This window comes from Rhodoferax sp. TS-BS-61-7 (genome assembly GCF_002943465.1).
Taxonomy (GTDB): Bacteria; Pseudomonadota; Gammaproteobacteria; order Burkholderiales; family Burkholderiaceae_C; genus Allorhodoferax.
Genome location: NZ_PTQY01000006.1, coordinates 1 through 53634 on the forward strand (window position 1 = coordinate 1; position 53634 = coordinate 53634).

Consider the following 53634-nt stretch of genomic DNA (forward strand, 5'->3'; position numbering starts at 1 on the left):
GCGCATTGAACGCCTGCTTAACTCCAGACCGCGTGCATGCTTGGGCTTCAAGACCCCTGCTGAGGTACTCTCGGAACTGCGCAACCAATGTCGCGATTCGAACTAGAAATCAAGAAATTGGCCTCTAGCACCCGTAGATACTGCGCAAACAGCTCCTGAATTCATAGCAATCTGCGCCGGGCACTAAGCCCACAAGCTCTCCAACCCATCCACCGGCACAAAACGCCGATCACGTATTGCCAGCCGCGTAGGGCCGGGCAGGGCGCGTGCGGGCACCGAGTGCCGGGGGTCGCCGGGGTAACACAGGATGACCTCGCCGTTATCGCTGAAGTTCTCCGGGCAGATGCAGGGCGGCGTTTGTTGTTGCGCGGCGTCCATGGCCTCAGCCGCGCTGGCATAACGCGCCAGGTGCGCCAGGCTCATGATCTGCGGCGGTGCCATTTCAATCTCACCACGGTGGTAGCGCAGCAGCGCTTCCTTGGGCGCGAGCCAGATGCTGGCCGTGGTCTCGAAGTTGTCGTGGCTGGCTACCTGGTCGGCCGGAGCCAGGGCCAAAAAGAAGCGGGTGTCAAAACGCTTTTTGCTCAGCGCGGCCATGCGCGGTGTGATCCAGCGGCTCCAGGGTCGCAGGGCACTGGCCTGCAGCGTGGTGCCCGATGCGGCCACCCAGGCCTGCCAGTCTTCGGGGCGCAGACTGGTGGGGCGCGTGTTGCCCGCAGCCAGCAGCACACCAGCTTCTTCAAACAGCTCGCGCAGCGCGGCCACATACAGGCCGGCGGCCAGGTTGCCACTGAGTTCGGACTCATTCAGTTGCTGGGCCAGCGTGTCGGCGGGCAGGTCCAGCGCCTGCACGGCGGTGGGCGAGCTGTCGTGGGCGTCCAGCTTCCCGCCGGGGAACACATAGGCTTCGCCAAAGGTGTCCGATAGGCCGCTGCGTTTCATCAAAAACACTTCCAGGCCTGCTGGGCCGTCGCGCAGCAGCACCACGGTGGAGGCATCGCGCGGCGTGCCAGTGGCGGGTTCAAGCATGTCGTGCATGGGACTGTCTTTTCTGTTTTGTTTTTTGGTGAGCAATTGCTTGAATTAAAGTACGTGCAGCAGGCGGGGACCATACGCACAAGCCCTTAGCCGTGTTCCATAACCCGAGGAGACAAGCAATGCATCTGGATTTCAAAGGCCGTGTGGCCATCGTAACGGGCGCGGGCGGCGGTTTGGGCCGCCAGCATGCGCTGGCCCTGGCCGCACGCGGCGCCAAGGTGGTGGTGAACGACCTGGGTGGCGCCCGTGATGGTTCGGGCGGCTCGTTGTCGGCCGCCGAAGCGGTGGTAGCCGAAATTCGCACCGCGGGTGGCGAGGCCATGGCCAATGGTGCGTCCGTGACGGACTTTGAGGCGGTGCAGGCCATGGTGAAGCAGGCCGTGGACGCCTGGGGCCGCGTGGACATTTTGGTGAACAACGCGGGCATTCTGCGCGACAAGAGTTTTGCCAAGATGGAGCTGGCCGACTTCCGCCTGGTGGTGGACGTGCACCTGATGGGCGCGGTGCACTGCTGCAAAGCGGTGTGGCCCTATATGAATGAACAGAAGTACGGCCGCATTTTGATGACCACCTCCAGCTCCGGCCTGTATGGCAACTTTGGTCAGAGCAACTATGGCGCGGCCAAGCTGGCGCTGGTGGGGCTGATGCAAACCCTGTCGATCGAAGGCGCCAAAAACAACATTCGCGTCAACAGCCTGGCCCCCACGGCGGCCACGCGCATGACCGAAGACCTGATGCCACCTGCCGTGCTGGAAGCGCTGAAGCCCGAAGCCGTGGTGCCCGCCATGCTGGTGCTGGTGGCTGAAGATGCGCCCACACGCACCACGTTGTGTGCGGGTGCGGGCAGTGTGGAAGCCGCCCACATCACGCTCACGCAAGGCGCCTGGATTGGGCTGGATGCGCAAGCGCCCGAGACGCTGGCTGCTAACTTACGCCAAGTGCTGGCGCGTGCGGGTGACATGGTGCCGGAGAGCGGTGCTGCGCAAGGCAGCCAAGAAGTGACACGAGCCTTGGCCCAGCTGGGCGGGCGCTAAGCCCGGCGCTTAAAAAGCCGTGGCTGCAGCGGGTGGTGCGTTGCCCGCGTTTTCCCACGACTTGCGTTCGGCCTCGTCCACCACGGCTACCGGGTCGGCGCTGGCGGCATGCACGGTGACCACGCCCATGCCGTAGCGCGGCATGAAGGTGTGGAAGGTTTCGTCCAGGCCCACCACGCTGAGCGGTTTGGACAGCACCATGCGCAGGCGCAGCACGGTGCGCTCCACCAGCTCCTCGTGCTTGATGCCCGAGATCACCACCACAAAACAGCGCGGGTGGTACAGGCCCACCACACATCGAAAACCCACTGCACGGCGAATGCGCGCGGTGATGGAGGTCAGGATCTGCTGGTCCACGCGGTGGCCGGCGGATTCGCCCAGCTCGTACAGGTTGTGCAGGTGCAGGCACACCACGGTGCACTGCCCGTGCATGCGGGCGCCGCGCCAAAACGCATCGTCCACCTTGGACAAGAGCACCGACCCCGTGGGCAGGCCGGTGGCCGGATCCGCCCCCTGAGCCAGGCCGGCCAGACGCAGCAGTTGGCGGTTTTGCCGGTTGCGGCGTACCGCCAGTGCGGTTGCCACCAAAAAGTGGGCCACGGTGCAAAAGGCAGTAAGCGCCATGCCCTGCCAGCCAAACCAACTGGGGTGCAGGGTGTAGGTGTAGAGGCCCAGAATCATGCCTGCCAGAAAAAAGCAAGCCACCACCATCCAGCGGGCCAGTTGGTCGCCCAAGGCATGGGCGCGAACAGACACTCCCAGCGCCAAGAGCAGCGCCCCTCCGCTAAAAACCGCCGCCACTTCAATGACGTCCTCGGGGCGCTCGCCCTCGTAGTTCAGGGCCCAAAACGCCAGCAGCACGGCTGTGCCCACCAAAACCGTGGCACCCCAGGCCAGGCTGTAGTAGACGATGCGGTCTTCTGCCGCCGCCCCAAGCCACAGGCCCAGGTAAATCAGTGACAAGGCGCCACACAGCGGACCCAAACTGGCCTTCAGGGTCAGCAATACCGAAGGGGGGAGTTCCGGAAACCACAGCGCCGGCAGGCTGGTCATCAGAATGGCACAGCTGCCCAGCATCAGCACAAACACCAGCCCGCGCCACGAGGCGACGCTGCGGTTCATGAGCACGTCGGCCAAGGCCACGGTGGCCATTGTTAACAGGCCGCCGAGCATGCAGGACCAGACCATCAGTTCGGAGGTTTCCACCGGGCCATTATTCACCAGCCACTGCAGCCCCCCATTGAAATCTGCGGTCCCGCCCCCAGTTAACAGAAACCCGTGAAGTCAGCCCGGCGCCTGCAGCAAATGCCAGCCTGTGGTAACTTTGCGCCCCGAAGAAATTTTGAAGGGCCCTTTGGCATGGACAGTAGACAAGCGGCCCTGAGCGCCCTGACAGCAGAACGCCTGCGCGGCATCCGCCGGGGTGTGGAAAAAGAAAGCCTGCGCGCGCTGCCCAGCGGCATGCTGGCCATGACCTCGCACCCCCAGGCGCTGGGTTCGGCCCTCACACACCCCCACATCACCACCGATTTCAGCGAATCCCAGGTGGAGCTGATCACCGGCGTGCACGCCGACCCCGATGTCTGCCTGCAGGAGCTGGCCGACGTGCAGCAGTTCACGCTGGGCGCCATGGGGGATGAGCGCTTGTGGGTCTCCAGCATGCCCTGTTGTTTGCCCGAGGACGACGCAATCCCTCTGGGCCAGTACGGTAGCTCCAACGTGGCGCAGTCCAAGACCGTGTACCGCCGTGGCCTGGGCCACCGCTACGGCCGGCGCATGCAAACCATCTCAGGCATCCACTACAACTGGTCCCTGCCCGACGTGAGCAGCGAGCAGTACTTCGGCCTGATCCGTAACTTCCGCCGCCACGCCTTCTTGTTGCTCTATTTGTTCGGCGCGTCGCCAGCGGTGTGTTCGTCCTTTGTGGCCGGACGCCAGCACCAGCTGCAGGCCCTGAGCGAAGGCGCCATGTACCTGCCCTACGCCACCTCGCTGCGTATGGGCCGCCTGGGCTACCAGAGTGATGCGCAGGCCTCGCTGGCCGTGAGTTACAACAGCCTGGAGGGTTATGCCCACTCGCTGCACGGCGCGCTGACCCAGCCCTACGCTCCCTACGAGGCCGTGGGCGTGCGCGGGCCCGATGGTATCTACAAGCAGTTGGCTACCACGCTGCTGCAGATCGAAAATGAGTTCTACGGCACCATCCGCCCCAAGCGTGTGACCTTTGCGGGCGAGCGCCCACTGCATGCGCTGCGGGAGCGTGGCGTGGAGTACGTGGAAGTGCGCCTGATGGACCTGGACCCGTTTGAAGTGGTCGGTATCAACAGCCAGACCATGCGATTCCTCGACGTGTTTTTGCTGCACTGCCTGTCCACCGCCAGCCCCGACGATTCGCCGCAAGAAATTGCCGCTGTGGGCCGCAACCAGCACGCCGTGGCTGAGCGCGGCCGCGAACCCGGCTTGTTGTTGCAGCGTGGCGATGCGCAGGTGAGCCTGACCGCTTGGGGGCAAGAGCTTCTCGATGGCATGGTGGCGATTGCGCAGGCGCTGGATGCCGCCCACGGCACCGACGCCTACAGCCGCGCCGTATTGGCCGCCCAGCACAGCTTGCAGCACCCCGATACCTTGCCCTCGGCCCGCGTGTTGCGCGCCATCACTGAGCAGCACGAAGGCTCCTTCGTCGCCTTTGCCCGTGCGCAGTCGGAGCAGATACGTGCGGCCATGTTGCAGAACCCGTTGGCGCCTGAGGTTGCGGCGCGGTTTGCGGAAGAGTCGCAAGCATCCTGGGATGCGCAGCGGGCGATTGAGGCGGCGGACACGATGCCGTTTGAGGTGTACTTGAAGGAGTACCTGGCACCGCATCGGCTGCAGGCACGGGCTGTGAAGGTGGGCTGATTTTTTCTCTCCTGTCGCACCGCTTTTTTTAACACCCACTCCCCCAGCCCCTCGCCCCGTCGGCGAGGGGAGCCTTAACAGCCGTATTTGATGGCTTTGCGCCGGCTACGGTGCTACATAAGGACCATCACCTGCGGATAGGTACGCCACGGCCAGTGCCGGCGGTTGTGGTGAACGGGAGAAAGTGCAGGCGCGGAGCCACTGGCGTGCACAGCCGCCAGCGTTGGCAAACAAACCCCTCCGAGGTCCCACAACCGCAGGCGCGGGCCGTGGAGCGAACTAACAGTGGCAACCTCCCCCCACTAGCCCGTGCCCGGCGCACAGCCACAAAATATGGCTGTTAAAAGCTCCCCTCGCCGACGGGGCGAGGGGCTGGGGGAGTGGGTGTTTAAAAAGCAAAAACCCAAAAAACAAAAAAGCCGGCGTCAACCACCGGCTTTTCGGGAAGAGAGCAGAAAGCTTAAGCAGCCTTGCGAACCCGCGCAACCTTCTTAGCAACAGCGCGCTTGGCAGTAGCCGCCTTGGCCTTCACCTTGGAGCCCGCAATCTTGCTCACCAGTGCGCCGCTTTGGGCTTCCAGCTTGGCCGCTACGTTGTTCACGGCGACGGCAGCAGGCACCGCAGCCACGGCAATCGTGTTCAGCGTGGTCAGGCCAGTGCTTTTCTCAAAGCGGCTGGCATTGGCCGCCACTTGCTCCAGGCCCTTGCCGGCCAGTTCCACGGCCTTGTTGACGGCGCTGTCGGCGCTGTCGGTGGTCAGGGTGACGCCCTGGGTGTAGAGGGAGGTGACCTTCTTCTGGGCGGCCACGGCATTGGTGCGCACTTCGGCGCTGATGCGGTTACCGGCCTTCTTGACGGCGGCGGCCCAGGACTGGTCGACATAACCCACGGCACGGGCATTGCCCACGCGGTAGGCGTTGATCACGTTCTTGGCAGTGTTGCCATAAGACGCGATCAGTTCGGTGGTCACGGTGGACAGTTTCTTGTTGGCCATGGAAAACTCCTGCAAAGTGGATGAATCGGAAATCGACACAACGCATTCTCCAAAGCCCCCCTAGTGAAGGCACCTTAAATCCCGCGTCTTTCCTAGAGGCGCCTGCCTAAGCAGGCGTGGGGCGCCACATGCCGGACAATGCAGGGTTTAGCGCACAGGCAGAAAGACGACACGGCATGGCAATTCAGTGGTTCCCGGGGCATATGCACCTGACGCGCAAGGCGATCCAGGACCGCATCAAGGCGATTGATGTGGTGATTGAGCTGCTGGACGCCCGCCTGCCCGGATCGAGCGCCAACCCCATGCTGGCCGAGATGACGGCCGGCAAACCCGCGCTCAAGGTGCTGAACAAACAAGACCTGGCCGACCCCGAGCGCACCGCACTCTGGCTGGCGCACTACAACGCCCTGCCCGGCGTGCGCGCGCTCCCGCTGGATGCGAGCATGACCACGCCCGCGCGTGCGCTGGTGGCGGCCTGCCACGAGCTGGCCCCCAACCGCGGTGGCATGGCCAAACCCATGCGGGTGCTGATCTGTGGCATTCCCAACGTGGGCAAGTCCACGCTGATCAACACCTTGAAGGGCAAACGTGCTGCCAAGACCGGTGACGAGGCCGGCGTGACCAAGCTGGAGCAGCGCATCACCATTGCCGACGACTTCTACCTCTACGACACGCCCGGCGTTCTGTGGCCGCGCATCATCGTGGCCAAGAGCGGCTACAACCTGGCCGCCAGCGGCGCCATTGGCAAAAATGCGTTTGACGAAGAAGAGGTGGCGCTGGAACTGCTGGACTACCTGCGCCAGCACTACGCCGTAGCACTGGAGACGCGTTACAAACTCACCGGTGTGGCGGAGCAGACCGACGAGCAACTGCTGGACGCGATTGGCCGCAAGCGCGGTGCGCTGCAAAGCGGCGGCAAGATCAACCTGCAAAAGGCGGCGGAGATCGTGATCCACGACTTCCGCGCCTGCGCGCTGGGCCGCATGACGCTGGAAACCCCTGCCGAGTTTGCCGACTGGCTGGCCGCTGGCCAGAAGCTGGACGCCGAGCGCCAGCTCAAGAAAGACGCCATCGAGCTGGACCGCAAGATCCGCTTCAAGAAAGTGCCCCGCCCACCGCGCGTGGATGATGCCGGGGCCGAAGAATAGAGCCAAATCGGCCTCTAGCACCCGTGGATATTGCGCGAGCAGCTCCTGAATTCATAGCGTACTGAGCCGCCCCATGTGTATCAACTTCCAGCCCGCAGCCAACCCGGCCTTTCTGGCCGAGCGCCTGGGCCCGCTGGAGCCACCGCTGGGCCAGCTGGAAGACATCTTTCCGGGTTACAGCGCACCCGTGGCCTTGCGCCGTGGCGGCGCTGGCGACAGCCTGGCCGCGCTGCGCCTGGCGCAGTTTGGCCTGGTGCCACACTGGTGTACTGATGCCACGCAGGCGCGCGACATCAGCCGCAAGACCTACAACGCACGCAGTGAAACTGCTGCCAGCAAACCCAGCTTTCGCACGGCCTGGGCCGCCCGCCAGTGGGTGCTGGTGCCCATGCAGTGCTTTTTTGAGCCCAGCTGGGAAGACGCCGTAGCGAATGGTGGTCGCCCCACGCGCTGGCGCATCGCTCGGGCCGATGGCCAGCCCTTTGCCGTGGCCGGCCTGTGGGACCGTTGGACCGACCCCGCCACGGGCAACGTGCAGGGCAGCTTCACCGTGCTCACGGTGAACGCCGATGGCCACGCAGTGATGGGCCGCATGCACCGGCCCGATGAGGAAAAGCGCATGCCGGTGATCGTGCCACCCGCGCTGTATGCCGACTGGCTGCAGGCCAGCCCGCAGCAGGCGGTGGACTTCATGCGCGCCGCGCCGGCAGACGACCTGGTGGCGGTCGCTGCCCCATTGGACCGTGCTGCCCCGGTGGCGCCCAACCTCTCGTTGTTCTAGCGCGCTTTAGCGCCCCAGGTGGCTGCGCGCCCAGCGCACGATGTCGGCCGTGCCCATGGCACCGGGCTGGCGCGCAATTTCGCGGCCACCCGCAAACAGCGCCAGGGTAGGGATGCTGCGGATCTGAAAACGCGCGGCCAGATTCGGCACCGCTTCGGTGTCCACCTTGGCCAGGCGCAGCTGCGGCTCCAGCTGTGCGGCGGCCTGGGCAAAGGCCGGTGCCATTTGCCGGCAGGGCCCACACCAGGGTGCCCAAAAGTCCACCAACACCGGGATGTGGCTGCGGGTGATGTGTTTGTCAAAGGCGGCCTCATTCAGCGCCACGGGCTGGGCCACAAACAGGGGTTTTTTGCAGTTGCCGCAGTCGGGTGCGCTGGCCAACTGGGCGGGCTGCACGCGGTTGGTGGTGTGGCAGTGGGGGCAAACGATGTGCAGGGCGTCGGTCATGGCCTTTAGCTGGGGCGGTTATTGGGGCTTTCAAGCCACTGGCGCACGGCGGTTTGCAGCGCATCGGCCTGGTCCAGCATGACCCAGTGCCCGCTGCGAAACCCCAGCGCCACGTTGACCGGGTTGCGGCCCAGCGTCTCCAGCCAGCGGGGCGAATGGAACATAAAGGGCTTGTGTGTGCCATAGGCATAAAACACCGGGCATTGGGGGCGCACTGGCAGGGTGTGGCGCAGGCCGCCGGCGGCGCCCAGCCAGGCCATGGCGTAGGGCCGGTTCATGCGCCAGTGGATGGCCGCCGACGCCAGCGGGCAGCGCAGGATACGCGCCATGCGGCGGGTCATGCGGTCTGCCAGGCCTTCGCTGCCGAGCATGCCCAAGCCCCAGGCGGCAGCCAGCCAGAACTGGTAGCCCAGGATTTGCAGCTTCTGTTTGCCGCCTAGCGCGCGCAAATAGGCACCGCTGTTGTGGTCGCCAATGTCGATGCCCACGATGCGGGCCACCCGGTCGGGGTGGCGCATGGCCAGCTCGTAGCCGAACACGCAGCCCCAGTCGTGCAGCAGCAGCGTCACAGGCTGCTGCGGGCTCACCGTGTTCACAATGGCCAGCAACTGGGCGGTCATCTGCGCCAGCGTGCGGGCGGGCGAACTGGCGGGATCTTCAAAGCCCGGCAGCGTGAAACGCACACAGCGGTACTGCGGGGCCAGCGCGCCCACCATGCCGTCCCACAGGCGATGGGTGTCGGGCCAGCCGTGCAGCATCACCACCGTGTGGCTGCCCCGGCCCTCCAGATAGACCTCGGTGTCGTTGACGTAAAAACTGTGTTGGGTCATGAGTCTGCTATTAAAAATATAGCTGCTTGCGCATGTTCTTATTGGGCTGCGGCCCGAAAGTAGGCAATACGGTCGGCGTCCGACGGGTGCGAGGCAAAGGCAATGCCGAGCCAGGAGGGGCTGTCTTCGTCGTCCGCGTTCTCGTCCTTGGCGTCTTCGCCGTCTTTGCCTTTGGTGGCCTTTTTCTGGCGCTCTTGCTCCAGGGCCTCAAACAAGGTGACCATGTGCAGGGGCGACAGGCCCGCGTCCTTGAGCACCTGCACCGCATGGGCATCGGCCTCGCGTTCGGCTTCGCGCGAGTAGTGGGCCTGGCCCAGCAGTGCCGGCACGGCGGCCAGCAGGGTACTGAAATCGCCCAGCACCACGGCACCCAGCGCCCCCAGTACGGTGGCCTGCACCAGCATGCGCAGGCCATGGCGTTGCTGCACATGGCCCAGTTCGTGCGCCAGCACGGCGGTCAGCACTTGCGTATCGGCGTTCACCAGCGCCACCATCTCGTCGGTCATGATGATGGTTCCACCCGGCAGGGCCAGGGCGTTGGGGCCGATCTTGCTTTGGCGAAACACCAGCTTCCAGGGGCGCTGGCTGGCCACGTCCTGGTGCACCACCGCATTGGCAAACGCCTGCGTGATGCGGGTTTGCTCGGCCAGCGGCAGTTTGCTGGGTTGCATCAAGGACTGGTCGATAGCTGCCAGTGTGCTCTCGCCCAGCGATTGTTCGATGCTGGGCGGCGTGGCTGCCACCACGGCACGCGCCAGCAGCGGCAGGCCCCAGAGCTGCAGTGCCACGGCCAATGTGGCCAGCACGGCCACACTGCCGGCCACCCAGCGCCAGCTTTGCTGCATCTTCACCACCAATGATTCGTGCTGGCCCTGGCTGTGTGCCCAGGCATCCCAGGCGGCACCATCTTCACACTGCACATGGCCACCGCCGGCCAGGTGGGCCAGGCGCAGGCCGTGGCGCGTGCGCTCGGGCCACTGCACCTGGTGGGTGGGCACCTGCAGGTCCACCCCCTCGCCCTGGATGTGCAGGCGGCGCTGCCGGCCTTCGCCATGCAGCCGCAGCGTTACGGGCTGGGCGCGGGCACTGCGGCCGTCAAAGTAGGTGGCGTGCAGCGGGCTGCCGGTGCCGTGCACGGCTCAGAGCCCCACGTCCATGCCAAAGAAGTCGCCTGCGGCATCCCCCGCGGCATCGCCTTCCTGTGCTTGCACCTGTGAGACCAGCAGGTCCGGGTTGGCGCGCGATTTGATGCTCACGGCCTCCAGCCGCACACGCGTCAGCGCCACCGCGGCAAACGGCCAGTACAGGCCCAGGGTGATGATGATCAGGAACCAGTTTTTGAGGGTCACCCACAGCAGCGCACGAACGCGCAGGGTGCTCACAAAGCGCAGTTCGGTGTTGCCGGTTTTGGTCCACACCAGGTTTTGCAGGCGTGCAACGGCGTAGGGCTGCAGGCACACCAACACGGCCAGGGTGCCCAGCAGGATCGGTACGATGGCCGCGGCGATCATCCATACGCCGCGTTGCTGTCGCAGGCTGTCAAAACCATCCAGACCAAACACCAGCCCCACCACCACGGCAGCCGGCAAGGCGATGGCCAGCAGGCCCAAGCCCAACACCTTGAGTGCGAGCACGTAAAACGAACCCACGGTAGCGCGGAAGGTGGTTTGCAGGTGGCCCAGGCTGTAGTGCTTGTGCTGGTATTGCTTCAGGTTCCACAGCAGCCACGGGGCGATGGCCAGCGTGGCAACCATGACCCCCAGGGCCAAAATGCCGTACCACATGGGCGGTGCGTTCCTGTCGTCCACAAACGCCAAGCCGCCCACGAGCACGAGGCCGGGCAGGAACAGCGGCAGCATGGCACGGTAGGCTCCGGCCAGGTTGCCCAGAAAACGGAAGCGCAGACCACGCCAGCTGGTGTTGGCCATGCGGAACTGCATGGACGACTTGAACAGCGCCGGCCACAGCCCGGCCACCAGCACCAGGGCCACCAGGCCTGCGGTGTTGGAGAACTCGCCAGCCAGCGAGTACAGCGTGAACAAGATGCCCACCAGCGCATACCCCTTGAACATTTTTTTGGGGTCGCCATGGAAACCCAGGGGCTGGCCGCCGACCAGGGTGTTGCCCATGAAATAACGCAGGCGCCGGGCCTTGGCCCAGGGGAAGTAGATGCCCAGCGTGACCAGCATGAGCAGCAGGTTCACGATCCAGATGCGGAAATACTCGCTGCCGGAGCCGGTGAAGGCGATGCCGATCTGGTTGGTGGATGGGGGCAGCTGCACCTGGGTGTCGGGTGCGTCCAGTGGGTCAGTTACGCCAGGCGTGCCAATGTCTGCATGTTGCATGCGGGGGATCCTCCTTGAAAGTGGGTGGGGCCTGTGGCCCTCTGTTTGTGGCCACGATCATATAGCGGCACCACCCGCGTTCAGGGTCTGGCGCGCAGTTCGGGCTCCAGGGTGTCCCACAGCGCACGGTCGGTCAGCGGGGTTTCTGCGCTCAGCTGGGGGTTGTTGATTCTGAAAACACGCCGCCCGCGCAGGTTCAGGTCGCTAAGGGTGGCTTTTTTGAAGGCCTGGTAACGCTTCTCGAACTGCCCGTTTTTCATCAACAGGCGCAGCCCCTCTTCGGCGCGCTGGGCCAGCCGCTCACCCTCGGCCGTGCGCGGAAAGAAGAAGTAACGTGGCAGCGGGTAATACAGCAGCAACTGGGGTTCAATGGCCAGCGCGGGGTAGGCTTGGCGGCCGCTGGCCAGCTCGTGGCTGATCTCGTTGACCCCGCGCGAGAACAGGTCGAAGCGGCCCGAATCCAGCATGGGCAGCAGCAGCTCGTAGGTGGGGGCGGTGACCACGGTGAACCCATTGGTCCGCAGGATTTCGGTGTCCACCCAGGTGGCGCCTTGGCCGATGGAGAGGGCCTGCAGCTGATCTAGTGTGCGCACCGTGTTGGTCTGCGCTTGTGTGCCGGCCTTGATGAGAAAAAGACGGTAGCCCGTTAGCCCCTTGTCCAGGGGAATGCGGATCGGGCGCAGCGTATTTTCACGGGTGATGCTGGTGGTGCGGGCCATCACGCTGATGTCGGTGGCGGCGGTTAGCAGTAGCTCGGCCCGCCCTGCATTCATAACCTTGGGGCTGGGCTGCAGTTCATAACTGCCCCACTGGGGCCTGGTCGCATCCAGCGCGGCCTGCAGCAGTTCCCAGTAGTAGTTCAGGCGGACATCGGACCCGCTCTCTGGGGGCGGGTAGATATAACGCATGGCCTGGGCCTGCCCTAACAAGGGCCAGAGCGCTAGCAAGAGCGTGGCAAACAGTTGTCGCAACGACGGAATCATGGGGGCCTTGTGTGCCTTTTGCGCCCCAGTGTAGTCCGCTTGTGTGACAGTGGTTCAGCGTGCAAAAGCCTTGCGGGAGCCGTCTTCAAACAGTTGATCGTCCGCGGTTGGTTTGCCGCTTTCGTCCCAGGTGCGCAGACGGTTGGGCTTGCCCTGGGCGTCAAAGTGCTCTTCCTGCGCGAGCTTGCCGTTCTCGTAATAGAGTTTGTGCACCCCCACGCTGCGTTGGCCGTAGCGGCCCTCCAGCGCAAAGCGGCCTTCGCTGGCCAACAGGCCTTTGTCGTTGAAGCGCTGCTGGTCCAGCAGTTCGGTCTCGCCGTCCAGCGTGTAGGTTTCCTTGTTTTGCGGCTGGCCGTTCAGGTAGAAGCGGGCGTCTGTGCTCAGGCGGTTGCGTTTGCGCCCGCCCACCTCGGTCAGGGTGTAGCGGCGCTCGCGCACCAGGCTGCCGCTGGCGTGGTATTCCGATTCGCGCACCAGCATGGCGGGCTTCTCGGCTTCGTTCCAAACCTTCTCGCGGCGCTTGTTGCCATCTTCAGCAAAAAAGCGCTCGGTGCGCTGGCTGCCTTGGCGTTCCATCTCTTCCTGGGGTTTGCCGTTGTCCATCAGCACGGCCTGCTTTTGCACCACACCGGCCAGCAGGGTTTGGGTGCCGCGCAGCTTGCCGCTGCTGCTGTAGGTGGACACTGTGCTGGCGCTGCCGCCAAAACCGCACAGCGCTGCATCGTCCACCTGCGGGGCCAGCAGTGGCTTGGGGCCGCAGCGCAGGCTGGCCAGTTGTTTGCCCGGTGTGAACTGGGCGCTGGCGCCCTCACGTTCGTTATCACCCACCCATTCCACCGCCTTGGGGCTGCCATCCTCGTACCAGCTGCGGCGCAGGCCGCGTGTATTGCCCTTCACATTGGTGAACTCCAGCACCAACTGGCCGTTAGGCGCCCACTCGCGCTCCAGGCCTTCGTGTGGGCCGTTGGCGGTGATGGTGAACTCCTTGGCCAGTTTGCCGTTGCGGAAATAGCGTGACAGGCCCACCGAGTCGCCGTTGCGCAGTTCGTACTCGCGCTCCAGCAGGCCGCTGTCGCGGTCTTTGCAGCGCACCATGCCGCTCTTGCCTGCGGTTTCGGCGCCGTTGTTGGTGTTGATGGACTTGCCGTTGAGTTCGCAGTCCTGCACGGCCAGGGCGCCGGCAGCACTGCCCAGCAGGGCGGCGCCCAGGGCCAGGCGCCAAGAGAGGGGTGTGGTCATAAATTATTGGCAAAAAGTGTTACTAGCCCGCACTGTGTATGCGCGAGAAGCTATACAAACCATAGCAAATTTGCGACCCGGAATTTGCATCTTGGCCGCGCCTGATCTATATCAATGACTGTAGCGCAGCCCACGCGCAGCATGGAGGCTGGTTCACTTCCGAAGGCGAGGTTTATATGTTCAAACACATTCTTCTGGCCACCGATGGTTCCACCGCGTCGGCCCACGCGGGCAGCTTGGCGGTGGGCCTGGCGCGTGCCCATGGCACCCGCCTCACCGCGGTGTATGTGTCCGACCCCTACCCCTACCTGGGCGTGGGCGAAGCCAACCCCATGGGGTACCAGGCCTATGCAGCCGCGGCGCAGGAACTGGCCGCCCAGGCCCATGCGCAGGCGGACGCCCTGTGCCGCGTAGGCGGCCCGGTGGTGGCCATGCAGGCCAAGCTGCTGGAGGGGGTGACCGCGGCCAGCGGCATTGTGCAGGCGGCGGCCGAGGTGGGGGCGGACCTGATTGTGCTGGGATCCCACGGCAGAACCGGTATCGTTCGGCTGATGCTGGGCAGCGTGGCCACCAAGGTGGTGGCCGAAAGCCCCGTGCCGGTGCTGGTGACGCGATAAGGGCCTGAGCGGATGGCTTGAAAAAGGCCACGCGGCCTCCAGCTACGGCGTTCCTGCAACGCTTTGAATCGGAGCCCTGTGGCCTTTGTTGTGTTTTGCCTGGCTGCGGCCGGGTTGTTGGCCTGGCTGCTGGGCTACCCCTGGTGGCAGCGCGTGCAGCGCCGCCGGCTGCAGGCGCAGCCCTTTCCCAAACACTGGCGCACCCTGTTGCGCCGCCGCGTGCCGCTGGTGGCGCGCCTGCCGGCCGACTTGCAACTGCAGCTCAAGCAACACATGCAGGTGTTTGTGGCCGAGAAAACCTTTATTGGCTGCGCCGGCCTGCAGGTGACCGAAGAGATGCGTGTGGTGGTGGCCGCCCAGGCCTGCCTGCTGCTGCTCAACCGGCCCGACGCGGCGGCGTACTTCCCCAAAGTGCGGCAAATCCTCATGTACCCCGGCGCCTTTGTGGTGAATCGCCGTCACACCGATGCCGCTGGCGTGCAGCAGGAGCAGCGCGAGGCGCTGGCCGGCGAATCCTGGGGTGAGGGGCAGGTAATTTTGTCGTGGCAGGACACGCTGGACGGTGCCGCCACGCCCGACGACGGCCGCAACGTGGTGATCCACGAATTTGCCCACCAGCTGGACCAGGAAAACGGCCGCGCCGTGGGTGCGCCCTTGCCGGTGCTGGGCGATGTGGGCTACAACGCCGCCCGCTGGCAGCGGGTGTTTGCAGAGGCCTACGAACATTTGCGCCAGCAGGTTTTTATGGGGGAGCAGGGCCTGCTCAACCACTATGGGGCGCAAGACCCGGCCGAGTTTTTTGCGGTGGTGGTGGAGGTGTTTTTTGAGCAGGGCCCCGCGCTGGCGGCCGAGTACCCGGCGGTGTATGCCGAGCTGCGGGGCTTTTTCAGGGTCGACCCGGCGGGTTGGTGAACCCCGCGGGCAGGGGCGCGGCACAATGCTTGCTCCATGCCCGATATGAATACCCTCACCACCCCGGTGCACACCCACACGCTGTTTGAAGACGCGCAGGCCATCTTTACCGGCACGCTGTTTGTCAGCTTGGCGCTGATCCTGTTTGCGCAGGCGGGGCTGCTTACCGGGGGCACGGCCGGTGTGGCCTTTGTGCTGCACTACGCCACGGGCGTGAGCCTGGGCAAGCTGTTTTTCCTCATCAACCTGCCGTTTTACTGGTTTGCCTGGCGCCGCATGGGGCGCGAGTTCACGCTCAAGACCTTTGTCGCCATCACGTTTCTGTCGGCCATGGCGGAGTGGTCGCCGCGGCTGTTTGCCATTGATCGGTTGCACCCGGCCTATGCCGCGGTGTTGGGCGGCTTGCTGCTGGGCTCGGGTTGTCTGTTTCTGGCGCGGCACCGCGCCAGCCTGGGCGGGGCCACCATCGTGTCGCTGTACCTGCAGCAGTCGCGCGGCTGGCGCGCCGGGGTGGTGCAGATGGGCATGGACTGCACCATCGTGCTGCTGGCCCTGACCGTGGTGGACCCGGTGCGGGTGGCCTATTCGGTGCTGGCCGCGGTGGTGATGAACCTGTTTATTGCCATCAACCACCGGCCCGGGCGTTATGCGGTGCTATAGCGATGCTGTAGCGCCGGGACGCATTTGCTTCACTTGGCAGGCAACTGGGCCTGTAGCAGGCGCAGCACATTGCCGCCCATGATGGCGGCCACATCCCCTTCCGAGAAACCCGCCTCCAGCAGGCCCTGGGTGAGGTGCACCAGGCCCGTGGTGTCAAAGGCGGTTTGGGTGGCACCGTCAAAGTCCGAGCCCAAGGCCACGTGTTTCACACCCACCAGGTTCGCCGTGTAACGCATGGCCTTGATGATGGACGCCGTGTCCAGCCCACACACCGCGCCTTCAAAGTAGCCAATGCCCATCACACCGCCGGTGGCGGCAATGGCCTGGATGTGGCGGTCGCTCAGGTTGCGCGGGCCGGGGCAGGTGCCCTGCACGCCGGTGTGCGACACCAGCACCGGGCGTTTGGTCATGGCCAGCACGTCGTCCACCACCTGGGGGGAGGCATGGGCCAAGTCCACCAGCACGCTTTTCTCTTGCAGCTTGGCCACCACCTGTTTGCCAAAGGGTGTGAGTCCGCCTTTCTTTAGTCCGTGGGCCGAGCCGCCGAGTTCGTTGTCGAAGAAGTGCGTCAGGCCCATGATGCGAAAACCCGCATCAAACAACCTGTCCACGTTCTCCAGCCTGCCCTCCAGGGGATGCAGGCCTTCGGTGGCCAGCAGCGCGATGAGCTTGCCACCGGCGGGCGGTTGGCCCTGGGTCAGCGCGGCCAGCTCGGCCTGGCTGCGCACGATCTGCATGGCGCCGGCGCTGCCTTCGGCCGCGTGGTGCAACTTCTGGCTCTGGTGCAAGGCGCGCGCCAGCAGGCTGTTCCAGGTGGCCACGGGCCAGCGCTGGGCCATCACCAGGGCGGTGAGGGTGTCGCTGTCGGCGCCGTTGCGCTCGAAGTTCAGGCCTTTGGGGCTTTTGGTCACGGTGCTGAAGACCTGCAGGCTCACCTTGCCCTCCTGCAGGCGGGGCAGATCGGTGTGGCCGTAGTCGTAGCGCTGGAGCAGGTCACGCGACCACAGCAATGCGTCGTCGTGCAGGTCGGCAATAAACAGGATGGGGTGCAGGGCGGTGGCACGGGCGCTGGCCGTGTGCGGGCCGGCCAGGGCCACGCGGTTCATGCGCTGGTCCACGATGCGGGGCAGGGTAAAAAACACCCCCAAGCCCAGCGCAGCCACCACGGCGATTGTTATGCCTATCTTGCGTCGCATGTTGTCTCCCCAAAATCCAAACAAAAAGGGGCCTAAGCCCCCGTGGATTATGCGCAAACAGCTAGCAAAAACATAGCAAATTAGCGCCTCTCGGGGTTTACACGCCCAGGAATTCGGCCAGCGCGGCGGTCTCCATGGCACCGGCGTTGGTCACCACGGCGCCGGTTTTGAGGTTCTTGGCCACGATGTAGGGCACCGACTCCACCTTCAGGCTGTTGAACAGCTCGGTGTTGGCTCTGATGATGGCCTCGTGTTCGGGCGACATGCTGGCGGGCAGCGGGGCACCGCCGGTGCCGGCGAGCAACGAGGCTTCGTGGGCGGTCATGAATTCGGCCGGGTTGCTGGCCGCCAGAATGGCCGCGCCCTGGGGGGCGCTTTTGCCGTTGATGAAGGACACCGGCACCCAGACGAACTTGACCTTGCCCAGCAGCGGCTGGGAGGTTTGCCACAGGTGGCCGCAGTGTGGGCACTGGGGGTCAAACAGCACAAACACCGGGTTGGCACTCATCAGCGCGCCCACGGTGAAGCCTTTGCCAGTGATGGCTACTTTTTCATAGGCCTGGGCCGGTGGCAAGGCACTGGCAGCGGGGGCGGCGGCCGGTGCGGTTTCTTCGGTCTTGGAGCAGGCCGCCAGTCCGGCCACGGCAGCCACCAGGGGCAGGGCCAGCAGGTGCAAACGTTGGCGTTGGGCAAAGGGCGCGGGGGTGGCTTTCAGCATGGGGTGTTCAGAAAAGTTAGGGGGCGGAACCGCACAGACACGGTCCAGAAGGTTCAGCGTAGGTGGAGTGTGCCAGCGGCCAAAAGGTTCCCGGCTGGTCATTTTGCAGGCACCCTTGGCAAAGCCCCTGTTGGCGCGGGTTTTGCCGCTTGTGAACATAGTTATCCACAAAGTCACGCACAGTTTCCGGGTGCAACTTGGAGGGGTAAGAAAACGATTTCCGGGTTTTCACTTATTGTTCATTTTTGCTAGCACAGATTTTTCTCTCATTGACAAATGTGCGTCCTGGTGTTCTGCCGTGCCACGGTGGTGCTTAAAAAACAGGCGTCGTGTGGCAAGCCCCAACTGGCGCGGTTTTGGCGGCTTGTTCTGGTGGTTATCCACAGCGTTGTCTCCATGAAATTGGGGTAAGTTTTTTTTGTTTTTTTCTGGCTTTGGTCTTGCCAGGGCCGTGGTAGCAATGCGTCCCACTATCATTTATGCAGTAGCCAGCCCCGGTTGATTGCGCGCGGCGCCTGCATCTGCCATAGTGTGCTCGGATCAGGGAAACCAAGCGCCAGGCACACCACTACATGCTGTTGTTCAAGCTGTCGGAACGTCCATACTCCTTGCGCAGCAACTTGAGGCTACTGGTATTCGTCTGCGTGCTGCCGGCCACACTGGTCAGCGCCTTGTTGACCTATTCCACCTACCAGCTGCGCCGCGAGCAGGTAGAGCAACAAACCGTGCTGCTGGGCCAGTCGGTGCTGGCCGATCTGGAGCGGGAGCTGGCCTCCATCGAATCCGTCCTCAAGGTCATGGCCACGGCCCCCGAACTCACCGGGGGAGACATGCGCGGGTTTTACCAACGCGCTACCAACACCCTGGGCACGGGGCTGGCCTACAACTACATCGTGACCGACGTGCAGGGGCGCCAGTTGCTCAACACCCTGCGCCCTTGGGGCACCCCCTTGCCCACCACCGGGACCCCGCCGCAGCTGGCGCGCGTATTCACCGAACAGGCCAGTGTGCTGACCGACCTGTTTGTCGGGCCCGTGGCGCGCCGCCAGGCGGTGGCCATGGGGGTGCCGGTGAAGGTGGGGGAGCGGGTGGTGTACAGCCTCAACATCGGCCTGGACCCCGCACGTGTGCAGGCCCTGCTGGGGCAGCAGCACCTGCCGCCGGGCTGGCTGGTGGCGGTGCTGGACAGCAGTGGCCAAATTGTGGGGCGCTCGCGCGATGTGCAGCGTTACCTGGGCCAGCCGGCCGTGCCCGAGCTGCTGGCAGCTATGGCCCTGCGGGACAGCGACACACTGCTGTCAGAAACCAAAGACGGTGTGTCGGTGTTCACGGCTTACACCACCTCCAAGGCATGGCGTTGGCGTGTGGTGGTGGGGGCGCCCCGGTCAGTGTTGTTGCGCGATCTTTTGTCGCACCTGGGCTGGGTGTTGGGGGGCATTTTGGCGGCCTACGGCTTGGGGCTGTGGCTGGCGCGCACCATCTCCCTGCGGGTGCTGGCCTCGGTGCGTGAACTCAATGACGCTGCCCAGGCCCTGAGCCATGGCGAAGACGTGGCCTTGCCCTCCATCCGTTTGCAAGAGGCCGAGGCGGTGGGCGCCGCACTGGTGCAGGCTTCGCTGGCCATGAAGCAGGTGAAGTTTTTTGCCCAGCATGACGCACTGACCGAGCTGCCCAACCGCCTGCTGTTTGACGAGGTGGCCGAGCGCAACCTGGCCTTTGCGCAGCGGCGCGGGCAGAGGCTGGCTGTGGTGGCGGTGGACTTGGACGGTTTCAAGACGGTTAACGACACCCAGGGCCATGCCGCCGGTGATGCAGTGCTGCGGGAGGTGGCGCAGCGCATCCTGTTGACCATCCGCGCCTCGGACATCGTGGCCCGGATTGGCGGGGACGAATTTATTGTGCTGCTGACCGACGTGCACGACACCGGTGCCATGGACACGGCGGAGCGCATTGTGGCAGCGCTCTCTGAACCCTATCCGCAGGTGCTGGCCCCGGTGTCGGCCAGCGCGGGGGTGGCCTTGTTCCCGGACCACGGCACCGACATCAAAACCCTGGCACTGGCGGCTGACCAGGCCCTGTACCGCGCCAAGCAGACCGGCAAGCGGCGCGCAGTGCTGGCCTGACGCAGGGCCGCAGGCCCCAGCCTGTACCATGCCGCAACTCCAGAAAGCGCCCATGGCCCCGCCCGCCACCCTGTCCACCCCCGCACATCCCACCCTGCTGCATACCCTGCAGCTGGACCCGGCGCAGCACCCGCGTGGGCTGGCCCACCTGAGTGCCGCCAGTGGCCTGGTGCGTGTGCGCCAGCGCCTCTATGTGGTGGCCGACGACGAGTTGCACCTGGGCCAGTTTGATGATTGCAGCAGCCCCACGCCCAGCCCCGTACCCGGCACGCTGCTGCGCCTGCTGGACGGTGAACTGCCCGCGAGCAAGAAGCAACGCAAAGCGGCCAAACCCGATCTGGAAAGCCTGGCCTTGTTGCCACCGTTGCCGGGTTGCCCCGCCGGCGCGCTGCTGGCGCTGGGCTCGGGCTCGCGGCCGAACCGCGAAACCGGCGTGTTGGTGGCGTTGGACGTGCTGGGCCAGCCCAATGGCCGCATGGCCACGGTGAACCTAGACACACTCTACGCCCCGCTGCGCAAACGGTTTGCCGACCTCAACATCGAAGGTGCACTGGTGGTCAGTGGTGAGCTGCTGCTCTTGCAGCGTGGCAACCTGGCGGACGCCCACAGCGCCTGCATCCGTTACGACTGGAACCTGATCGCGCCCTGGCTGGCGGGCCTGCAGCCCCAGCCGCCCACCGCGAAAAGTGTGCAGCTGCTGGACCTGGGCCGTGTGGACGGGGTGCCGCTCACGCTGACCGATGGCACCCCGCTGCACGGCGGGGCCTGGGCGTTTACCGCCGTGGCCGAGGGCACCGACAACAGTTACGCAGACGGTGCCTGTGTGGCCAGCGCGGTGGGCGTTGTGCTGCCCAACGGCCAGGTGCACCGGATGCACCTTTTGCACGGCGCCCCCAAGGTGGAAGGCCTGGCGGTGTTGCCCGAGGGCAGCGACTGGGTGTTTACCATGGTGACCGACCCCGACGACCCCCAACAGGCCGCGCAACTGCTGCAGCTGCGCCTGCCCCAGGACAAGGACCAACCAGAATGAATCTGCACCGCCGCCACGCCGCTTTGGCCGCCCTGTTGCTACTGAGCACCCCCCTTACTTTTGCCCAGCCGGTGCACCTGACCGGCAACAGCCCTGAGCTGGTGGACGCCGCGGCCCGCGGGCAGTGGGGCAAGGTGTTGGTGCTGCTGGACGGCGGCGCACCTATTGAGTCGCGGGCCGACACGGCACGCAGCCGCAATGCCACGCCCGTGTTGGCCGCCACCCAGGGCAACCATGTGGACGTGGTGCGTCTGCTGGTGGCACGCGGTGCCAATGTGAATGCGCAGGATGCGCAGCAAGACAGCGCCTTTTTGCTAGCCGGTGCCAGCGGTTTTACCGACATCGTGCAGCTCACCCTGGCCGCCGGGGCGGACCTGACTAGCACCAACCGCTATGGCGGCACGGCCCTGATTCCGGCCTGCCACTACGGCCATGTGGACACGGTGCGCCTGCTGCTCACCACCCGCATTGCGGTAGACCACGTCAACAACCTGGGCTGGACGGCGCTGCTGGAGGCCGTGATTTTGGGCGATGGCGGGCTGGCGCATGCCGAAATCGTGCGCATGCTGATTGCTGCCAAGGCCAATCTGAATCTGGCCGACGCCCAGGGGGTGACGCCCTTGCAGCACGCCCTGGCCCGCAAACATGTGCATGTGGCCGAGCTGCTGCGCGACGCCGGGGGCCGCTGATGGTGATGTACATCGGCGCACTGGCCGCCCAAAGCGGTGCCAGCGCCAAAGCCATCCGCCTGTACGAGTCGCTGGGCTTGCTGGGGCGTGTGCAGCGGCTGGGCAAGTACCGCGTCTACACCTCACAGCACCTCACGCTGGTGCGCCTGATCAAACAGGCCCAGGGCTTGGGCTTGCGCCTGGCCGAGGTCGTGCCCGTGTTGCGGGGCCGCACGGCCGAGCCGGATTGGGCTGCGCTGGCCCGCCAGGTGGCGCAGCGCCGTGCCGACATTGCGCTGGAAGTGGCCCGGCTGCAGGCGCTGGACGCGCAGCTGCGGGCCATTCAGACCGAGATTGACGCCTGCACCGAGACACCGCTGCCCGTGCCCCTGGCCGCCTGCGCTTGACTCTGCCCCTGGGGGCAGACTTAGGGTTGTGGTTCTTTCATTACTGGAACTGCAACCATGTTCCTGCCTGCTGGCAAAAACGTCCTCGTTATCCTGGGCCATTCCGGCCGCAATACCTTCAGTGCCGCGGTGGCCGACACCTATGCCCAGGCCGCGCGCTCCGCGGGCCACACGGTGCGGGTGTTGCACCTGGCCGACCTGAACTTTGACCCGCTGCTGCACGGTAGCAACCCGCACCACCAGGCGCTGGAGCCCGACCTGCTGGCCGCACAAGACAGCATGGCCTGGGCGCAGCACATGGCGTGGGTGTTTCCGGTGTGGTGGGGCGGGGTGCCGGCGTTGCTCAAGGGCTTTTTAGACCGCGCATTTGTCTCGGGGTATGCCTTCAAGTTCAACCAGGGTTCACCGTTTCCAGTGCCACTGCTGAAGGGACGCACCGCGCATCTGCTGGTGCCCATGGATACGCCACCCTGGTACTTCCGTTGGTTCTACCGCATGCCGGCGATTCACCAGATGCGCAAGACCACACTGGAGTTCTGCGGCATTCGGGTGCGCAAGACCTTGTCGCTGGGGCCGGTGATCAGCTCCACCGCCGAGCACCGCACGCGCTGGCTGGGCCAGGCAGGGGCGTTGGCCGGCCGCATTTAGGGTGTGGCCTGCGGGGGCCGTTACTCTTCCAGAAAGTCGCCCGCGGTGGGCGCTTCGCTTGGGTCGCGCGCCTTGCGCACGCCGTGTTTGGCCAGAATTTCCACATAAAACTGCGTACCGCCGCTCTGCACCACGGCGTCAATCAGCCCAGTGATTTCTGCCAAATGGGCGGTCTGGGCGGCGTCTTCGGTGGGGCCAAAGCGGCAGTCAAAGTCCCAAAAATCCACGCCTTCGGGCAGGTCACGGCGGCGCTCGCGTTTGACGTATTTGCGGATTTCGTGCTTGGTGGCTTCGAGCAGGCGCTCGGGGTGTTTGCCTTCTACGGCGAGGGGAAATGTCTTTTTCATGGGGGTCCTGGGCCAACAAAGGCGGGTGGGCGATGATACGCCCCATGCAGGAACGCCACCCCACCCCCGACAAAGACACCATTGCCCTATTGCCGCCGTTCGAGCGCCTGGGGCTGGACCGCATCACCCTGGTCAGCACCGGCGCGCAGGCCAAAGAGGCCTACGCCGCCCTGACCGACACCCCCGCCTGGGGTTTTGACACCGAGTCCAAACCCACCTTCAAGGTGGGTGATGTGTCCGATGGGCCGCACATTTTGCAGCTGGCCACGCCGGCGCGGGCCTGGGTGTTCCAGCTGATGGACCCGGCCTGCAGCGCCGTGGCGGCCGAGTTGCTGGCGCTGGGCGGCATTGCCAAGGCCGGTTTTGGCCTGGGCGATGACAAAAAACGCATTGTGAGCAAGCTGGGCGTGCAGCCCCAGGGCATTCTGGAGCTCAACACGGTGTTCCGCGAGCGCGGTTACCGCAAGGACATGGGCGTGAAGGGCGCCGTGGCCGTGTTGTTCAACCAGCGCTTCATGAAGTCCAAAAAAGCCGCCACCAGCAACTGGGCCAATGCGCGGCTGAGTGAGTCCCAGCTGGTGTACGCCGCGAATGACGCATATGCGGCCATTCGTGTGTTCCACGCGCTGGATCTGGCCTAAACCCTTGGGGGCAAGGCCGGGTGGGGCTTAGTGCACCACGAATTCGTAGGCCACTTCTTCGCTCTCCACCATGTCCAGGATGTCGTTGAGCTCGTCTTCGCTCTCGGTGCTGGCCCAGGTTTCTTCGGGGTTGGTGGCAAACAGGGGCTCGATGGCCATGTCCAAAAACTGCCCGTTGGGCAGACTCAGCACGGGTGTGCCTTCCGAGGTTTCGACCAGCTCCCATTCGTCAGGTACGGACATTTCGAGTTTGATGGTGACGTGGAGTTTTTTCATAAGTTTCCTTGGTGGCTGAGGCGGCGAGGTTAACCCAGCCAGCCGTAAGATGGATGACACCCCTCCCACCGAGCCCGCCATGCACATCACCGTTTACAGCACCCGCCCCTACGACCAGGCTGCCCTCAGCGCTGCCGCGCAGGGCACGCCGCACCTGTGGACCTTTCTGGATGTGCGGCTGGACGCGACCACCGTGGCCACCGCAGCCGGGGCAGACGCAGTGTGTGTGTTTGTCAACGACCAGTTGCCGCGCGATGTGTTGCAGGCCCTGCATGCACTGGGCGTGCGCTTGGTGGTGTTGCGCTGCGCGGGGTTTAACCAGGTGGACCTGGCCGCCGCGGCCGAACTGGGGTTGGCAGTAGCCCGCGTGCCCGAATATTCACCCTACGCCGTGGCGGAGCACACGCTGGCGCTGGTGCTCACGCTCAACCGCAAAATTCACCGCGCCTACGCCCGGGTGCGCGAGGGCAACTTTGCACTGGATGGCCTGCTGGGTTTTGACCTGCACGGCCGCACCATCGGCGTGGTGGGCACGGGCCGCATTGGCGAAACCTTTTGCCGCCTGATGACCGGCTTTGGCTGCACGCTGCTGGCGGCAGACCCACAGCCCAACCCGGCTTGTATGGCGATGGGCGTGGCGTATGCACCGCTGCCCGAGCTGCTGGCGCGCAGCGATGTGGTGAGCCTGAACTGCCCGCTCACGCCGCAGACCCGCCACCTGATCGACGCGGCCGCTTTTGCCGCCATGAAACGCGGCGCCATGCTGGTCAACACCAGCCGCGGCGCGGTGGTGGACACGCGGGCCGCCATTGATGCCCTGAAGAGCGGGCAGCTCGGCGCGCTGGGGCTGGATGTGTACGAAGAAGAGGGTGACCTGTTTTTTCGCGACCTCTCGGGGGCGGCGATTCAGGACGATGTGTTTGCACGCCTGCTCACCTTCCCCAATGTGCTGGTCACTGGGCACCAGGCCTTTTTTACCGAAGATGCGCTGGCGGCCATTGCCCGCACGACGCTGGACAACATTGACAGCTTTGCATCCACGGGCCAGCCGCGCCACCCGGTGTCGGTGGAGCGCGTGGTCTAAGGCCGGGGCTCAGTGGGCCGGGGCGTGGCCCCAGACCAGCAGCAGGTTGTTCGCCGGCAGCGCGTGGCGCGCCTGCAGGTGCAGGCCCGCCAGGGTGGCCTGCTCTTGTACATCCGCCAGCTGGCGAATGCCAAAACTTGCATCGTGCGTACGCAGGCTCTGGTCGAAGTCCAGATTGCTTTGCGTGGGTGCCACACCGGCCTCAAAGTACGGGCCGTAGGTGACCAAGGTGCCGCCCGGCGCCAGGTGCGTGGCGGCCCCTTGCATCAGCGCGGCGCAGGCGTCCCAGGGCGCGATGTGCAGCATGTTGATGCACAGAATCAGGTCAAACGGTGTGTCTTCCAGTTGCCAGGGTGTTTTGCACACGTCCAGCGGTAACGCTACGTTCACATTGGCCAGGTCCGCCTCGGTGACGCGCACCTCGATGTTGTAGAGCGCACCGGGGTGCACCTCAGTCGGCTGCCAGGTCCACAGCGGCATATGCTGCGCCAGCCACACCACATGCTGGCCGGTGCCAGAGGCAATCTCCAGCGCCGTGCCCTGCGCGGGCAGAAAGGTTTGCAGCGTTTCCAGAATGGGCTGTTTGTTGCGCTCGGCAGAGGGGCTGAAATCGGGTTGGGCCATGGCGGTGGGTTGTGTGGTGCCGCAAGGGCGACGGCGGCGAGGGTAACCCAGTTCTGTGGCAGCTTGCTCAGTTGGCGCTGATGTCTGCCGCCACCACGTCCTGCGGGTAGTATTTTTCAAACGATGCACGCAAGCTGCCATCTTTCGAGGCCCGCACCATGTGGGCGCTCAACACGTCCAGGTCTGCCGGGTTCAGCGTTTGGCGCGACAGGTAGGCCCCCACTTTGGAGCGTGGCAAGCCGGCCAGCATGGTGTAGCGGAACTCGCCATTCTGGATGCCTGCAGAGGCGAGCTGCAGCGCGGAGTACAGCAGTGTGGGAGGCAGGATGGTGAAGTCCGCCCGCCCTAAGCGCAGCAGGCGACCGATGGTCTCCAGGTCATTGACAAAGTCCACCCGGTTCTCGGCTATCAGGTCACGCACCAGCGTGTCGTATTCGTTGCCCCAGCTGTAGCTGCGCACCAGCGCTGCGCGCATGCTGGTCCGGCTCAGCAGGGTGCGCACATCCCGCGGCACGTTGGGCGCGTTGTGCAGCGTGATCAGGGAGGGGGTGAGGTTCACCACGTGGACAAACTGCGCCTTCTGGTCCCGCTCGGCATTTTGGGAGGCTGGCAGCAACATGTCCGATTGGTTGGACACAAACAACATGGAGTCCGCACGGGCACGGGGCACCACGGGAAACTGGAACTGGCAGCCGGCCTTGCGGCCCACTTCGCGCAGCCAGTCGGGGTAGACGCCGGTGGCCACATCGTCCACCACCTTGACGTTGAAACCCGTAGGCGCTGCAGGCACCACAATGACACGCGAGCACTCTGCCCAGACTGCGGCGCTGCCCAACCCGGCAACGGCACAAGCCGCCACCTGCAAAGCGCCAAAGCCACGCCAGAAAAGTGAAGCGGTTGCCATGGGCTCACTATACACACGGCCCGCTTTGGGTGGTACGCGTTCAGTGGCAACGTACATTGTGGTCTGCCAGTTGTTGAGAATCGAAAGGGAGAAGTATGAAAAAAGCAGTGACTTTGTTTTGTTGGGTGTTGTGCGGCTTGCTTCTGGGGCAAGGCGCCTGCGCGCAGGGCAGTTCTGCTGCACTTCAGAAGGATTGTGATGTGTGCCCCGATCTGGTGCTAATACCTACGGGCACTTTCACCATGGGGAGCACTGCCGGATTGTCGATTGAGCGCCCTGCGCACCAGGTGACGGTGGGCAGCTTCTACATGGGTCGTATGGAAGTCACACAGGCGCAGTGGGCGGCAGTGATGGGCAGTACACCGAGTGCCAATTCCGCATGTGGTCCCGAGTGCCCTGTGGAGATGGTGAGTTGGGATGAGGCGCAGGAGTACCTCAAGAAACTGAGTGTGCTTACCGGCAAGAAGTACCGTTTACCCAGCGAGGCGGAATGGGAGTATGTTGCCCGCGCAGGCACCAGCACCGCCTATTGGTGGGGAGATGTGGCGAGCCATGAGCAGGCCAACTACGGCAGTGATGACTGCTGCGAGGGGGTGGTCCAAGGGCGTGATGTGTGGGTAGGTACAGCCCCTGTCGGTAGTTTTCCCGCCAATGCCTTTGGCGTGTTCGACATGCTCGGCAACGTTGCGGAATGGACCGAAGATTTTTATCACAAGAGCTATGTCTCGGCTCCCAGCGATGGCCGCGCCTGGCTGGACGATGACCTTCGGCACCAGTATGGACGCGTGGTCCGCGGCGGTGCGTGGAACCACGATGCCGCAGGCATCCGCTCATCCAAGCGTGCTCAGGCGATCACGGTGGAGCCCAGTGAAAGCATTGGTTTTCGGGTGGCACGATCACTCTGATGTGACAGGGCGCACTAGCGCTGCCTGCCTACAGCCAGCAGCCCAGTCGCGCACTCACCACCTGCGCATCGGGGGCATCAAACACCATGTTGTGCTGCTCGGTGAGCGGGCCGCCGCCGGGCTCCACGCCACCACCGGCGTCGTAACCCACGGCCTTGAACTTCCACACCGCGCCTATGCGCTTGAGGTTGCCCACGTGGGCGCCGTCGGGCCTGTGCACGCTGTGCACATTGGTGTTCACGGGGATGAGGTGGAGTTCGGTCACGGGCGGTACCAGGGCTGGTTAACAAAGGGCTGGCCGAACTCAAACTTTTCGCCCACGCGTGGCAACACGGTTTGCACACCGGCCGTTTGGGCTGCGGCCAGGGTGCGCACCGCGGGCTCGGCCCAGTCGTGGTAGGCCAGGTTGAAGGTGGCCCAGTGCACGGGCAGCAGGGTGGTGGCGCCCAGGTCTTGCACGGCTTGCACCGCGGGCTCGGGGGCCATGTGGATGTCCAGCCAGGTGTCGCCGTAGGCGCCCACCTTGACCAGCGCCAGCTGCGGCGCGCCCAGCTTGTCGCGGATCGCTTTGAAGTGCCCGGCATATCCCGTGTCACCGCTGTAGTACATGGAGTGTTGGGGCCCCTTCACAAACCAGGACGCCCACAGCGTGGAGTTGTCCATGCTGGTGCGGCCCGAGTAGTGGCGCGCCGGTGTGCAGTGGATGGTGACCCCCTTGATGCGGGCCTGCTCCCACCAGTCCATCTCGTGGATCTGCGCGGCGGGTACACCCCAGCGCGCCAGGTGGGCGCCAATGCCCAGGCCGGCGTAAATGTGGGTGCCGCCCTGCGCCAGGTGGCGGATGGTGTCCATGTCCAGGTGGTCAAAATGGTCGTGCGAGATCACCACGGCGTCTATGTTTTTCCATTGCTCCAGCGGCAGCGGGGCCGGGTGCAGGCGCTTGGGGCCTATCCACTGGAACGGTGAGGCCCGCAGCGACAGCACCGGGTCGGTCAGGATGCGCACGCCGTCCAGCTCCACCAACACGCTGGCGTGGCCCAGCCACCAGCTGCGCAGGCCCGGCGCTGCGGGGCCGTCGAGCTGCCCGGCAGCCATCTTCACCACCGGCACCTCAAACGTGGGCTCACGCACCTGCTCGCCCAGGTAGTCGTGCAGCTCGCGCGTGAACGACAGATCGCTTACATAGGGCGGCGTGTTTTCAAAGCGGCCGTGCTGGAACTGGGGCGACTGCTGCATGCGCTGCAGGCGCGCGCCTTCGAAGGGTCCGCCAAAGGTGGGCAGTTGCAGCACGCCCCAGGTGAGCAGCGCCAGCAGCACGGCCAGCCCGGTCAGCCACTTCAAAAACTGGACGGTGCGTTGCATGGACAGACTCCCTGGGTAGTGTGCGCGCAGTGTATGCGGCTTGGGTTTAAGTGCCAAATAGGCCTCCAGCCCTTATGGAGTATGCGCAAACAGCTCCTGAATGCATAGCAATACCTGGTGCCGGTGGGCGTGCGCTTATGCTTGTACCTTTGTGTTACGGGAGCAGGGCGGATGAGACGACTGGCGTGGGTATGGCTGTGGGCGCTGAGCACCACCCTGGCATGGGCGCAGGCCCCGGTGCCGATGTTGTGGAAGGTGAGTGATGCCGACAACAGCATCTACCTGCTGGGTTCTTTTCACATGCTCAAGGCGAGTGACTACCCGCTGGCCCCGAGCGTGGGTGCCGCGCTGGCCGATGTGCAGCAGGTGTTTTTTGAAGTGGCGCCGCACGAGATGGCCGACCCCGCCTTGCCCGCCCGGATGATGCAGGCCGCTACCCGCACCGATGGAAAAACCCTGCAGCAAGCCGTGTCGCCCGCCACCTGGCGCGCGCTGCAACGCTACGCGGCCAAGAACCAGATGGACGTGGCGGGCCTGCAAGGCCTGAAACCCTGGTTTGTGGGCATGCTGCTGGCGCTGACCGAAAGCCAAAAACTGGGCCTGAACCCCGCACTGGGACTGGACCGGCACCTGATGGAGCGCGCCGCCCAGGCCGGCACACCCACGCGGGGCCTGGAAACGGCCGACGCGCAGATTGCCATGCTCGACAGCCTGGACGCCACACTGCAAGACGCCTTTTTGCAAGACACACTGCGTGAGATGGGCGACTTCAAAGGGCTGTTTGAAGCACTGCACACCGCCTGGCGCCAGGGCGATGTGGCCGCACTGGAGCGCACCGCGCTGGCCGAGATGCGTGAGCAATACCCCGTGCTCTACCAGCGGGTGAATGTGGACCGCAACAAGGCCTGGCTGCCCCAGTTGGACGCACTGCTGCGGGACAAGGCCCGCGACAACGTGCTCGTGGTGGTGGGCGCGCTGCACCTGGTGGGCAGCGACGGTGTGGTGCGCATGCTGGCCGACAAGGGCTACCAGGTGGAACGGCTGCGTTAGTGTGGACTTGGCGCGGACTTAGGGCTGACTGTCTAACTAAAGCAACAGGTGTCTAGGGTAAACCCTTGTATTGCGTATAGGGTTTACCCTATACTGCACTGCAACATCAGTTGTTTTTACTTTACAGGAGCCCACCATGGCCAGCACCACACTCAACAGCCTCACACTGCCTTCCCGCACTCAGCCCACCGTGGGTGCGTCTCTGCAAGCCCTGTGGGCGGCCGGTCAGGCTTTGTCTGTAGCGGTGTGGCAAGCGGTTGTGGGCGCCAAGTCGGCCCCCGCCAAGACTGCCTACCAAGAAGCCGAAGAACTGCGCACCTACGCCGCGACCATTCAGAGCAGCGACCCTGAATTTGCGAACGACCTGTTCGCTGCCGCCGACCGCCACGAAGGCCTGTAAGCCCTCGCAGAGGCGGCCAGCCTCTCCCCCTTACATCGTGGGGTAATCGGTGTAGCCCTTGGCACCGGGCGAATAGTAGGTGCTGCTGTCTGGCGCATTGAGCGCCGCCCCGGCCTTGATGCGCTCTGGCAGGTCGGGGTTGGCAATGTAGGTATTGCCAAACGCCACTGCATCCAGCTTCCCCTCTTTAATGGCCAGCGCCGCTTCTTCTGCGCTGTAGCCCATATTGCCCATCAGCACGCCTTTGTACTTCTCGCGGGCCACCGTCATCACATCGCCGGTTTGCACGCCAAAGAAGTCAGCCCGCATCAGGTGCAGGTAGGCCAGCTTGAAGTCGTTGAGCTTCTCGGCCAGATAGGCAATCAGGCCCACGGGGTCGCTGTCCTTCATGCTGTTGTAGCTGTTCAGGGGCGACAGGCGCAGGCCCACACGTTCTGAGCCAATGGCGGCGCTCACGGCCGTCAACACCTCCAACAAAAAGCGCGCCCGGTTTTCCACAGAGCCGCCATAGCCATCGGTGCGCTGGTTGCAGCCGTCGCGCAAGAACTGGTCAATCAGGTAGCCATTGGCGCCGTGCACCTCCACCCCGTCAAAACCGGCTTCGATGGCGTTTTTTGCACCCTGGGCGAAGGCCGCCACGATGGTGGCAATCTCGTCGGTGCTGAGCGCGTGCGGCACGGCGTGGGGTACTTTGCCGGCGGGCGTGTGGATTTCGCCCTCAATGGCGGTGGCGCTGCTGGACACGGTGCGTTGGCCGCCGTTGATGCCGGGGTGCGCTGCACGGCCCGCGTGCCAGATTTGCATGAAGATGCGCCCGCCCTTGGCGTGTACGGCGGCGGTGGTCTTCTTCCAGCCTTCAATTTGCTCTGCGGAGTAGATGCCGGGTTCGGCGATGAAGGCCGATGTGCCTTCCACCACCATGGTGCATTCGGTGATCAAGAGGCCGCCACTGGCGCGCTGCGCGTAGTACTCGGCCATCAGGTCGTTGGGCAGATGCTCGACGCCCGCACGGGTGCGTGTGAGCGGGGCCAGCACAAAACGGTTGGGAAGGGTCAGCGCGCCAACTTGCAGGGGATTAAAAAGCATGGGAAAGGCTCCAGAGAGAGTGACAACAAGGGGCGCGAAGTTATCACCCACTGAATACACCGCATGCGGTGGGGTTACTGGAAAGTGGGGTAGGTCAGGGCACAAAACCCAGCGCCGCTACGGGCGGCAGGTCTTGGCTGACGGTGTGCCAGTGTTCCCCTGCGTCGGCGCTGACCCACAGGCCGCCGGTGGTGGAGGCCATGGCCAGGGTCTGGCGGTCGGCGGCCAGTTCCAGGCAGTGGCGGTAGACCAGGTGGTAGGCATGCGTCTGCGGCAGGCCAGCGCTGAAGGTCTGGAAGGTCTTGCCGCCATCGTCGGTGCGGTTCACCACCATCTTGCCGTCCACCGGGTAGCGGTGGGTGTCGGCCTGGGCCGGCACCAGCCAGGCGCGCAGCGGGTCCTGCGGGTCGCAGGCCACGGCAAAACCAAACCCCGATGGCGCGGGCGCTGCAATACGCTGCCACCGCTGCCCGCCGTTGGCGCTGCGGTAAATGCCGCAGTGGTGCTGGGCCCACAGCACATTGGGCTGGGCTGCGCACCGCACCACGCGGTGCGGGTCTTGGGTGTTCTGGTCGTCGGTGCTGTCGGCGGGCAGGTAGTCGGCCGTCATGCCCGCTGCGGTGAGCGCCCAGCTGGCACCACCGTCCTGCGTTTGCCACACGCCGCCGCAGGAGATGGCCACCGTGATGTGTTGCGCATTGCGCGGGTCCACCAGCACCGAGTGCATGCCCGGAAAGTCATTGCCACCGCCAAACCAGCCCGGGCGGCGCGGGTCTTCCCACAGCGCGGTGCAGAGCGCCCAGCTGGCGCCACCGTCTTCCGACTTGAACAGACCCGCCGGCATGCAGCCTGCCCACAACGTGCCGGGCTGGGCGGCGCTGCCGGGTGTCAGGGCCCAGATCAGGTCCACATTCCAGGGCGTGGGGTCGTCGGCCAGCGGGCCGCTGGTGGGCTTGGGCGGAAAGGCGGGCGCAGCCATCTCGGTCCAGCTCGCGCCCTGGTCGGTGCTTTTGCGCAGCTTCACACCAAAGTGGCCCATGCGCAGCGCGGCAAACCAGTGGCCCGTGCGCGGGTCGGCCAGCACCTGCGTCACCGGGTCGCCGGCAAAGTGGTGGCCCACCACGGCCCACTGCGCGCCCTGGCCACGCACCACGAACAGGCCTTTGCGGCTGGCGACGAGTAAGGTTTGCATAGCTCAGTTCTCCGATGGGTTGGTTTCACCGCCGGGCAGCGCAGCGCACGACGTGGCAAGCGTGGGGGCCATTTTTATCCGCCGGTCAGCGCCTGGATGACCAGCACGCTGTCGCCGCTAGCCAGGGGCTGGGTCAGGGTCTGGCGGTCCATCACCATGGTTTTGTTGATGAACACCGCCACATGTTTACGGATGTGGCCCTGGTCGTCCAGCACATAGTGGCGCAGGCCGGGCGCTGCGGCCAGTGCTGCATCCAGCACCACGCGCAGGCTGCCGGGCGCCACCTGCTGCGGCGCGCATTCCACGTGGCGCCGCAGGCTGGCTGCAAATTCCACCTTCACCATGGCTTCCCCTTGTTCAAGGGCCGCAGTATTGCCAGCGCCGTGCCGCTTGGCAAGGCCGGCTGCGCCTTTTTTATGAAAAAAGTGCTGCTAGACCACGTGGAATATGCGCTAGCAGCTACTAAAATCGTAGCAGTCCATAGGCCTGTATTTCCTCCTGCACACATGACCATTCCCCGCTTTTATCCCCTAGGCACCCCCGGCCAGCCTTGGGGTCCGGCAGAGCGCGCCCAGTGGCGGGCGCGCCAGGTGCGCCAGCGCAGTTATGCCGACGATGTGTTGGCCGTGGTGGAGCGCCTGCGCGAGCGCTTTGACGTGGAGACCTATGGTGAGGTGGTGTACGGCGATGAGCACTTTGCGCTCAGGGCCATCCGCAGCCGCGCGTGGAATGCCGCCTTGCCCACCGTGCTGGTGACGGGCGGCGTGCATGGCTACGAGACCAGTGGTGTGCACGGCGCGCTGCAATTTGTGGACGCGCATGCGGCCGACTACGCGGGCCGCGTGAACCTGTTGGTGGCACCCTGTGTGAGCCCCTGGGCCTATGAACGCATCCAGCGCTGGAACTTTGACGCGCTGGACCCCAACCGCAACTTCCGTGCGGACAGCTCGGCGCAAGAGAGTGCCGCACTCATGCGCCTGGTGACGCCGCTGCACGGCCAGATTGCCGCCCATATCGACCTGCACGAAACCACCAACACCGACGAGAGTGAATACCGCCCGGCCGTGGCCGCGCGCGACGGCAAACCGTTTGAGCCCGGCACCATCCCCGACGGTTTTTACCTGGTGGACGACGGCGCCAACCCCCAGCCCGCATTCCAACAGGCCATCATCGACAGGGTGCAGCGCGTCACCCACATTGCCCCGGCGGATGCGCAGGGCTGCCTCATCGGCTCACCGCTGGTGGCGCACGGCGTCATCCACTACGCCATGGCCGAGCTGGGCCTGTGCGCCGGCATCACCGGCGCCCGCTACACCAGCACCACCGAGGTCTACCCTGATAGCCCCCGCGCCACGCCCGCGCAGTGCATCGCCGCGCAGGTGGCGGCGGTGTGTGCGGCGGTGGAGTTTGTTGCAAAATAGGGCGATAGCCCTTGTGTAATATACGCAAGCAGCTACTAAAACCGTAGCAACTCAAAACTTCCCAGCACCTGGGCGCGGCCGTTGATGATGGCGTCCACCTGGTGCTGACCGGGGTAGTGTTTGCGCGTGGTCATCTCGGCTAGCGATATTTGTTTGCCCACGTGTTGGGTTTCGTGCGGGGCCAGGTCCAGGGTTTTGAGCTTGAATACCTTGGCGCGTGTTTGGCCGTTGGCCTTGACGTAGTGCACCGCAAAGTCCACCAGCACCTGCTGCGCTTGGGCCGTGTTGTTGGTCACGTCAAAGGCCACCGCCAGCGTGCCGCCCACCACCGCGCGCTGCGGCGCAATGCTGGCTTGGCTCACCGTCACATCGGCCGACGCGCCAAAACCCAATGCCGACAAAGCACCCGCCTCGCCGCGTTTGACGGCGGTGCGCAGCGCGTGTTGCACGATCCAGCGCCGGTCGGGTGTGGCGCCCTGCAGCCAGGCGGTGGCCGTGTCGGCCAGCAGGGTGGGGTGGTCTTTGCCAATGTCGTTGAGGTTGTTGGCCACCGAGCGGCGCACATACAGCGCCGGGTCGTCCTTCAACTGCTCCAGCAGGGCCAACACCGGCGCCGGGTCGCGCTGAAAAGCGGGCAGGCGCGATGCCCAGGGCAGCCGCGGCCGCGAGCCCTCGGACACCAGGCGACGCACATGGTCGCTCGGGTCGCGCGTCCACGCCATCAGCCGCTCTAGCGTGGCGTCTTGGTGCTGCTGCAGGTAGTGGCGGATGCTGAACTCCGCCGTAAAACGCTGCGTGAGCGCGTGTTGCGCTTGCATCGACAACTCAAAATGCCCCAGCCCAAACTCCGCCACAAACACCGTGTGCGGCAGGTACAAAAACGAGGCCAGCGAAAGGCTGGGGTCGCGCCCATGCGGCTGCTCGGCAGACGCCAGCACGATGGGCAGCGCTTGGGCATAGTCTTGCGGCAAATGCCGCTGCAGCGCCCGCGCCATGTGTTTGCCACGCGGCATCAGCGCCAGCGCCTCGTAGCCGCTCAGCGCGTCGTGCAAAAACGCATCGGTGTCAAAACGCCGGTGCACCGCCGCCACCATGCGTGCAATGGCTCGGGGCACATCAGGGCCATATTGGGCAACGAGGGGTTCTGCCATGGGGGGCGGTGTTAGCTGGGGTTTAAATCGCGCACCAGGGTCTTCACCTTGGTGGTGATGATGTCCACCGCCGGCCCGTTGGCGCCGTGCGGCAAGATCACGTCGGCGTTGCGTTTGGTCGGCTCGATGAACTGCTTGTGCATGGGACGCACCGTTTCCAGGTACTGGTTGATCACGCTCTCGGCGCTGCGGCCGCGCTCGGCCATGTCGCGTTGCAGGCGGCGGATAAAACGCACGTCCGACGCGGTGTCCACATAAATCTTCAGCGACATCATGTTGCGCAGCTTGGCGTCGTACAGCGCAAACAGGCCTTCGACCACGATCACCGGTGCGGGCTTGACGGTGATGGTCTTGCTAGCGCGGTTGTCTTTGGAGAAATCGTAGGTCGGCATTTCAATCGTGTCGCCGCGGCGCAGGGCCTGCACATGCTGCACCAGCAGCGGCCAGTCAAATGCATCCGGGTGGTCGTAATTGGTCTTGCGCCGGTCTTCGGGCGACATGTGGGATTGGTCCAGGTAGTAATCGTCCTGAAACACCACCGTGGCCATCTCTGGCCCGATGGAGGCCAGCACCTCACGCGTTACCGTGGACTTGCCGCTGCCACTGCCGCCTGCGACACCGATCACGAAAGGTTTGTTGTTGGTTTTGGGCATGCTTGTTTCCGGTTCCGGGCGGGCAAAAGGGCGAGAGTTTACAAGGCAGCGGGGTGGCACCAAGGCACAGTTTAGCGGCGCACCCCATTTATGTGTCAAATAGGCCGCTAGCCCTCGTAGATATTGCGCAAGCAGCTACCAAAACCATAGCGGTCTTGCCGCGCGGTACGATGTGGCAAACCACAGGGGGAGCGCCATGGCCACCAACACCAACCAAAAACTCGCCGTCCTGATTGACGCGGACAACGCGCAGGCGTCCGTCATCCAGGAGCTGCTGGCCGAGGTGTCGCGCTACGGCACCGCCACCATCAAGCGCGCCTATGGCGACTGGACGACCACCAACCTGAAAGGCTGGAAAGAGGTGCTGCACACCATGGCCATTCAGCCCATCCAGCAGTTCAGCTACACCAGCGGCAAAAACGCCACCGACTCGGCGCTGATCATCGACGCCATGGACGTGCTGCACACCGGCAGCGTGGACGGCTTTTGCCTGGTCAGCAGCGACAGCGACTTCACCCGCCTGGCCACCCGCATCCGCGAGGCGGGGCTGGTGGTGTACGGCTTTGGCGAACGCAAAACGCCCGAACCCTTTGTGGCCGCGTGCGACAAGTTCATCTACACCGAAATTTTGCGTACCCAGCCCGAGGAAACCAAGGTGGGGCACGAGCCCGTGGCCGAGCTGCCCAAGCTAAAGCCCATCTTGCTAAACGCCCTGAACGCCACCGCCCGCGAAGACGGCTGGACCACGCTATCCGCCCTGGGCAGCCAGATCAACCGCAGCCACCCCTCGTTTGACCCACGCAACTACGGCGTGGCCAAGCTGGGCGAACTCATCCGCCAGCAGGCGGCGTATCTGGACGTGAAAGAAGTGAAGAGCGGCGACGGCGATGCGGTGCAGACGCACCTGCATGTGCGGCGCAAGGCGGCTGGGGCGAAAGCCTGAGGTTTCGCCCCAGCTCTTGGTGAGCCTTTACCAATAGCCGCTCAGTGAAATGTGATGGGCGCTGCCAGCACATTCTTCTCGGAGTCTTGTGCCTCGCCCACTTTGATTCTGAAGACGGGCTTGGTGGCCTCGTCCTTCAAGGTGCAGCTCACGAAATTGGTCTTGCCCTTTTGCGCCAACACGATGGCTGAGATGTCGGCGTAGAGGTTGCCATAATTGCAGTGCACGGTGACTTGGTAAATGCCCGGCGTCACGATCACATACGGCCAGGTTCTGCCGTGCCTGTCCAGGTTCAGGTTGTAGCTCTCGCTCCCTGCAGCGTCCATGCGCTGGATGTTGGCCAGCGACGCGTCCACATCTTTGACTTGGTCAAGCTCGGCATCGGAGTACATCTTGAACAGCGGTTTCTCTTTCGCCGCCTTGGCCTGCGCTGCCTTGGCCTCTGGGGTGCGGTAGGCGTTGAACAGCACGGTCACCTCCTCCAGGTTGCTGACCATGTCTTTGGTCAGCAGGTAGTCGGGGCGCACTTGCTTGGGTGGGCTGGAGCAGCCTGCAAGTGCCAGCAAGGATGAGGTGGCCAAAACGGAGAATAGTGATTTGTTGATATGCATGTGTTGGTTCAATAGAGATTTTTGCTGCGCCGGATACTGCAAGGGTTTTGCAATCTCTGCGGCTGCAGCTCACTGCTTGCCAAATAGCTTTGGGATTGGGGTGCCTTGGTGTGTCGGTGTGGGCAGCACTCCGATGCAACCAAGTCTTGTCTTGAGTGCGCGGCCAAGCCGCTTGTTGGCCCTGGTCTTGGCCACACGATTTCCTCCCTGATGCTTTGATCTGCTGTGCGAGCAATGTTTTTGTTGGCGCAACTTTAAACGAATTTGTCAGCCCGCCTGCTTGGTGTGCAGGTACCACGTACTTGCTCGACAACTGCGTTTGAGTCATTCGGTATTGCGTGAGCAACTCTGCAACGCGGCCCCGCAATACAGGCAGTTCCAGAGATTAGGTCGCCTGGAAAGGGCCGTTTATTCGCTACGATTGGAAGTACAAAGTCCTGTTGGGACACTGCTTGATGCATCCAATTTTTATTTCAGGGAGGATTATGTTTTTTAGAACTATTGCCACAGCACTTCTATCCGTTTTCTTGTTCGCTGGTTGCGCGTCCACCGGCTTGATGGCTGACTCATCCAGCAGCATTGGATCAAAGACCACGCCGAATCTGGTTGATGCTGGCGTGGTGCTGTTGCCGGTTACGGACCGAGCCTTGTTTACCAGCACTGGCGTTAGCCTATTTGTGAATGATGAATCCGGAAAGCAACATGCCCTGATTGGCAACATGTTTGGTCTGCCCATTCCTTCTAATGAAGGGAAGGGTATGAAGTACTACGGCGCATTCAATCTGCCTGCTGGCAACTACACATTTGTTTCCTGGCGCCTCATCAAGACAGAAGGCGGCCCGTCAGAAGCACCCAAGGAAGCCATGGGTTTTCAAGTGCGCAAGGGCGAGGTCGTCTACCTAGGAAACTTCAATGCCATTCGTCCTTTGGCTATTGGCCAGTTTCGGGACACTTTTGAGGCTGACCGTTTGAAGTTCAAAGAGATCTTCTCTTGGCTGAAAGACAAAGAGATAAAGAACCAATCCATGAAATCGGCATGGTGGCCTTTGCCCGACGGAAAGATCCCCAACTAAGACTTGCTGGTCTCAACTTCTAGCCATCTTTTTGTGAGAGTGGCTGCGGGTACGCAGCTACTCGTCTCACATGTGTGGGTAGCAATCAGCAACCCTAGTATGCTCCCAACAAAATCAAACAGCACGGCGCCAATGCGCCCGTGAAACGGGAGCGAAGAATGGATCAGCCACGTTATGGCGGCAAGCTGAAGAAGTGGAACGGGGAACGCGGATTTGGCTTCATCGTTGCCGATGACGGAGGACAGGACATCTTCGTTCACATTAGTGCTTTCGCACGCGATGGTCGCCAGCCCACCGAGGGCGAGGTGCTGACCTTTGAAGTGCAGCCCGATCGAAATGGCAAGCGCAGTGCCGTGCGTGTACGCAGGCCAGGCGAGGCACTTGCTGGCCCCGCGCCACGGCGGCCAGTGCGGCTTAGCAAATCGGGCGCAGACGAGTCCCCCGGTTTTATTGGCAAGGCTGTCTGCGGCTTATTGGTATGCGCACTGCTGTGGTTTGGCTACAGCCACTATGCAAATCGCGCGGCCAGTTTTGAATCAGAGTTGCCAGCCCTGCCTGCAAGCTTGTCGCCTGCCAAGTTGCCGTTGCCTGACGGCTTCAGGTGTGATGGGCGCAACATGTGCAGCCAGATGACCTCATGCCGCGAGGCCACGCTGTTCCTGCAAAACTGCCCCGGAATGCAAATGGATGGCAACGGAGATGGCATACCGTGCGAGCAGCAATGGTGTGTCAAATAGGCCTCTAGCCCTCGTGGAATATGCGCCAGCAGCTACCAAAAGAATAGTGAATCTGAGCAGTCAGCCGCTCAGCGCAGCGGCCAACGCAGGCGTATATTGGTGCGATGCACGCCAAGCCCCCATCCCACCACCGCAGCGACCTGGTTCGCATTGCTATCCATGCCATGTCGGAGCGCGGGCTGGAGCCTGAGTTCTCGTCCGCGGTGGAGCGCCAGCTGGACGGCATTGCCGCCACTGGCGCCAGCGCAGACCCCGGCATCCACGACCTCAGCACCTTGCTGTGGTGCTCCATCGACAACGACGATTCGATGGACCTGGACCAGCTCACCGTGTCTGAAGCCCTGCCCAACGGCAGCGTGCGCCTGTGGGTGGCCATTGCCGATGTGGACGCGCTGGTGCCGCGCGACACGCCCATCGACCAGCACGCCAGCACCAACACCACCTCGGTCTACACGTCCGCACGCATCTTCCCCATGCTGCCCGAGCGGCTGTCTACCGACCTGACATCACTGAACCCCCACCAGGACCGCCTGGCCATGGTGACTGAGATGGTGTTTAACCCCGACGGCTCGCTGGCCGGCTCCACCGTCTACCGCGCCAAGGTGCGCAACCAGGCCAAGCTGGCCTATGACGCGGTGAGTGCCTGGCTGGACGGGCAGGGCGACTTGCCCGCCGCAGCGGCCGCGGTGCCGGGTTTGGACGCCCTGCTGCGCACGCAAGACGCGCTGGCCCAGCAGCTGCGCGCTCGCCGCCATGGCGAGGGCTCGCTGGAGTTTGAAAGCTTTCAGCCCCGGGTTACGTTTGACGGCGAACGCGTGTCCGACATCCACCTGCAAGAACACAACCGCGCCCGCCAGCTCATTGAAGAAGTGATGATCGCCACCAACACCTGCACCGCGCGCTACCTGGCGGGGCAGGGCGTTGCGTCGCTGCGGCGCGTGGTGCGCTCGCCCGAGCGCTGGCTGCGCATCGTGGGCGTGGCCAAGGAATATGCCGCGGTGCTGCCCGACGAGCCGGACTCCAAAGCGCTGGAAGACTTTCTGGCCAAGCGCCGCCGGGCCGACCCGCTGCGCTTTGCCGACCTGTCGCTGGTCATCGTCAAACTCATGGGGCGAGGCGAATACGTGCTGGAGGCCCCTGGCGGCCCACCCGTGGGCCACTTTGGCCTGGCCGTGACCGATTACACCCACTCCACCGCGCCCAACCGCCGCTTCCCAGACCTCATCACCGCGCGCCTGCTCAAGGCCACGCTGGCGAAGGAGCCGCCACCGTATTCGAATGCCGAGCTGGCCGCGCTGGCCACCCACAGCACCCGCCAGGAAGACGCGGCGCAAAAGGTGGAGCGCCAAATGCGCAAGTCCGAAGCCGCGCTGCTGCTCGAATCCCGCATCGGCCAGCGCTTTGACGCCATCGTCACAGGCAACGCGGCCGATGGCCTGTGGGTGCGCCTGCTGAACCCGCCCGCCGAAGGCAAGCTGCTGCGCGGGGCTAACGCGCTGAAGGTGGGCGACAAGGTGCGCGTGAAGCTGCTGGCCACCAATGTGGAGCGCGGGTTTATTGACTTTGAGAGCGCGCAGTAAACGTTAGGCCAAGCCGGCCGCCTGCTTGGCGTGGAGCTTGGCGGCAATGTACTCACCGTGGGTGACGTGCAGCAAGCCCGCCACCTTGCTGATGATGTGGTTCTCGTGGGCGTCCAGGTCGCCGTCCGCATACGCCACCTGCCACATCAGTTCCACCACCATGATCTTTTGCGCCTGCGTGAAGTGCTCGTTCATGGCGCTGGTGTAGCGAAAGTAATCGTTGCTGTGTTTGGCAGCGCTATCTGCTTGGCTTAGCAACTGCTGGGTTTCATCGTCGGTCAATGCAAACTTGCTGCGCAGTGCTTGCACCGCCGATGCACGCTCCTGGTCGCCAACACCCGCGTCAGCCCGCATGACCTCGACCAACAGTACCGCCGTTGCCAGTTGCAAGCTATGGCTGTCACTCACAGATGATGCGCTTTCATCGTTCAGGTTAAAAAACTGGACCAACAGGTTTTTGAGTGGATGCAACATGCGCAAGATTGTGCCCGGCAGATTTGCCCCTTGCCCGACAGGGCCGTAACACCGCGTAAAAACGCATGTTTACCAAAAGAGAGTAGGTGCAAATTTTAGTGAAATTGGCACCTAGCCCCCATGGAATATGCGCAAGCAGCTATCAAATGAATAGCGGTTTCAATGTCAGTTAAGCCGGTTTTTCCAATAAAGAGGCTTGCGGTGTTGATGCGCTATGGCCAGCTCGGCCTGCGCTGGCGCTAACAGGCGGACGGTCATTCTGCTGTCGGCTTGACTTGGTATTTGGCAATCACTTCCGACAAGGCCACCGCCTTGATTTCGCCGCGCCGGTATGCAGCCAGGCGGTCATCCGCTTCGCGGGCCCACGCTGAGTCCAATGATGCGTCGGGCGATCAAGGCTGTCCAAGATGCGCTCCACCACTTCCAGGCGCTCTTCGGGCGGCAACTTGGCGGCTTGGTCGCTTAAGGCTTCAGCGGTGGTGGTCATGGCGGCTCCATTTAAGTGGGGTAGGACATCACTATAACGCTGACATGGAAAGCCTGCCGCATCCCTAAATTTTGTGTCAAATCGGCCTCCAGTCCCCGTGGAATATGCGCAAGCAGCTCCTAAAAGGATAGTGAAAGTGTCTGCCGCAGGCCCCCCTAGAATACCCAGAACAACGTAAGAACACACAGCGCAAAGCGCCTGTGCAACGGGAGTGATAGGTGTCTTTTCCTGATTTTCTGAGCAAGCTATTCAAATCGGTCGCAATACCCATCGCAGGTATGCAAACACCGAGCGACTCGCAGTATCCGTGGGGACGAGAAGTTTATGGACTACACGACACCGCGTATTCCGATGTGTACTTTGCTTGGCGCAAAGACCAGAGCATTCCTGCGGCTCGCCTCCAAGCTTTGTCTCCAACGACAGCGATTGAGCGCCTAGACAATCGCAGCGGCTACGTCCGCGAATTCAGCCTGCGTGTGCTCATGGCGCAAGACTGGGCAGATGGTTTGCAGCCAGTGACCAAGCGGCTCAATGATTACGTGCCCATCAACCGCGAGCTTTCTCTGCAATTGGTGTTGCACTGGCTGGCGCACATGCCATTTGAATCTCTGGTCGATGCGTTGCCAGCCCTCTATGCGCTGGAGACACAAAGCCGCGCCGACTTTCAACAAGTCTTGGCCGCGCTGCAGGCTCGCCTTTTGGCACCTCAGAACCGCGATCTGGTGTTGGTTGGCACTAGCCACGGCAGCGCCAAAGTACGTTTCCAGTGCTGGCGGCTTTGCCTGGCCCTGTATGACTGGTCGGACTTGGAGAAAGTGGAGCGCACCATAGAAAGCGGTGACTCCGCGCTGGCCCGCTCCGTGGAGCCACTGGTTTACAAGCTGGCGGATTCTGAGCTGCAAGCGCTTTTGACCCAACGCCATCGTCTGAAGGCCATGGCACTGCGCCGCGCTGTGTACCTCAGCCTGTGGCGCCGAAAGCTTGGGGACACGGACGAACTTTTCTCCATCGCGCTTTGGGACCCTTCGTTCTCCATCCGATGGCTTGCGCGGCACTGGAGCAAAGACCAGCCGCAAGTGTTGGTTGCCGCCTATCGCCGCGTATTGGCGGAGCCAGTCTCTATCCGGCTTAAGCGTTACGCGCTGGAAGGCGTGGGCCAACTGGGCCGTGCCGATACGATGGATTGCTGCGAGGCAGCGCTCTTGGATGTAAACCCGTCATTGCGCAAGGCCGCACTGGTGGCGCTGTGCAGTTTTGCGTCTGCAACACGCTACGCGTATTTGACTCAAGCGCTGAATGATGGTGACCTTGCCGTGGTGCGCATGTGCTTTGAGCTATCACTCAATACGGGTGACCACTTGGCCTATGACGATCTGCTGCCCGTGGTGCAGGCCCGTAGTCAAGAGTTGGACTTCTTTGTTCGCTTGGTTGAATACGCAAGTCACGTGTCGGTTTGGCTCAGCATTCACTTGGTATCGCTAACTCGCTTAGCCGGCGCCGATGTGCAAGGGCCGCTGAAGCCCCATGTCGACAATTTCTTGAACCGATGGGGGCGGCAGCAAATCTACTTCGCACCCAGCAAGAAACAATGGGCGGATGTAGACGCTTGGATACCCTATGAAACCCTGGCGCCTAGATCCGCCTTGCGATTTGCTCTGGAAGCAGAAGCAAAGCGCATGAAAGCCCGTAGTTAGAAAGGTTTTGGTGCACTAGCCCTCGTGGAGTGTGCGCTAGCAGCTACTAAAAGCGTAGCAAATCTATTCTGCTGCGGCTACGCCTCTTCCAACTCAAAGTGCACACGCCTTCCAATAGCTGTGGCGACATTCACCAGTGCATCCAGCGAGAAACGAGACACGCGGCCGCGCAGCAGGTCGTTCATGCGTGGCTGGGTAATGCCGCATTGGTTTGCGGCTTCGGCTTGGGTCCAGCCATTCTCTTTGACGATGGTCGCGATCTGTTGCATCAGCTCTGCGCGTGTGCGCAGGTTGGCGGCCTGCTCGGGCGTGTCGGCCAGCGCATCCCATACGCTGGCGTAGGTTTCAGCTTTGCTCATTTCTGGCCTTTCATAAATTCGTTGAACCGCTCTTTGGCAATATCAATGTCGCGCTTGGAGGTCGCCTGCGTTTTCTTTTGGAAGGCATGCAACACGATGACGGCATTGGCGACGCGCGCCGTGTACACCACCCGATAAGTGCCCGATTCATCCCATATCCGAATTTCTTCAACCCCTTTGCCAATGCTTGGCATCGGCTTGAAGTCGTCTGGCTGCTCGCCGCGCTGCACCTTATCGATCTGGTAACCCGCGTCCTGCTTGGCATCTTCGGGGAAGTCCCGTAGACATTTGAGCGAGTTGCCCAAGAAGCGCACTGATTTCATGACTCAAATATACTGGTTTGGATATAAATTAGCAAGTGCTGGATGGAGCTTAGAACGAAGACCCCGGCTCGCTCAGGAATGCCAGCTCTCCAGCGGTAAACGATTCAATGCTGAGCGCGCACGTAGCTTCGCAAGGCCGAGGCCATCGCCTTCACTTCCTCCAGCGAATGCCGGACTGGCTCGTTCTCGATGAACTTGGTCAGTGCTTTGGTCTCAAGTACCCACACACCCTCGGCAATGTTGTCAAACGACTCGACGTACCACCCAGGAAAAACGACTGCTGGCCATACGAAGGGCTGGAACAGACTTTCGCGCAAGAAGTTGCCCAGCCAGCGCGCTTGCGCCTTGGCTTGAATCACCGGGTTGCGGTCAATTCGCTGTCCATTGGCAAACACTTCGCCCGCCGCTACTGTGATCTTGCATTCTCCGCGCAGCGGTTTGGAGTGCGTTTTAGTTTCAATGGTGAATACGCCTTGGGGGCCAATCAACACATGGTCCACATTTACATCACCACTTGGCACATCATGAAAAACAATAAAGTCTTTTCTACGCAACCACTCCAAGTGTTCTGCCACTGCCCGTTCTCCGTCGCGGCCCAGTTTGATTTGTGAGAGGCGCTTGTGAGCTCGCGATATCTTGAAGGCTGCGTAGACCACAGCTATTGCAGCAAACGCTGTGTAAATGACGGGGTTGGGCTTGGCGGCCGTCAAATACCTGAACCACTCAAGCCCAGCCATCACGACCAACATGAGGGCAAGCAAGGCTGGAGACACGATATGGTCGTAGGCTTCGTCTTGAAGTTGCTCAGTTAGCGATTGACCCGCGGCCCGCAAAGGCTTGTTGTTTTCTAAGGGCGAGCGCTTTGATTTCGAGTTCATGCAGACAGAAGTTTCTGTGATTTTTAATTCATGTGCCAAATAAGCCTCTAGCACCCATGGATATTGCGTGAGAAGCTACCAAAAGCGTAGCAAATTTGAATCCGTTGGCCTAGAACGAAGACCCCGGTTCGCTCAGGAATGCCAGCTCTTCGGCGGTGGATCTGCGCCCCAGAATCGCATTGCGGTGGGGGTAGCGGCCGAAGCGGTCGATGATGGCTTTGTGGCGCTGCTCGTAGTCCAGGTTGTATTCCATGCCTGGCTGTGAGAACAGCGCTACGGCCTGCGCATGCACCAGCGCGGACTCGCTGTGCATGTAGGGCATGTAGGCAAACACGCGCTGCGCTTCGGGCAGGCTGCGGTCTTGCCCGCTGGCCACCAGCTCTTGCGCCAACACCAGCGCCAGCGCGTCCTGCGCAAAGGCGCGCGGCGTGTCGCGGTACACGTTGCGCGAGAACTGGTCCAACACGATGATCTCTGCCAGCCGCCCCTCAACCGATGAGCGCCACGCAAACAACTCACACCGCGCAGCCGCTTCCAGCGTGTCGCCAAACCGCGCGCGAATGGCTTCGTCCAGCGCGGTGTCTTTGGCGAAGTGCTGCTTGGGGGTTAGCTCGGTGAACCAGAAGTGGAGGATGGATTGAGGTTGCATGGGGGACGAACCGAGGAAGCCAACGGACATCGAAGACGTATGTGCGAGGGGGGAGTGATTAAGTACATGCCTTTTTGCTCCGCCTCGGCATCTTGAGGAGTCTACAAACTGGTTGCTCAGAACCTCGATCACTCAACCAATGCTCCTCGTGATTTCGGCCTAGCACACGCTGCGCGGCTCGCTGGCATGAAGGAGAATTTTGATGGTTTGGGAGCAGGGAACAATGATCTGAACTCTGATCTCAAATATCCTCACGCCCCGGGCAATAGCAATGAGCCTTCCGTCTGCTGCCATCGTGTCGACAAATCCTTTAGGAATCGAATCAAGCAGGCAGGAGTATCGGCAAACCGTGAAAGTGTTCCAAGAATTTCATTCTCACGAACTTGGTGTGAACAGGGGCGGCGGCGCGAAAACAATGAGTTTCCTTTCCTCTTGTTTGAATCCTCCACTAGAACGGAGAGCATGGTCCCGACACAGGGTATAAGAAATTTCCCTCGAATGATTTTGTGTAAATCGGCACCCCAAATCTCGCGCCAATGGTCTATTTGGGCTTGTAAGTCGTCAAGCGTTACAGGCCAATTGCTCATTAGTTGGTCCCTTATTTCCATCGGATCCATCATGACAACAGGCTCCACTCCGCCGGCAGTTCGCCTAAGCGTCACAACTTTTGTGAACAACTGATTGCGAAGAAAGTCTGCAAGTCCTTTGGATGCATCACCTTGTTCCTTGGCTAATGCCATAAGTGCGCAATAAGGTAACAAAACTGATACCGCAGAGTTGTGCCAAGCTTCCACATTGGCAATGACCCTCGCTAACTCAGTTCGATCAGTAACTTCAAAAAGCTGCAGCCGGTCGGTTAGGAATCGGTCAACTACATCAACTGAAAAATAGAAATTTTCAATTGAGTAACACGGGGTTAGATATGTATTGGCACCTATCAAAGTCGATTTATCATCAAAATCTAAATCAACGAAAAATGCAGCTTTGCAAAATTCGTATGTATTGTCTTGTGAAAGTGTGTCTCTCAATTGCAGAGAGTTTTTCTTGCCCTCTGCAATTATTACGTTTGTTGCCGGGCGAGTGCCGTAATGCATTTCTATGCGTGGGGAGTAGTAATCGATATCGTCCTTGCCCTCAAATATCCAAACCTCTTGTGTCGGATTATTTTGGAAGCGTTGCAAGAATTTGAGCCAAACTACCGAAAAATCTCTCTTGCTAGCAAGTAATTCTTCAGGAGTCATCACTACACTCCTTCTCGAATACTGATAAGCATTGGCTTCGCATACTTTGCCAACTCATCATCCAAGATAAATGGTGAATGAGTAGCTACAAGCAGGAATTTACAACGGTCAGAAGCCAAAATATCAGAAAGTATCTTCTTCTGCCAGTCTATTGATAGAGATAGCTCTGGTTCATCGAAAAGAACCGCTAAGTTCAAATTGGAAGATAAATAGATTTGAGAGAAAAGTGAAATTAGCTGTTTTTCTCCCGATGACAATTTCTCGAGAGAAATCTCTTTGCGATTTCTCAAGCCCATAACTTTTATCGTCATCGTTTCATTATTGAATTCCACCGCTTTGTCTTGCAAATATCCATTCACGACATCACAAAATCGGACTACGTACGATTCCGCTTGCTGACGTTCGCGGTCAATCTCTACAAGTCTTGAAATGAAGTATGCAAGTGGTCGGTACTGTGCCTCTTTGATGCGCCCGGAAACGGTCAGAGTGAGGACCTCGCTTTGTGTTTTTGAAGAAATGGACGATGCAAAGCGTTTTAATAATGGTTCTACTACGGCAGGGCTACTTATGTACTGATAGTCCAAAGTCTCCGCACTCAACCCTTTCATTAGCTCGTCCAACATCCTCCCGCTCATTTGTTGGTAAAAAATCAAGCTCGATTCGCTAATAGAACGTAAAACTGTATCAAATCTCTTTCTGACATCACTCATGCCAAAGTTGATGATGTTTATTCCCTTTGCCGCTCCGTCTTCAACACTCAGGCCAAGATTGGATAAATCCTCTTCGACGCGTCGATACGTTGGTAAAAAAAGCAATTCATAGGGAAATGCTTGCTCTATTTGCTTTCGGGCAATTGCCCCTGCATTTCCGACAAAGAGGTTGTCTTTTACCGATCGATCAAAAAGCATCAAAGCTCTATGCAGCTCTGTCGAGGGAATGCCTAGAGAGGACCTGACATAGACAAAAAGTGGCGCTCTGCGAAGGATTTCAAAATCACGCTGTGAGCGAAAAATTTCTAAAAGTGAAGCTAGTTGCTCCGTATCAACACGCTCGTAAACTCGGCGGGCTGCTGGCGGAAGTTCACCTTTGGAAAAAATAGGCAGTTCACTTTCGAGTTCACTCCAAAGAAGCTTCACCACGCTTCCATTACCGAAAGACGCCTCTATTGACTCAAATTCGTATTGAGCTAATCGATAGAAATTTCTAGATAAGAAGTGAAAGAGCAAATTTATGATGCTTGTCTTTCCCATTCCATTTGAGGCAACAATTATTCGAGTCTGTGCGTCGAAATGAATCGTTATGTCTCTATCGCCATGCAGTCCGAATACTGAAAAACTCCGAAGTGGTATTTCACTCCGTGAAGGTGTCTGTAATTCCATTTGCCCCTCCCTCCCATTGCTTTGTTACTTCCCCCAACTATCCTTCAACCCCACCGCCAAGTTAAACACCGGCTTGGAACCCGTGACATGGTCCACACGGTCCGCCACAAAGTACCCGTGCCGCTCAAACTGAAACTTCTGATCTGGCAAGGCATTCGCCAATGAAGGCTCAACAATCGCGGTGACGACCTTCAGGCTGTTGGGGTTCAGGCTTTCGATGAAGTCTTTGCCGCCCGCGTCGGGCTGCACGTCCAAAAACAGGCGGTCGTACATGCGGACTTCGGCGTTCACGCCGTTGGCCACGCCCACCCAGGTGATGGCGGCTTTCACCTTGACCAAGTCACTGCCCGGTGTGCCGCTCTTGGTGTCGGGCACGACGGTGGCCAGCACTTCGGTGATGGTGCCGTCCGCATCTTTGGTGCAGCCGGTGCACTCGATCACATAGCCGCCCTTCAGGCGCACCTTGTTGCCGGGGAACAGGCGCTTGTAGCCTTTGGGGGGCACTTCTTCAAAGTCTTCGCGCTCGATCCACACTTCTTTGCCGATGGTGAAGTGGCGCGTGGGCGATTCAACGCCTTCGGGCGGGTGGGGCAGGGCGGGCTGGGTGCAGGGCTCCAGGTGGCCGGCGCCCATTACCTCGTCCCAGTTGGTCAGCACCAGTTTGACGGGGTTGATGACGGCCATGCCGCGGTGGGCCTTGGCTTCCAGGTCTTCGCGCAGGCAGCCTTCCAGCGTGCTGTAGTCGATCCAACTGTCGCTCTTGGTCACGCCAATGCGTTCGGCAAACATTTGCAGGCTCTCGGGCGTGTAGCCGCGGCGGCGCAGGCCCACGATGGTGGGCATGCGCGGGTCATCCCAGCCGCTCACTTTGTGGTCGTACACCAGCTGCGCCAGCTTGCGCTTGCTGGTGATCACATAGGTGAGGTTCAGGCGGGCAAACTCATACTGGCGCGGTGCGGGCGCAGCCAGCAGGCCGCCTTCGGTCAGGCGCTCCAGCAGCCAGTCGTAGAAAGGCCGTTGGTCTTCAAACTCTAGCGTGCACAGGCTGTGGGTGATCTGCTCCAGCGCGTCTTCAATGGGGTGCGCGTAGGTGTACATCGGGTAGATGCACCAGGTGTCGCCGGTGTTGTGGTGCGTGGCGCGGCGGATGCGGTAGATGGCCGGGTCGCGCATGTTGATGTTGGGGCTGGCCATGTCGATCTTGGCGCGCAGCACCATCGATCCATCTTCATGCTTGCCGTCGCGCATTTCGCGAAAGCGCGCCAGGTTTTCTGCTGGCGTGCGGGCTCTAAAGGGGCTGTCCACACCGGGCTTGCCAAAGTCGCCGCGGTTCACGCGCATTTGCTCTACGGTTTGTTCGTCCACATAGGCGTAGCCGGCTTCTATCAAATGCTCCGCCGCGCGGTACATAAAGTCGAAGTAATCGCTGGCCTGGTAGGCGGCGGCATCGGGCGCACCGTTCCAGTCAAAGCCCAGCCATTTCACCGCGTCGATGATGGAGTTGACGTATTCGGTGTCTTCCTTCTCGGGGTTGGTGTCGTCAAAGCGCAGGTGGCACACGCCACCGTAGTCACGCGCCAGGCCGAAGTTGATGCAGATGCTCTTGGCGTGGCCGATGTGCAGGTAGCCATTGGGCTCGGGCGGGAAGCGGGTGCGGATTTTGGCGGGGTCTGGCTGGCCGGCCGCATGGTGGGCGGCGTCGCCGGGGCTGCCGGCCCAGCGGCGGGCGGTGTAGGTGCCTTTTTCCAGATCGGATTCGATGATCTGGCGCAGGAAGTTGCTGATCTTGGGTGTTTCGGGGGTGTTGGCGGCGTTAGCAGCGGAAGAAGGGGTGTTGGCGCTCATGTATTTGATTTTAGACGCCGCTTGGATTTGCCGAGGCTCCCCCGTACACTGGGGCGCAACAGTTTCACCACTTTCTTTTCAAAAGCACCGGTCTATGGCTTCGCCCCCTGCTGTGCCCAACGCCACCGCCCTGCAAATGGCGCGTTTGTACGAGCAGTCGCCGTTGTTTGTGGCGCTGTTTGATGCAACGGACACCATGCGGTACGCCAACCCGGCGTTTAGCAGTGCCTTTGGGGTGGAGCCCAGCGCCACGCTGACCTGGACCGAGCTGATGCGCCGCAGCCACAGCTTGGGCGTGGGCGCTGCCATCCAGACCAAAGACCTCGAAGCCTGGCTCACATCCACCCGCTCGCGCCGGGGCAAGCTGCCGTTTCGCACCTTCGAGGCCGACCTGACCGATGGCCGCTGGATCTACATGACCGAGACGGTGGACGAGCAGGGCTGGATGTTGTGTGTGGCGTTTGATATTTCGTCCATGCGCGTGGGCGAGCGCACGCTGCGCCTGGCGCGCGACGGTGCGCTGCGCGCTGCGCAGGTGGACGCGCTCACCGGCATCAGCAACCGCGCCCACGTGATGCAGCAGCTGGACAAGCGGCTGGACCAGCTGCGCGAGCGCCAGCAGCCCTGCGGCCTGGTGATGCTGGACCTGGACCATTTCAAACGGGTGAACGACACACACGGCCACCAGGCGGGCGACGGCGTGCTGACCCACTTTGCCCGGCTGGTGGAGGCCACGCTGCGCCGCGAAGACGGCTTTGGCCGCCTGGGGGGTGAAGAGTTCATGCTGTTACTGCCCAACATCAGCCACGCCGCGCTGGAGCAAACCGTGGGCCGGGTGCTAGAGAAAGTGCGCAGTGCGCGCCCGCTGCCCGACGTGCCGGGCTTTGCCTACACCTGCTCGGCCGGGCTCACCATGCTGGACCCCAGCCAGGACGCGGCGCACAACATGCGCCGTGCCGACCATGCGCTGTACGCCGCCAAGGCCCAGGGCCGCGACCAGTTGGTGTGGGCCGAGGCCTGAGCTGCAGCGAGGGGTGGCTTATTTGGGCAGGTTGGCCACATCCAGCCACAGCGCCTTGCGCCCCAGCGGGGTGGCGGCGGGCAGCAGCGGGTTGGTCAGCGCAATGGCCACGCGGCCGCGCAGGTTGGCGCGTTTGATGACATCGCCAAAACGCTCGTAAAACAGGGTGTCAAAGCTGCCGTCGGCCATGGCTTTGTGCAGGCCGGCCTCTATGGCGCTGGCCAGCACAGCGTCTTTTTTGTTCACAAAAAAGTAGATGGCTGCGGGGTAGTGCAGCAGCACTTTGTCTTCCACCACCAGTTGTTGTTTGCTGGCCAGCGCGGTTTCGTCCCAGATCTCCAGAATGGAGCGCGGAAAGTAGTCAAACCGCCCGGCTTGCAGCATGGCAAACAGGCCTTCATAGGCCGTGCTGGTGGCCACCCGCAGGCCATTGCCTTGCAGGATGTCGGTGTCGGGCCAGTCGTGGCCCTGGCCGGCGGCAAAGGCACGCAGGTCGTCCAGCCCTTTGACGCCAGAAATAATGCCCCGGTGCTGCTCGCGCACAAAAGCAATGCGGTAGCCAAACAGCCCTTTGTCGATGGGCACGCGAATGGGCAGCAGCTGCTCTTCGCGTTCTTTGGAGGTCATGCTCCAGACCACATTGACACCGGCGCCCGTGGCCAGCCGGGTCAGTGCGGCGCCCTGTGGCATGGGGCGGGGGTAGGAGCGAATGTCGTAGTGGGTGCCCGATTTCTTCAGCGCCAGTTCCAGCAGGCGCACGGGGTAGTCGAGCCGGCTGTCGGCCTCGGGAATCTCGCGGGAATACACAACGGAAATCTTCTCTGCCTGCACGGGCCAGGCGGCCAGTAGCAGCAGGCACACCAGGCTGGCGTGCAGTGTTTTGAGCCAAAGGGGCATGGTGCCCTTTCCAACGTCTGCAATGACTCCCTGCGTTTTTGTAGTGGCCCGTCGTCAGGCATTTGGCGCATGCACAGATAGTACTTGCGTGCTGCACATTTGCAAGCCGTATGTACAGCCCTAGGGGGCGGGTGCTTGGGCTTCGCGGACTGAGGGGTAGGCAAAGTCCAGGCTGCGGTAGCCGTCCATGCGTAGCGTGGTCTGCCAGCCGCCCCAGTTGGTCACGGTGTCGTAGTGGCGGCCGGTGCGTTTGCCTTGCACGTCGGTGTATTCGCTCAGCAGTTGCCAGCGGTTCGCCGGGCGGCCCTGGGCGTCAAACGGAGTGGTGTCGATATAGAGCTGGTTGACCACTTGCAGCGGTGTGCCGGGGTGGCTGTAGCTCAGCAGCTTGAGGCCGTACCAGGTGTTGTCGGCCAGCCGGGTGTCCAACTGCGGGGCCAGCACTACGTAGTCGTACAGCGGGTGGGTCAGCTCCTTGGCAAATCGGGTGATGCCGCTTGCGCCGCCGGGGCCAAAGGTCATCATGGTGCAAGAGGCGGCATCGCCATCTTTTGCGCTGTGGTGGCCGCCGCGGATTTTGAGGGTGACTTGTGCATTCACCGGGGTGAGCGGCTCGTGCACCCGCACATACACCGTGAACTCCTGGTTGCGCACATCCTGCGGGCTGCTGAGATAGCCCTGCTGCGTCTTCCAGTTGAATTGCTGTTTGCCGCCGCTGGCCCGCAGGTGCAGGCGCGCGGTAAAGCCCTTGCCCCCGCTGCTGTAGGTGAGTGGGGTGGCCTGCAAGTTCCAGTAGCGCAGGGGGCCTTCCTGGGCGGCGGTGGCGCTGGCCTTGTAGTCAAAGCCAAAGCGTGTGTCGGTGTTGGGGTCTTGTGTGCCCAGCGCCAACGCGCTGCCACCAGCTTGCGCGGGCAGCAACATCTGCACGCCTTGGGCGTCCAGCTCTGTGGCGGGGGCGGGGCCGCTCAGCGTCAGCAGGCACAGCAGGGCCAGGGTTGGCAGGGGTGTGGTGGTGCGCATGGGCTGCATCAGGCCTGGTGCCACCCGGTGAGCTGCACCAAGCGCTCTAGCGCAAAGGCGCCTAGCACCGAGTTGCCTTTGGCGTCCAGCTCGGGCGCCCACACTGCAATAGTACCCACGCCCGGCGCAATGGCCACAATGCCGCCGCCCACGCCGGTTTTGACCGGCAGGCCAATGCGGTAGGCAAAATCGCCCGCTGCGTCATAGGCGCCACAGGTGAGCATGAGGGCATTCACACGGCGTGCGTCGTCGGCGGCCAGAAACTGTTCATCGGGTTGGCCGTCGCGGCCCAGGTCGCGCCCGCCGTTGGCCAAAAACATGGTGGCCTGGGCGAGCTGGGCGCAGCTCATTTCGGTGGCGCACTGGCGGCAGTAGTTGTCCAGCACCAGCTCGGGTTCGTTCACAAAGTTGCCGTAGCTTTTCATGAAGTAGGCCAGGGCCATGTTGCGGTGTGCGGTTTCGCGTTCGGACCGGGCAATGCGCGCGTTCCAGCTCAGCTCTGGGTCGTCCGTCAGGCGGCGCAGGGCACCCAAGAGCGCGTAGTCCAGGTGGGCGTAGCGGGTGGTCAGGATGTCGGTGATGACCAGCGCGCCAGCGTTGATAAACGGGTTGCG

Annotated in this window: 58 protein-coding genes and 1 pseudogene (1 of these 59 only partly in view); 24 read left to right on the forward strand and 35 right to left on the reverse strand. The window is 62.5% G+C overall.

Annotated elements, in window-relative coordinates; all coding sequences use genetic code 11:
* Nucleotides 1-183 precede the first annotated feature (183 nt).
* Nucleotides 184-1038 carry an NUDIX hydrolase gene (locus C5F53_RS15425; RefSeq protein WP_105262291.1) on the reverse strand — a complete coding sequence of 285 codons (855 nt, stop codon included), beginning with the start codon at nt 1036-1038 and terminating at the stop codon, nt 184-186.
* 119 nt (nt 1039-1157) lie between these two features.
* Here C5F53_RS15425 and C5F53_RS15430 point away from each other — a divergent pair, with 119 nt between their 5' ends.
* On the forward strand, nt 1158-2072 hold the full coding sequence (locus C5F53_RS15430; protein ID WP_105262292.1) for an SDR family NAD(P)-dependent oxidoreductase: 915 nt from the start codon (nt 1158-1160) through the stop codon (nt 2070-2072).
* A 9-nt stretch (nt 2073-2081) separates the two neighbouring features.
* Here the strand turns inward: C5F53_RS15430 and C5F53_RS15435 are convergent, their stop codons facing one another.
* The gene (locus C5F53_RS15435) at nt 2082-3278 is read right to left on the reverse strand and encodes a diguanylate cyclase domain-containing protein (RefSeq protein ID WP_146097373.1); all 1197 of its coding nucleotides are present in this window, start codon (nt 3276-3278) and stop codon (nt 2082-2084) included.
* Between the two features lie 153 nt (nt 3279-3431).
* On the opposite strand from C5F53_RS15435, the gene gshA reads away from it, so the two are divergent.
* Nucleotides 3432-4967, forward strand: coding sequence for a glutamate--cysteine ligase (gshA, locus tag C5F53_RS15440; protein ID WP_105262294.1), 1536 nt, complete (start codon nt 3432-3434; stop codon nt 4965-4967).
* 460 nt (nt 4968-5427) lie between these two features.
* Here gshA and C5F53_RS15445 read toward each other — a convergent pair whose 3' ends face one another.
* Nucleotides 5428-5961 (reverse strand): hypothetical protein, encoded by a 534-nt coding sequence (locus tag C5F53_RS15445; protein ID WP_105262295.1) that lies wholly within the window; start codon nt 5959-5961, stop codon nt 5428-5430.
* A gap of 176 nt (nt 5962-6137) precedes the next feature.
* Here C5F53_RS15445 and ylqF point away from each other — a divergent pair, with 176 nt between their 5' ends.
* Both ylqF and C5F53_RS15455 read left to right on the forward strand, forming a co-directional pair.
* Entirely contained in the window at nt 6138-7109 is a 972-nt protein-coding gene (gene ylqF, locus C5F53_RS15450) for a ribosome biogenesis GTPase YlqF (protein WP_105262296.1), read from the forward strand.
* A gap of 73 nt (nt 7110-7182) precedes the next feature.
* Entirely contained in the window at nt 7183-7890 is a 708-nt protein-coding gene (locus tag C5F53_RS15455) for an SOS response-associated peptidase (protein WP_105262297.1), read from the forward strand.
* 6 nt (nt 7891-7896) lie between these two features.
* Here C5F53_RS15455 and trxC read toward each other — a convergent pair whose 3' ends face one another.
* The 6 genes from trxC to C5F53_RS15485 all read right to left on the reverse strand — a co-directional run bounded on the left by trxC (nt 7897) and on the right by C5F53_RS15485 (nt 13734).
* Entirely contained in the window at nt 7897-8337 is a 441-nt protein-coding gene (gene trxC / locus C5F53_RS15460; protein WP_105262298.1) for a thioredoxin TrxC, read from the reverse strand.
* A gap of 5 nt (nt 8338-8342) precedes the next feature.
* On the reverse strand, nt 8343-9167 hold the full coding sequence (locus C5F53_RS15465) for an alpha/beta fold hydrolase (RefSeq protein WP_105262299.1): 825 nt from the start codon (nt 9165-9167) through the stop codon (nt 8343-8345).
* Between the two features lie 38 nt (nt 9168-9205).
* Nucleotides 9206-10303, reverse strand: a complete 1098-nt coding sequence (locus C5F53_RS15470; RefSeq protein WP_105262300.1) for a M48 family metallopeptidase — start codon at nt 10301-10303, stop codon at nt 9206-9208.
* 3 nt (nt 10304-10306) lie between these two features.
* A complete protein-coding gene (locus C5F53_RS15475; RefSeq protein WP_105262301.1) occupies nt 10307-11512 on the reverse strand; it encodes a YjgN family protein in 1206 nt (401 codons plus the stop codon).
* 80 nt (nt 11513-11592) lie between these two features.
* Complete coding sequence (locus C5F53_RS15480) at nt 11593-12495, reverse strand: hypothetical protein (RefSeq protein ID WP_105262302.1); 903 nt, start codon at nt 12493-12495, stop codon at nt 11593-11595.
* 54 nt (nt 12496-12549) lie between these two features.
* Nucleotides 12550-13734 carry a toxin-antitoxin system YwqK family antitoxin gene (locus tag C5F53_RS15485; protein ID WP_105262303.1) on the reverse strand — a complete coding sequence of 395 codons (1185 nt, stop codon included), beginning with the start codon at nt 13732-13734 and terminating at the stop codon, nt 12550-12552.
* A gap of 176 nt (nt 13735-13910) precedes the next feature.
* Here C5F53_RS15485 and C5F53_RS15490 point away from each other — a divergent pair, with 176 nt between their 5' ends.
* The 3 genes from C5F53_RS15490 to C5F53_RS15500 all read left to right on the forward strand — a co-directional run bounded on the left by C5F53_RS15490 (nt 13911) and on the right by C5F53_RS15500 (nt 15923).
* Nucleotides 13911-14351 (forward strand): universal stress protein, encoded by a 441-nt coding sequence (locus tag C5F53_RS15490; RefSeq protein WP_105262304.1) that lies wholly within the window; start codon nt 13911-13913, stop codon nt 14349-14351.
* Between the two features lie 78 nt (nt 14352-14429).
* Nucleotides 14430-15263, forward strand: coding sequence for a zinc-dependent peptidase (locus C5F53_RS15495; protein ID WP_105262305.1), 834 nt, complete (start codon nt 14430-14432; stop codon nt 15261-15263).
* A 45-nt stretch (nt 15264-15308) separates the two neighbouring features.
* Nucleotides 15309-15923 (forward strand): YitT family protein, encoded by a 615-nt coding sequence (locus C5F53_RS15500; protein ID WP_236635398.1) that lies wholly within the window; start codon nt 15309-15311, stop codon nt 15921-15923.
* A gap of 29 nt (nt 15924-15952) precedes the next feature.
* Here C5F53_RS15500 and C5F53_RS15505 read toward each other — a convergent pair whose 3' ends face one another.
* Nucleotides 15953-17119: a dipeptidase gene (locus C5F53_RS15505; RefSeq protein WP_105262307.1), complete on the reverse strand. Its 1167-nt coding sequence runs from the start codon at nt 17117-17119 to the stop codon at nt 15953-15955.
* Between the two features lie 97 nt (nt 17120-17216).
* Nucleotides 17217-17837, reverse strand: coding sequence for a thioredoxin fold domain-containing protein (locus tag C5F53_RS15510; RefSeq protein WP_146097374.1), 621 nt, complete (start codon nt 17835-17837; stop codon nt 17217-17219).
* A 572-nt stretch (nt 17838-18409) separates the two neighbouring features.
* On the opposite strand from C5F53_RS15510, the gene C5F53_RS15515 reads away from it, so the two are divergent.
* From C5F53_RS15515 to C5F53_RS15535, 5 genes are read left to right on the forward strand one after another with little or no spacing between them, the layout of a single operon-like run.
* On the forward strand, nt 18410-19960 hold the full coding sequence (locus C5F53_RS15515; RefSeq protein WP_146097375.1) for a sensor domain-containing diguanylate cyclase: 1551 nt from the start codon (nt 18410-18412) through the stop codon (nt 19958-19960).
* Nucleotides 19961-20012: 52 nt separating this feature from the next.
* Complete coding sequence (locus tag C5F53_RS15520) at nt 20013-20990, forward strand: hypothetical protein (protein ID WP_146097376.1); 978 nt, start codon at nt 20013-20015, stop codon at nt 20988-20990.
* Complete coding sequence (locus C5F53_RS15525; RefSeq protein WP_105262310.1) at nt 20987-21679, forward strand: ankyrin repeat domain-containing protein; 693 nt, start codon at nt 20987-20989, stop codon at nt 21677-21679. Before C5F53_RS15520 ends, C5F53_RS15525 begins: the two co-directional genes overlap by 4 nt.
* Nucleotides 21679-22065: a MerR family transcriptional regulator gene (locus tag C5F53_RS15530; protein ID WP_105262311.1), complete on the forward strand. Its 387-nt coding sequence runs from the start codon at nt 21679-21681 to the stop codon at nt 22063-22065. The genes C5F53_RS15525 and C5F53_RS15530 overlap by 1 nt, the downstream gene beginning before the upstream one ends.
* A 57-nt stretch (nt 22066-22122) precedes the next feature.
* Nucleotides 22123-22713, forward strand: coding sequence for an NAD(P)H-dependent oxidoreductase (locus C5F53_RS15535; protein WP_105262312.1), 591 nt, complete (start codon nt 22123-22125; stop codon nt 22711-22713).
* Nucleotides 22714-22733: 20 nt separating this feature from the next.
* Here the strand turns inward: C5F53_RS15535 and C5F53_RS15540 are convergent, their stop codons facing one another.
* Nucleotides 22734-23060: a DUF6172 family protein gene (locus C5F53_RS15540; RefSeq protein ID WP_105262313.1), complete on the reverse strand. Its 327-nt coding sequence runs from the start codon at nt 23058-23060 to the stop codon at nt 22734-22736.
* Between the two features lie 44 nt (nt 23061-23104).
* Here C5F53_RS15540 and C5F53_RS15545 point away from each other — a divergent pair, with 44 nt between their 5' ends.
* Complete coding sequence (locus C5F53_RS15545) at nt 23105-23701, forward strand: 3'-5' exonuclease (protein WP_105262506.1); 597 nt, start codon at nt 23105-23107, stop codon at nt 23699-23701.
* A gap of 27 nt (nt 23702-23728) precedes the next feature.
* Here C5F53_RS15545 and C5F53_RS15550 read toward each other — a convergent pair whose 3' ends face one another.
* A complete protein-coding gene (locus tag C5F53_RS15550) occupies nt 23729-23977 on the reverse strand; it encodes a hypothetical protein (protein ID WP_105262314.1) in 249 nt (82 codons plus the stop codon).
* Between the two features lie 79 nt (nt 23978-24056).
* Between C5F53_RS15550 and C5F53_RS15555 the strand changes: the two genes are divergently transcribed.
* Nucleotides 24057-25061 carry a 2-hydroxyacid dehydrogenase gene (locus C5F53_RS15555; protein WP_105262315.1) on the forward strand — a complete coding sequence of 335 codons (1005 nt, stop codon included), beginning with the start codon at nt 24057-24059 and terminating at the stop codon, nt 25059-25061.
* 9 nt (nt 25062-25070) lie between these two features.
* Here the strand turns inward: C5F53_RS15555 and C5F53_RS15560 are convergent, their stop codons facing one another.
* Nucleotides 25071-25685 (reverse strand): DUF938 domain-containing protein, encoded by a 615-nt coding sequence (locus C5F53_RS15560; RefSeq protein ID WP_105262316.1) that lies wholly within the window; start codon nt 25683-25685, stop codon nt 25071-25073.
* 67 nt (nt 25686-25752) lie between these two features.
* Complete coding sequence (locus tag C5F53_RS15565; RefSeq protein WP_161499950.1) at nt 25753-26589, reverse strand: ABC transporter substrate-binding protein; 837 nt, start codon at nt 26587-26589, stop codon at nt 25753-25755.
* Nucleotides 26590-26684: 95 nt separating this feature from the next.
* Between C5F53_RS15565 and C5F53_RS15570 the strand changes: the two genes are divergently transcribed.
* Nucleotides 26685-27494, forward strand: a complete 810-nt coding sequence (locus tag C5F53_RS15570; protein WP_105262318.1) for a formylglycine-generating enzyme family protein — start codon at nt 26685-26687, stop codon at nt 27492-27494.
* Between the two features lie 28 nt (nt 27495-27522).
* Here C5F53_RS15570 and C5F53_RS15575 read toward each other — a convergent pair whose 3' ends face one another.
* Both C5F53_RS15575 and C5F53_RS15580 read right to left on the reverse strand, forming a co-directional pair.
* A complete protein-coding gene (locus C5F53_RS15575; protein WP_370446739.1) occupies nt 27523-27759 on the reverse strand; it encodes a hypothetical protein in 237 nt (78 codons plus the stop codon).
* Nucleotides 27756-28856 (reverse strand): MBL fold metallo-hydrolase, encoded by a 1101-nt coding sequence (locus tag C5F53_RS15580; RefSeq protein WP_105262320.1) that lies wholly within the window; start codon nt 28854-28856, stop codon nt 27756-27758. Before C5F53_RS15580 ends, C5F53_RS15575 begins: the two co-directional genes overlap by 4 nt.
* A gap of 171 nt (nt 28857-29027) precedes the next feature.
* Here C5F53_RS15580 and C5F53_RS15585 point away from each other — a divergent pair, with 171 nt between their 5' ends.
* Together C5F53_RS15585 and C5F53_RS15590 are read left to right on the forward strand one after the other, a co-directional pair.
* Nucleotides 29028-29906 carry a TraB/GumN family protein gene (locus C5F53_RS15585; RefSeq protein ID WP_105262321.1) on the forward strand — a complete coding sequence of 293 codons (879 nt, stop codon included), beginning with the start codon at nt 29028-29030 and terminating at the stop codon, nt 29904-29906.
* 136 nt (nt 29907-30042) lie between these two features.
* Nucleotides 30043-30306: a hypothetical protein gene (locus C5F53_RS15590; protein ID WP_105262322.1), complete on the forward strand. Its 264-nt coding sequence runs from the start codon at nt 30043-30045 to the stop codon at nt 30304-30306.
* 30 nt (nt 30307-30336) lie between these two features.
* Here the strand turns inward: C5F53_RS15590 and C5F53_RS15595 are convergent, their stop codons facing one another.
* From C5F53_RS15595 to C5F53_RS15605, 3 genes are all read right to left on the reverse strand, one after another.
* Nucleotides 30337-31392 (reverse strand): alkene reductase, encoded by a 1056-nt coding sequence (locus C5F53_RS15595; RefSeq protein ID WP_105262323.1) that lies wholly within the window; start codon nt 31390-31392, stop codon nt 30337-30339.
* A 94-nt stretch (nt 31393-31486) separates the two neighbouring features.
* Nucleotides 31487-32584 carry a sialidase family protein gene (locus C5F53_RS15600; protein WP_105262324.1) on the reverse strand — a complete coding sequence of 366 codons (1098 nt, stop codon included), beginning with the start codon at nt 32582-32584 and terminating at the stop codon, nt 31487-31489.
* Nucleotides 32585-32658: 74 nt separating this feature from the next.
* A complete protein-coding gene (locus tag C5F53_RS15605; protein ID WP_105262325.1) occupies nt 32659-32928 on the reverse strand; it encodes a MoaD/ThiS family protein in 270 nt (89 codons plus the stop codon).
* Nucleotides 32929-33090: 162 nt separating this feature from the next.
* Here C5F53_RS15605 and C5F53_RS15610 point away from each other — a divergent pair, with 162 nt between their 5' ends.
* The gene (locus tag C5F53_RS15610) at nt 33091-34005 is read left to right on the forward strand and encodes a M14 family metallocarboxypeptidase (RefSeq protein ID WP_105262326.1); all 915 of its coding nucleotides are present in this window, start codon (nt 33091-33093) and stop codon (nt 34003-34005) included.
* A gap of 35 nt (nt 34006-34040) precedes the next feature.
* Here C5F53_RS15610 and C5F53_RS15615 read toward each other — a convergent pair whose 3' ends face one another.
* Both C5F53_RS15615 and udk read right to left on the reverse strand, forming a co-directional pair.
* Nucleotides 34041-35156 (reverse strand): DNA alkylation repair protein, encoded by a 1116-nt coding sequence (locus tag C5F53_RS15615; RefSeq protein ID WP_105262327.1) that lies wholly within the window; start codon nt 35154-35156, stop codon nt 34041-34043.
* 11 nt (nt 35157-35167) lie between these two features.
* Nucleotides 35168-35809, reverse strand: a complete 642-nt coding sequence (gene udk, locus C5F53_RS15620; protein WP_105262328.1) for a uridine kinase — start codon at nt 35807-35809, stop codon at nt 35168-35170.
* 196 nt (nt 35810-36005) lie between these two features.
* Here udk and C5F53_RS15625 point away from each other — a divergent pair, with 196 nt between their 5' ends.
* Nucleotides 36006-36752 carry an NYN domain-containing protein gene (locus tag C5F53_RS15625; RefSeq protein ID WP_105262329.1) on the forward strand — a complete coding sequence of 249 codons (747 nt, stop codon included), beginning with the start codon at nt 36006-36008 and terminating at the stop codon, nt 36750-36752.
* Nucleotides 36753-36793: 41 nt separating this feature from the next.
* Here C5F53_RS15625 and C5F53_RS15630 read toward each other — a convergent pair whose 3' ends face one another.
* Nucleotides 36794-37363 (reverse strand): hypothetical protein, encoded by a 570-nt coding sequence (locus tag C5F53_RS15630; RefSeq protein ID WP_105262330.1) that lies wholly within the window; start codon nt 37361-37363, stop codon nt 36794-36796.
* A 455-nt stretch (nt 37364-37818) separates the two neighbouring features.
* Here C5F53_RS15630 and C5F53_RS15635 point away from each other — a divergent pair, with 455 nt between their 5' ends.
* From C5F53_RS15635 to C5F53_RS15645, 3 genes are all read left to right on the forward strand, one after another.
* Nucleotides 37819-38436 carry a hypothetical protein gene (locus tag C5F53_RS15635; RefSeq protein ID WP_146097377.1) on the forward strand — a complete coding sequence of 206 codons (618 nt, stop codon included), beginning with the start codon at nt 37819-37821 and terminating at the stop codon, nt 38434-38436.
* 158 nt (nt 38437-38594) lie between these two features.
* Complete coding sequence (locus C5F53_RS20725) at nt 38595-39173, forward strand: cold shock domain-containing protein (RefSeq protein ID WP_105262332.1); 579 nt, start codon at nt 38595-38597, stop codon at nt 39171-39173.
* A 104-nt stretch (nt 39174-39277) separates the two neighbouring features.
* Nucleotides 39278-40753, forward strand: a complete 1476-nt coding sequence (locus C5F53_RS15645; protein ID WP_105262333.1) for an RNB domain-containing ribonuclease — start codon at nt 39278-39280, stop codon at nt 40751-40753.
* Nucleotides 40754-40756: 3 nt separating this feature from the next.
* Here the strand turns inward: C5F53_RS15645 and C5F53_RS15650 are convergent, their stop codons facing one another.
* Nucleotides 40757-41227, reverse strand: a complete 471-nt coding sequence (locus C5F53_RS15650) for a TerB family tellurite resistance protein (protein ID WP_105262334.1) — start codon at nt 41225-41227, stop codon at nt 40757-40759.
* 254 nt (nt 41228-41481) lie between these two features.
* A pseudogene (locus tag C5F53_RS20730) lies at nt 41482-41615 on the reverse strand (addiction module protein); the annotation flags it as partial.
* A gap of 317 nt (nt 41616-41932) precedes the next feature.
* On the opposite strand from C5F53_RS20730, the gene C5F53_RS15660 reads away from it, so the two are divergent.
* Nucleotides 41933-43408: a HEAT repeat domain-containing protein gene (locus C5F53_RS15660; protein WP_146097378.1), complete on the forward strand. Its 1476-nt coding sequence runs from the start codon at nt 41933-41935 to the stop codon at nt 43406-43408.
* 77 nt (nt 43409-43485) lie between these two features.
* On the opposite strand, the gene C5F53_RS15665 is transcribed toward C5F53_RS15660, so the two are convergent.
* From C5F53_RS15665 to C5F53_RS15695, 7 genes are all read right to left on the reverse strand, one after another.
* Nucleotides 43486-43767, reverse strand: a complete 282-nt coding sequence (locus tag C5F53_RS15665; protein WP_105262336.1) for a helix-turn-helix domain-containing protein — start codon at nt 43765-43767, stop codon at nt 43486-43488.
* Nucleotides 43764-44090: a type II toxin-antitoxin system RelE/ParE family toxin gene (locus tag C5F53_RS15670; RefSeq protein ID WP_105262337.1), complete on the reverse strand. Its 327-nt coding sequence runs from the start codon at nt 44088-44090 to the stop codon at nt 43764-43766. Before C5F53_RS15670 ends, C5F53_RS15665 begins: the two co-directional genes overlap by 4 nt.
* A 104-nt stretch (nt 44091-44194) precedes the next feature.
* Nucleotides 44195-44968 carry a nuclease-related domain-containing protein gene (locus tag C5F53_RS15675; RefSeq protein WP_105262338.1) on the reverse strand — a complete coding sequence of 258 codons (774 nt, stop codon included), beginning with the start codon at nt 44966-44968 and terminating at the stop codon, nt 44195-44197.
* Nucleotides 44969-45077: 109 nt separating this feature from the next.
* A complete protein-coding gene (locus C5F53_RS15680) occupies nt 45078-45617 on the reverse strand; it encodes a DUF924 family protein (protein ID WP_105262339.1) in 540 nt (179 codons plus the stop codon).
* Between the two features lie 251 nt (nt 45618-45868).
* Entirely contained in the window at nt 45869-46858 is a 990-nt protein-coding gene (locus tag C5F53_RS15685) for a DUF4435 domain-containing protein (protein WP_105262340.1), read from the reverse strand.
* Between the two features lie 2 nt (nt 46859-46860).
* Complete coding sequence (locus C5F53_RS15690) at nt 46861-48237, reverse strand: AAA family ATPase (protein WP_105262341.1); 1377 nt, start codon at nt 48235-48237, stop codon at nt 46861-46863.
* Nucleotides 48238-48261: 24 nt separating this feature from the next.
* Nucleotides 48262-50082 (reverse strand): glutamine--tRNA ligase/YqeY domain fusion protein, encoded by a 1821-nt coding sequence (locus C5F53_RS15695; RefSeq protein ID WP_105262342.1) that lies wholly within the window; start codon nt 50080-50082, stop codon nt 48262-48264.
* 94 nt (nt 50083-50176) lie between these two features.
* Here C5F53_RS15695 and C5F53_RS15700 point away from each other — a divergent pair, with 94 nt between their 5' ends.
* A complete protein-coding gene (locus C5F53_RS15700; RefSeq protein WP_105262343.1) occupies nt 50177-51103 on the forward strand; it encodes a GGDEF domain-containing protein in 927 nt (308 codons plus the stop codon).
* A gap of 18 nt (nt 51104-51121) precedes the next feature.
* On the opposite strand, the gene C5F53_RS15705 is transcribed toward C5F53_RS15700, so the two are convergent.
* From C5F53_RS15705 to C5F53_RS15715, 3 genes are all read right to left on the reverse strand, one after another.
* Nucleotides 51122-52000 carry a hypothetical protein gene (locus C5F53_RS15705; protein ID WP_105262344.1) on the reverse strand — a complete coding sequence of 293 codons (879 nt, stop codon included), beginning with the start codon at nt 51998-52000 and terminating at the stop codon, nt 51122-51124.
* 120 nt (nt 52001-52120) lie between these two features.
* On the reverse strand, nt 52121-53020 hold the full coding sequence (locus C5F53_RS15710; protein ID WP_146097379.1) for a hypothetical protein: 900 nt from the start codon (nt 53018-53020) through the stop codon (nt 52121-52123).
* A gap of 8 nt (nt 53021-53028) precedes the next feature.
* Nucleotides 53029-53634: the 3' portion of a glutaminase gene (locus C5F53_RS15715; protein ID WP_236635399.1), read on the reverse strand. The gene runs 351 nt beyond the window's last position; only the last 606 of its 957 coding nucleotides appear in the window; its start codon lies off the right edge, out of view; it ends in the stop codon at nt 53029-53031.

What these genes read in the sequence shown, in the direction of transcription:
- C5F53_RS15425 (WP_105262291.1), bottom strand. Translation starts at nt 1,038, where the DNA reads ATGCACGACATGCTTGAACCCGCCACTGGCACGCCGCGCGATGCCTCC.
- C5F53_RS15430 (WP_105262292.1), top strand. Translation starts at nt 1,158, where the DNA reads ATGCATCTGGATTTCAAAGGCCGTGTGGCCATCGTAACGGGCGCGGGC.
- gshA (WP_105262294.1), top strand. Translation starts at nt 3,432, where the DNA reads ATGGACAGTAGACAAGCGGCCCTGAGCGCCCTGACAGCAGAACGCCTG.
- C5F53_RS15445 (WP_105262295.1), bottom strand. Translation starts at nt 5,961, where the DNA reads ATGGCCAACAAGAAACTGTCCACCGTGACCACCGAACTGATCGCGTCT.
- ylqF (WP_105262296.1), top strand. Translation starts at nt 6,138, where the DNA reads ATGGCAATTCAGTGGTTCCCGGGGCATATGCACCTGACGCGCAAGGCG.
- C5F53_RS15455 (WP_105262297.1), top strand. Translation starts at nt 7,183, where the DNA reads ATGTGTATCAACTTCCAGCCCGCAGCCAACCCGGCCTTTCTGGCCGAG.
- trxC (WP_105262298.1), bottom strand. Translation starts at nt 8,337, where the DNA reads ATGACCGACGCCCTGCACATCGTTTGCCCCCACTGCCACACCACCAAC.
- C5F53_RS15465 (WP_105262299.1), bottom strand. Translation starts at nt 9,167, where the DNA reads ATGACCCAACACAGTTTTTACGTCAACGACACCGAGGTCTATCTGGAG.
- C5F53_RS15475 (WP_105262301.1), bottom strand. Translation starts at nt 11,512, where the DNA reads ATGCAACATGCAGACATTGGCACGCCTGGCGTAACTGACCCACTGGAC.
- C5F53_RS15480 (WP_105262302.1), bottom strand. Translation starts at nt 12,495, where the DNA reads ATGATTCCGTCGTTGCGACAACTGTTTGCCACGCTCTTGCTAGCGCTC.
- C5F53_RS15485 (WP_105262303.1), bottom strand. Translation starts at nt 13,734, where the DNA reads ATGACCACACCCCTCTCTTGGCGCCTGGCCCTGGGCGCCGCCCTGCTG.
- C5F53_RS15490 (WP_105262304.1), top strand. Translation starts at nt 13,911, where the DNA reads ATGTTCAAACACATTCTTCTGGCCACCGATGGTTCCACCGCGTCGGCC.
- C5F53_RS15500 (WP_236635398.1), top strand. Translation starts at nt 15,309, where the DNA reads ATGAATACCCTCACCACCCCGGTGCACACCCACACGCTGTTTGAAGAC.
- C5F53_RS15505 (WP_105262307.1), bottom strand. Translation starts at nt 17,119, where the DNA reads ATGCGACGCAAGATAGGCATAACAATCGCCGTGGTGGCTGCGCTGGGC.
- C5F53_RS15510 (WP_146097374.1), bottom strand. Translation starts at nt 17,837, where the DNA reads ATGCTGAAAGCCACCCCCGCGCCCTTTGCCCAACGCCAACGTTTGCAC.
- C5F53_RS15515 (WP_146097375.1), top strand. Translation starts at nt 18,410, where the DNA reads ATGCTGTTGTTCAAGCTGTCGGAACGTCCATACTCCTTGCGCAGCAAC.
- C5F53_RS15520 (WP_146097376.1), top strand. Translation starts at nt 20,013, where the DNA reads ATGGCCCCGCCCGCCACCCTGTCCACCCCCGCACATCCCACCCTGCTG.
- C5F53_RS15525 (WP_105262310.1), top strand. Translation starts at nt 20,987, where the DNA reads ATGAATCTGCACCGCCGCCACGCCGCTTTGGCCGCCCTGTTGCTACTG.
- C5F53_RS15530 (WP_105262311.1), top strand. Translation starts at nt 21,679, where the DNA reads ATGGTGATGTACATCGGCGCACTGGCCGCCCAAAGCGGTGCCAGCGCC.
- C5F53_RS15535 (WP_105262312.1), top strand. Translation starts at nt 22,123, where the DNA reads ATGTTCCTGCCTGCTGGCAAAAACGTCCTCGTTATCCTGGGCCATTCC.
- C5F53_RS15540 (WP_105262313.1), bottom strand. Translation starts at nt 23,060, where the DNA reads ATGAAAAAGACATTTCCCCTCGCCGTAGAAGGCAAACACCCCGAGCGC.
- C5F53_RS15545 (WP_105262506.1), top strand. Translation starts at nt 23,105, where the DNA reads ATGCAGGAACGCCACCCCACCCCCGACAAAGACACCATTGCCCTATTG.
- C5F53_RS15550 (WP_105262314.1), bottom strand. Translation starts at nt 23,977, where the DNA reads ATGAAAAAACTCCACGTCACCATCAAACTCGAAATGTCCGTACCTGAC.
- C5F53_RS15555 (WP_105262315.1), top strand. Translation starts at nt 24,057, where the DNA reads ATGCACATCACCGTTTACAGCACCCGCCCCTACGACCAGGCTGCCCTC.
- C5F53_RS15560 (WP_105262316.1), bottom strand. Translation starts at nt 25,685, where the DNA reads ATGGCCCAACCCGATTTCAGCCCCTCTGCCGAGCGCAACAAACAGCCC.
- C5F53_RS15565 (WP_161499950.1), bottom strand. Translation starts at nt 26,589, where the DNA reads ATGGCAACCGCTTCACTTTTCTGGCGTGGCTTTGGCGCTTTGCAGGTG.
- C5F53_RS15570 (WP_105262318.1), top strand. Translation starts at nt 26,685, where the DNA reads ATGAAAAAAGCAGTGACTTTGTTTTGTTGGGTGTTGTGCGGCTTGCTT.
- C5F53_RS15580 (WP_105262320.1), bottom strand. Translation starts at nt 28,856, where the DNA reads ATGCAACGCACCGTCCAGTTTTTGAAGTGGCTGACCGGGCTGGCCGTG.
- C5F53_RS15585 (WP_105262321.1), top strand. Translation starts at nt 29,028, where the DNA reads ATGAGACGACTGGCGTGGGTATGGCTGTGGGCGCTGAGCACCACCCTG.
- C5F53_RS15590 (WP_105262322.1), top strand. Translation starts at nt 30,043, where the DNA reads ATGGCCAGCACCACACTCAACAGCCTCACACTGCCTTCCCGCACTCAG.
- C5F53_RS15595 (WP_105262323.1), bottom strand. Translation starts at nt 31,392, where the DNA reads ATGCTTTTTAATCCCCTGCAAGTTGGCGCGCTGACCCTTCCCAACCGT.
- C5F53_RS15600 (WP_105262324.1), bottom strand. Translation starts at nt 32,584, where the DNA reads ATGCAAACCTTACTCGTCGCCAGCCGCAAAGGCCTGTTCGTGGTGCGT.
- C5F53_RS15605 (WP_105262325.1), bottom strand. Translation starts at nt 32,928, where the DNA reads ATGGTGAAGGTGGAATTTGCAGCCAGCCTGCGGCGCCACGTGGAATGC.
- C5F53_RS15610 (WP_105262326.1), top strand. Translation starts at nt 33,091, where the DNA reads ATGACCATTCCCCGCTTTTATCCCCTAGGCACCCCCGGCCAGCCTTGG.
- C5F53_RS15615 (WP_105262327.1), bottom strand. Translation starts at nt 35,156, where the DNA reads ATGGCAGAACCCCTCGTTGCCCAATATGGCCCTGATGTGCCCCGAGCC.
- udk (WP_105262328.1), bottom strand. Translation starts at nt 35,809, where the DNA reads ATGCCCAAAACCAACAACAAACCTTTCGTGATCGGTGTCGCAGGCGGC.
- C5F53_RS15625 (WP_105262329.1), top strand. Translation starts at nt 36,006, where the DNA reads ATGGCCACCAACACCAACCAAAAACTCGCCGTCCTGATTGACGCGGAC.
- C5F53_RS15630 (WP_105262330.1), bottom strand. Translation starts at nt 37,363, where the DNA reads ATGCATATCAACAAATCACTATTCTCCGTTTTGGCCACCTCATCCTTG.
- C5F53_RS15635 (WP_146097377.1), top strand. Translation starts at nt 37,819, where the DNA reads ATGCATCCAATTTTTATTTCAGGGAGGATTATGTTTTTTAGAACTATT.
- C5F53_RS20725 (WP_105262332.1), top strand. Translation starts at nt 38,595, where the DNA reads ATGGATCAGCCACGTTATGGCGGCAAGCTGAAGAAGTGGAACGGGGAA.
- C5F53_RS15645 (WP_105262333.1), top strand. Translation starts at nt 39,278, where the DNA reads ATGCACGCCAAGCCCCCATCCCACCACCGCAGCGACCTGGTTCGCATT.
- C5F53_RS15650 (WP_105262334.1), bottom strand. Translation starts at nt 41,227, where the DNA reads ATGTTGCATCCACTCAAAAACCTGTTGGTCCAGTTTTTTAACCTGAAC.
- C5F53_RS15665 (WP_105262336.1), bottom strand. Translation starts at nt 43,767, where the DNA reads ATGAGCAAAGCTGAAACCTACGCCAGCGTATGGGATGCGCTGGCCGAC.
- C5F53_RS15670 (WP_105262337.1), bottom strand. Translation starts at nt 44,090, where the DNA reads ATGAAATCAGTGCGCTTCTTGGGCAACTCGCTCAAATGTCTACGGGAC.
- C5F53_RS15675 (WP_105262338.1), bottom strand. Translation starts at nt 44,968, where the DNA reads ATGAACTCGAAATCAAAGCGCTCGCCCTTAGAAAACAACAAGCCTTTG.
- C5F53_RS15680 (WP_105262339.1), bottom strand. Translation starts at nt 45,617, where the DNA reads ATGCAACCTCAATCCATCCTCCACTTCTGGTTCACCGAGCTAACCCCC.
- C5F53_RS15685 (WP_105262340.1), bottom strand. Translation starts at nt 46,858, where the DNA reads ATGACTCCTGAAGAATTACTTGCTAGCAAGAGAGATTTTTCGGTAGTT.
- C5F53_RS15690 (WP_105262341.1), bottom strand. Translation starts at nt 48,237, where the DNA reads ATGGAATTACAGACACCTTCACGGAGTGAAATACCACTTCGGAGTTTT.
- C5F53_RS15695 (WP_105262342.1), bottom strand. Translation starts at nt 50,082, where the DNA reads ATGAGCGCCAACACCCCTTCTTCCGCTGCTAACGCCGCCAACACCCCC.
- C5F53_RS15700 (WP_105262343.1), top strand. Translation starts at nt 50,177, where the DNA reads ATGGCTTCGCCCCCTGCTGTGCCCAACGCCACCGCCCTGCAAATGGCG.
- C5F53_RS15705 (WP_105262344.1), bottom strand. Translation starts at nt 52,000, where the DNA reads ATGCCCCTTTGGCTCAAAACACTGCACGCCAGCCTGGTGTGCCTGCTG.
- C5F53_RS15710 (WP_146097379.1), bottom strand. Translation starts at nt 53,020, where the DNA reads ATGCGCACCACCACACCCCTGCCAACCCTGGCCCTGCTGTGCCTGCTG.